This is a genomic window from Streptomyces sp. NPDC091272 (assembly GCF_044757485.1).
Lineage (GTDB): Bacteria > Actinomycetota > Actinomycetes > Streptomycetales > Streptomycetaceae > Streptomyces.
In genome coordinates, this window is record NZ_JBIVVC010000002.1 from 856719 (window position 1) to 913204 (window position 56486).

General features: G+C 70.2%; 51 protein-coding genes (2 of these 51 cut by a window edge). 19 read left to right on the forward strand and 32 right to left on the reverse strand.

The window, feature by feature from the left end; translation table 11 throughout:
• From recQ to ACIQM4_RS08760, 15 genes are all read right to left on the reverse strand, one after another.
• Nucleotides 1-1602, reverse strand: the 5' portion of a protein-coding gene (gene recQ, locus ACIQM4_RS08690; RefSeq protein ID WP_401588251.1) for a DNA helicase RecQ. 525 nt of this gene lie to the left of the window's left edge; only the first 1602 of its 2127 coding nucleotides appear in the window; its start codon is at nt 1600-1602; the stop codon falls past the left edge of the window.
• Between the two features lie 158 nt (nt 1603-1760).
• Nucleotides 1761-3431, reverse strand: a complete 1671-nt coding sequence (nuoN, locus tag ACIQM4_RS08695; protein WP_401587809.1) for an NADH-quinone oxidoreductase subunit NuoN — start codon at nt 3429-3431, stop codon at nt 1761-1763.
• The gene (locus ACIQM4_RS08700; RefSeq protein WP_401587811.1) at nt 3428-5002 is read right to left on the reverse strand and encodes an NADH-quinone oxidoreductase subunit M; all 1575 of its coding nucleotides are present in this window, start codon (nt 5000-5002) and stop codon (nt 3428-3430) included. Before ACIQM4_RS08700 ends, nuoN begins: the two co-directional genes overlap by 4 nt.
• Before the next feature lie 5 nt (nt 5003-5007).
• Nucleotides 5008-6954, reverse strand: coding sequence for an NADH-quinone oxidoreductase subunit L (gene nuoL, locus ACIQM4_RS08705; RefSeq protein ID WP_401587814.1), 1947 nt, complete (start codon nt 6952-6954; stop codon nt 5008-5010).
• Between the two features lie 16 nt (nt 6955-6970).
• On the reverse strand, nt 6971-7270 hold the full coding sequence (nuoK, locus tag ACIQM4_RS08710) for an NADH-quinone oxidoreductase subunit NuoK (protein ID WP_069927518.1): 300 nt from the start codon (nt 7268-7270) through the stop codon (nt 6971-6973).
• Entirely contained in the window at nt 7267-8139 is an 873-nt protein-coding gene (locus ACIQM4_RS08715) for an NADH-quinone oxidoreductase subunit J (protein ID WP_401587817.1), read from the reverse strand. Before ACIQM4_RS08715 ends, nuoK begins: the two co-directional genes overlap by 4 nt.
• A complete protein-coding gene (gene nuoI / locus ACIQM4_RS08720; protein WP_401587820.1) occupies nt 8136-8786 on the reverse strand; it encodes an NADH-quinone oxidoreductase subunit NuoI in 651 nt (216 codons plus the stop codon). Before nuoI ends, ACIQM4_RS08715 begins: the two co-directional genes overlap by 4 nt.
• The gene (gene nuoH, locus ACIQM4_RS08725; RefSeq protein ID WP_401587823.1) at nt 8779-10140 is read right to left on the reverse strand and encodes an NADH-quinone oxidoreductase subunit NuoH; all 1362 of its coding nucleotides are present in this window, start codon (nt 10138-10140) and stop codon (nt 8779-8781) included. The genes nuoI and nuoH overlap by 8 nt, the downstream gene beginning before the upstream one ends.
• Entirely contained in the window at nt 10137-12647 is a 2511-nt protein-coding gene (locus ACIQM4_RS08730) for an NADH-quinone oxidoreductase subunit G (RefSeq protein ID WP_401587826.1), read from the reverse strand. The genes nuoH and ACIQM4_RS08730 overlap by 4 nt, the downstream gene beginning before the upstream one ends.
• Nucleotides 12644-14020, reverse strand: a complete 1377-nt coding sequence (nuoF, locus tag ACIQM4_RS08735) for an NADH-quinone oxidoreductase subunit NuoF (RefSeq protein WP_401587829.1) — start codon at nt 14018-14020, stop codon at nt 12644-12646. The genes ACIQM4_RS08730 and nuoF overlap by 4 nt, the downstream gene beginning before the upstream one ends.
• Complete coding sequence (gene nuoE / locus ACIQM4_RS08740) at nt 14020-14892, reverse strand: NADH-quinone oxidoreductase subunit NuoE (protein WP_401588254.1); 873 nt, start codon at nt 14890-14892, stop codon at nt 14020-14022. The genes nuoF and nuoE overlap by 1 nt, the downstream gene beginning before the upstream one ends.
• Nucleotides 14893-14909: 17 nt before the next feature.
• Nucleotides 14910-16250, reverse strand: a complete 1341-nt coding sequence (locus ACIQM4_RS08745; protein ID WP_401587831.1) for an NADH-quinone oxidoreductase subunit D — start codon at nt 16248-16250, stop codon at nt 14910-14912.
• Nucleotides 16247-16984 (reverse strand): NADH-quinone oxidoreductase subunit C, encoded by a 738-nt coding sequence (locus tag ACIQM4_RS08750; protein ID WP_401587834.1) that lies wholly within the window; start codon nt 16982-16984, stop codon nt 16247-16249. The genes ACIQM4_RS08745 and ACIQM4_RS08750 overlap by 4 nt, the downstream gene beginning before the upstream one ends.
• Nucleotides 16981-17535 carry a NuoB/complex I 20 kDa subunit family protein gene (locus tag ACIQM4_RS08755; protein WP_384350743.1) on the reverse strand — a complete coding sequence of 185 codons (555 nt, stop codon included), beginning with the start codon at nt 17533-17535 and terminating at the stop codon, nt 16981-16983. The genes ACIQM4_RS08750 and ACIQM4_RS08755 overlap by 4 nt, the downstream gene beginning before the upstream one ends.
• 18 nt (nt 17536-17553) lie before the next feature.
• On the reverse strand, nt 17554-17913 hold the full coding sequence (locus tag ACIQM4_RS08760; protein ID WP_189821185.1) for an NADH-quinone oxidoreductase subunit A: 360 nt from the start codon (nt 17911-17913) through the stop codon (nt 17554-17556).
• Nucleotides 17914-18640: 727 nt separating this feature from the next.
• Here ACIQM4_RS08760 and ACIQM4_RS08765 point away from each other — a divergent pair.
• Nucleotides 18641-19534: a C40 family peptidase gene (locus ACIQM4_RS08765; protein WP_401587838.1), complete on the forward strand. Its 894-nt coding sequence runs from the start codon at nt 18641-18643 to the stop codon at nt 19532-19534.
• Between the two features lie 109 nt (nt 19535-19643).
• Here the strand turns inward: ACIQM4_RS08765 and ACIQM4_RS08770 are convergent, their stop codons facing one another.
• Nucleotides 19644-20564, reverse strand: a complete 921-nt coding sequence (locus tag ACIQM4_RS08770; protein WP_401588257.1) for a serine/threonine dehydratase — start codon at nt 20562-20564, stop codon at nt 19644-19646.
• Between the two features lie 61 nt (nt 20565-20625).
• On the opposite strand from ACIQM4_RS08770, the gene ACIQM4_RS08775 reads away from it, so the two are divergent.
• On the forward strand, nt 20626-21273 hold the full coding sequence (locus tag ACIQM4_RS08775; RefSeq protein ID WP_401587841.1) for a TetR/AcrR family transcriptional regulator C-terminal domain-containing protein: 648 nt from the start codon (nt 20626-20628) through the stop codon (nt 21271-21273).
• Nucleotides 21274-21277: 4 nt separating this feature from the next.
• On the opposite strand, the gene ACIQM4_RS08780 is transcribed toward ACIQM4_RS08775, so the two are convergent.
• Together ACIQM4_RS08780 and ACIQM4_RS08785 are read right to left on the reverse strand one after the other, a co-directional pair.
• Nucleotides 21278-21931, reverse strand: coding sequence for a GNAT family N-acetyltransferase (locus ACIQM4_RS08780; protein ID WP_401587844.1), 654 nt, complete (start codon nt 21929-21931; stop codon nt 21278-21280).
• Between the two features lie 143 nt (nt 21932-22074).
• Complete coding sequence (locus ACIQM4_RS08785) at nt 22075-23370, reverse strand: geranylgeranyl reductase family protein (protein WP_401587847.1); 1296 nt, start codon at nt 23368-23370, stop codon at nt 22075-22077.
• A gap of 105 nt (nt 23371-23475) precedes the next feature.
• On the opposite strand from ACIQM4_RS08785, the gene ACIQM4_RS08790 reads away from it, so the two are divergent.
• Nucleotides 23476-24033 carry a GNAT family N-acetyltransferase gene (locus tag ACIQM4_RS08790; RefSeq protein ID WP_401587850.1) on the forward strand — a complete coding sequence of 186 codons (558 nt, stop codon included), beginning with the start codon at nt 23476-23478 and terminating at the stop codon, nt 24031-24033.
• An 88-nt stretch (nt 24034-24121) separates the two neighbouring features.
• Here the strand turns inward: ACIQM4_RS08790 and ACIQM4_RS08795 are convergent, their stop codons facing one another.
• The 5 genes from ACIQM4_RS08795 to ACIQM4_RS08815 form a co-directional block, all read right to left on the reverse strand.
• Entirely contained in the window at nt 24122-25096 is a 975-nt protein-coding gene (locus tag ACIQM4_RS08795) for a glutaminase (RefSeq protein WP_401587853.1), read from the reverse strand.
• Nucleotides 25096-25788 (reverse strand): demethylmenaquinone methyltransferase, encoded by a 693-nt coding sequence (locus ACIQM4_RS08800; protein WP_401587855.1) that lies wholly within the window; start codon nt 25786-25788, stop codon nt 25096-25098. Before ACIQM4_RS08800 ends, ACIQM4_RS08795 begins: the two co-directional genes overlap by 1 nt.
• A 147-nt stretch (nt 25789-25935) precedes the next feature.
• Entirely contained in the window at nt 25936-26481 is a 546-nt protein-coding gene (locus ACIQM4_RS08805) for a hypothetical protein (RefSeq protein ID WP_401587858.1), read from the reverse strand.
• Between the two features lie 7 nt (nt 26482-26488).
• Entirely contained in the window at nt 26489-27685 is a 1197-nt protein-coding gene (gene mqnC, locus ACIQM4_RS08810) for a cyclic dehypoxanthinyl futalosine synthase (RefSeq protein WP_401587860.1), read from the reverse strand.
• A gap of 177 nt (nt 27686-27862) precedes the next feature.
• Nucleotides 27863-29485: a serine/threonine-protein kinase gene (locus ACIQM4_RS08815; protein WP_401587862.1), complete on the reverse strand. Its 1623-nt coding sequence runs from the start codon at nt 29483-29485 to the stop codon at nt 27863-27865.
• Nucleotides 29486-29704: 219 nt separating this feature from the next.
• Between ACIQM4_RS08815 and ACIQM4_RS08820 the strand changes: the two genes are divergently transcribed.
• Complete coding sequence (locus ACIQM4_RS08820) at nt 29705-30733, forward strand: alpha/beta hydrolase (RefSeq protein WP_401587865.1); 1029 nt, start codon at nt 29705-29707, stop codon at nt 30731-30733.
• Nucleotides 30734-30806: 73 nt separating this feature from the next.
• Here ACIQM4_RS08820 and ACIQM4_RS08825 read toward each other — a convergent pair whose 3' ends face one another.
• Complete coding sequence (locus ACIQM4_RS08825) at nt 30807-31679, reverse strand: menaquinone biosynthetic enzyme MqnA/MqnD family protein (protein ID WP_401587867.1); 873 nt, start codon at nt 31677-31679, stop codon at nt 30807-30809.
• Between the two features lie 318 nt (nt 31680-31997).
• Between ACIQM4_RS08825 and ACIQM4_RS08830 the strand changes: the two genes are divergently transcribed.
• Entirely contained in the window at nt 31998-32201 is a 204-nt protein-coding gene (locus ACIQM4_RS08830) for a cold-shock protein (protein ID WP_112451444.1), read from the forward strand.
• A gap of 136 nt (nt 32202-32337) precedes the next feature.
• On the opposite strand, the gene ACIQM4_RS08835 is transcribed toward ACIQM4_RS08830, so the two are convergent.
• Nucleotides 32338-34116, reverse strand: coding sequence for an AMP-dependent synthetase/ligase (locus tag ACIQM4_RS08835; RefSeq protein WP_401587872.1), 1779 nt, complete (start codon nt 34114-34116; stop codon nt 32338-32340).
• Between the two features lie 91 nt (nt 34117-34207).
• Here ACIQM4_RS08835 and ACIQM4_RS08840 point away from each other — a divergent pair, with 91 nt between their 5' ends.
• The gene (locus ACIQM4_RS08840; protein WP_401587875.1) at nt 34208-35245 is read left to right on the forward strand and encodes an AraC family transcriptional regulator; all 1038 of its coding nucleotides are present in this window, start codon (nt 34208-34210) and stop codon (nt 35243-35245) included.
• A gap of 208 nt (nt 35246-35453) precedes the next feature.
• Nucleotides 35454-36644: a lipase family protein gene (locus tag ACIQM4_RS08845; RefSeq protein ID WP_401587878.1), complete on the forward strand. Its 1191-nt coding sequence runs from the start codon at nt 35454-35456 to the stop codon at nt 36642-36644.
• Nucleotides 36645-36715: 71 nt separating this feature from the next.
• Here the strand turns inward: ACIQM4_RS08845 and ACIQM4_RS08850 are convergent, their stop codons facing one another.
• Nucleotides 36716-37597 carry an SDR family oxidoreductase gene (locus tag ACIQM4_RS08850; protein WP_401587881.1) on the reverse strand — a complete coding sequence of 294 codons (882 nt, stop codon included), beginning with the start codon at nt 37595-37597 and terminating at the stop codon, nt 36716-36718.
• 115 nt (nt 37598-37712) lie between these two features.
• On the opposite strand from ACIQM4_RS08850, the gene ACIQM4_RS08855 reads away from it, so the two are divergent.
• Nucleotides 37713-38294, forward strand: a complete 582-nt coding sequence (locus tag ACIQM4_RS08855) for a TetR/AcrR family transcriptional regulator (RefSeq protein WP_401587884.1) — start codon at nt 37713-37715, stop codon at nt 38292-38294.
• An 81-nt stretch (nt 38295-38375) separates the two neighbouring features.
• Here the strand turns inward: ACIQM4_RS08855 and ACIQM4_RS08860 are convergent, their stop codons facing one another.
• Both ACIQM4_RS08860 and ACIQM4_RS08865 read right to left on the reverse strand, forming a co-directional pair.
• Nucleotides 38376-38783 (reverse strand): SRPBCC family protein, encoded by a 408-nt coding sequence (locus ACIQM4_RS08860; RefSeq protein ID WP_401587886.1) that lies wholly within the window; start codon nt 38781-38783, stop codon nt 38376-38378.
• 157 nt (nt 38784-38940) lie between these two features.
• On the reverse strand, nt 38941-40521 hold the full coding sequence (locus ACIQM4_RS08865; protein WP_401587889.1) for an oleate hydratase: 1581 nt from the start codon (nt 40519-40521) through the stop codon (nt 38941-38943).
• Between the two features lie 279 nt (nt 40522-40800).
• Between ACIQM4_RS08865 and ACIQM4_RS08870 the strand changes: the two genes are divergently transcribed.
• On the forward strand, nt 40801-41472 hold the full coding sequence (locus ACIQM4_RS08870) for an RNA polymerase sigma factor (protein ID WP_401587891.1): 672 nt from the start codon (nt 40801-40803) through the stop codon (nt 41470-41472).
• Nucleotides 41473-41760: 288 nt separating this feature from the next.
• Nucleotides 41761-42078, forward strand: a complete 318-nt coding sequence (locus tag ACIQM4_RS08875; RefSeq protein WP_401587893.1) for a hypothetical protein — start codon at nt 41761-41763, stop codon at nt 42076-42078.
• 71 nt (nt 42079-42149) lie between these two features.
• On the opposite strand, the gene ACIQM4_RS08880 is transcribed toward ACIQM4_RS08875, so the two are convergent.
• Nucleotides 42150-42560: a hypothetical protein gene (locus ACIQM4_RS08880; protein ID WP_401587896.1), complete on the reverse strand. Its 411-nt coding sequence runs from the start codon at nt 42558-42560 to the stop codon at nt 42150-42152.
• Between the two features lie 157 nt (nt 42561-42717).
• Here ACIQM4_RS08880 and sigJ point away from each other — a divergent pair, with 157 nt between their 5' ends.
• A complete protein-coding gene (gene sigJ / locus ACIQM4_RS08885; protein WP_401587899.1) occupies nt 42718-43635 on the forward strand; it encodes an RNA polymerase sigma factor SigJ in 918 nt (305 codons plus the stop codon).
• Nucleotides 43636-43777: 142 nt separating this feature from the next.
• On the opposite strand, the gene ACIQM4_RS08890 is transcribed toward sigJ, so the two are convergent.
• The gene (locus tag ACIQM4_RS08890; protein WP_401587902.1) at nt 43778-44626 is read right to left on the reverse strand and encodes an oxidoreductase; all 849 of its coding nucleotides are present in this window, start codon (nt 44624-44626) and stop codon (nt 43778-43780) included.
• A 211-nt stretch (nt 44627-44837) separates the two neighbouring features.
• On the opposite strand from ACIQM4_RS08890, the gene ACIQM4_RS08895 reads away from it, so the two are divergent.
• On the forward strand, nt 44838-45503 hold the full coding sequence (locus tag ACIQM4_RS08895; protein ID WP_401587905.1) for a DNA-binding response regulator: 666 nt from the start codon (nt 44838-44840) through the stop codon (nt 45501-45503).
• A gap of 38 nt (nt 45504-45541) precedes the next feature.
• Here the strand turns inward: ACIQM4_RS08895 and ACIQM4_RS08900 are convergent, their stop codons facing one another.
• Both ACIQM4_RS08900 and ACIQM4_RS08905 read right to left on the reverse strand, forming a co-directional pair.
• Complete coding sequence (locus tag ACIQM4_RS08900) at nt 45542-46192, reverse strand: dihydrofolate reductase family protein (protein ID WP_401587908.1); 651 nt, start codon at nt 46190-46192, stop codon at nt 45542-45544.
• A gap of 106 nt (nt 46193-46298) precedes the next feature.
• Entirely contained in the window at nt 46299-46730 is a 432-nt protein-coding gene (locus ACIQM4_RS08905) for an ATP-binding protein (RefSeq protein ID WP_401587911.1), read from the reverse strand.
• A 126-nt stretch (nt 46731-46856) separates the two neighbouring features.
• On the opposite strand from ACIQM4_RS08905, the gene ACIQM4_RS08910 reads away from it, so the two are divergent.
• From ACIQM4_RS08910 to ACIQM4_RS08940, 7 genes are all read left to right on the forward strand, one after another.
• Nucleotides 46857-47723: a helix-turn-helix domain-containing protein gene (locus tag ACIQM4_RS08910; RefSeq protein WP_401588260.1), complete on the forward strand. Its 867-nt coding sequence runs from the start codon at nt 46857-46859 to the stop codon at nt 47721-47723.
• The gene (locus ACIQM4_RS08915) at nt 47720-47965 is read left to right on the forward strand and encodes a DUF397 domain-containing protein (protein ID WP_401587914.1); all 246 of its coding nucleotides are present in this window, start codon (nt 47720-47722) and stop codon (nt 47963-47965) included. The genes ACIQM4_RS08910 and ACIQM4_RS08915 overlap by 4 nt, the downstream gene beginning before the upstream one ends.
• A gap of 107 nt (nt 47966-48072) precedes the next feature.
• On the forward strand, nt 48073-49299 hold the full coding sequence (locus tag ACIQM4_RS08920) for a cytochrome P450 (RefSeq protein ID WP_401587917.1): 1227 nt from the start codon (nt 48073-48075) through the stop codon (nt 49297-49299).
• A 56-nt stretch (nt 49300-49355) separates the two neighbouring features.
• On the forward strand, nt 49356-49562 hold the full coding sequence (locus ACIQM4_RS08925) for a ferredoxin (protein WP_401588263.1): 207 nt from the start codon (nt 49356-49358) through the stop codon (nt 49560-49562).
• A 489-nt stretch (nt 49563-50051) separates the two neighbouring features.
• On the forward strand, nt 50052-53309 hold the full coding sequence (locus tag ACIQM4_RS08930) for an RHS repeat-associated core domain-containing protein (RefSeq protein ID WP_401587920.1): 3258 nt from the start codon (nt 50052-50054) through the stop codon (nt 53307-53309).
• Nucleotides 53310-54352: 1043 nt separating this feature from the next.
• Entirely contained in the window at nt 54353-54562 is a 210-nt protein-coding gene (locus ACIQM4_RS08935) for a hypothetical protein (RefSeq protein ID WP_401587923.1), read from the forward strand.
• A gap of 821 nt (nt 54563-55383) precedes the next feature.
• Nucleotides 55384-56486, forward strand: partial view of a 3-oxoacyl-ACP reductase gene (locus tag ACIQM4_RS08940; RefSeq protein WP_401587926.1) — the 5' portion only. Its footprint extends 229 nt past the window's final position; 1103 of the gene's 1332 nt are visible here — the first part of the coding sequence; it begins with the start codon at nt 55384-55386; its stop codon lies off the right edge, out of view.

Here is a 56486-nt window from a genome sequence, read left to right on the forward strand (position 1 = left end):
CACCGCGACCCGCTTGGGCTCCTTGCGCAGCCGGACCTCGTGCTCGCCGCCGAGCACCTTCCCGCTCGCGTCGGTGAGCACCAGCGTGCCGTACTCGCCCTCCACCGCCAGCAGCCCCTGCGCGAGCAACTGCCGCACCACTCCCCGCCATTCGGCCTCGGCGAGGTCCTGCCCCACCCCGAAGACCGACAGCTGGTCGTGATCGAACTGGATGACCTTCGCGGACTTCTTGCCGAGCAGGATGTCGATGATCTGGCCGGCCCCGAACTTCTGCCTGCGCTCGCGCTTCAGCCGCCACACCGTGGACAGCACCTTCTGCGCCGGCACCGTGCCGTCGACGGTCTCCGGCGGGCTGAGGCAGGTGTCGCAGTTGCCGCACTTCTCGGCTGCGCCCTCCTGGCCGAAGTACGCCAGGAGCTGGCCGCGGCGGCACCGGGCGGTCTCGCACAGTGCCAGCATCGCGTCCAGGTGGGCGGCCGCCCGCCGCCGGAAGGCCTCGTCGCCCTCGCCGCCCTGGATCATCTTGCGCTGCTGCACGACGTCCTGGAGCCCGTACGCCATCCAGGCCGTCGACGGCGCTCCGTCGCGCCCGGCACGCCCGGTCTCCTGGTAGTAGCCCTCCACGGACTTGGGCAGGTCCAGGTGGGCGACGAAGCGCACGTCCGGCTTGTCGATGCCCATGCCGAAGGCGATGGTCGCGACGACGACGAGGCCCTCCTCGCGCAGGAAGCGGGACTGGTTGCGCGCCCGCGTGCCGGCGTCGAGCCCCGCGTGGTACGGCACGGCCTCGATGCCCTGCTTGACGAGGAACTCCGCGGTCGCGTCGACCGACTTCCGCGACAGGCAGTAGACGATGCCCGCGTCACCCGCGTGCTCCTCCTTGAGGAAGGCGAGCAGCTGCTTCTTCGGGTCGATCTTCGGCACGATCCGGTACTGGATGTTCGGCCGGTCGAAGCTGGCGACGAAGTGCCGGGCGTCCGGCATGCCGAGCCGCTCGGTGATCTCCCTGTGCGTGGCGGCGGTGGCCGTCGCGGTCAGGGCGATCCTCGGCACGTCGGGCCAGCGCTCGCCCAGCACCGAAAGGGCCAGGTAGTCGGGGCGGAAGTCGTGGCCCCACGAAGCCACGCAGTGCGCCTCGTCGATGGCGAAGACGGAGATCTTGCCCCGGCCCAGCAGGTTCAGCGTGGAGTCCAGCCGCAGCCGCTCGGGCGCCAGGTAGAGCAGGTCGATCTCGCCGGCCAGGAACTCCGCCTCGACCGTCCGCCGCTCGTCGAAGTCCTGCGTGGAGTTCATGAACCCGGCGCGCACCCCGAGCGCCCGCAGGGCGTCCACCTGGTCCTGCATCAGCGCGATCAGCGGCGAGATGACCACGCCCACCCCGGGCCTGACCAGGGACGGGATCTGGTAGCAGAGCGACTTTCCGCCGCCGGTCGGCATGAGGACGACCGCGTCGCCGCCGCCCACCACCTGCTCGATGATCTCCGCCTGCTCGCCGCGGAACGCGTCGTACCCGAAGACCCGGTGCAGCGTGCGCAGCGCGTCACTCTCCGCGACGCCCCGCGCCTCGACCGCCACCGGTTCCGTACTGCCCGCGTCCACCATTGCGCCCGTCCCACTCGTCACCGTCATCGCACTGTCCCCCCGTATCCGTTTCGCACCCTCCCACCACGGTAGGGGCACCTACCGACAACCGGGACCAGAAAGCCGCTGCCCGGCACCCCAGAAGGGATGCCGGGCAGCGGTGACCGACCGTGTGCGGGTCACCGGACGAAGACGCCCGCCTGTCCCGCCAGGTCCAGGAAGTACTGCGGCGCGACGCCGAGCACCAGCGTCACCGCCACGCCGACCCCGATCGCGGTCATCGTCAGCGGGGAGGGCACGGCGACCGTGGGGCCGTCCGCCTTCGGCTCGCTGAAGAACATCAGCACGATGACCCGGATGTAGAAGAACGCCGCCACCGCCGACGACAGCACACCGACCACGACCAGCACCCCGGCCCCGCCCTCGGCCGCCGCCTTGAAGACCGCGAACTTGCCCGAGAACCCGGAGGTCAGCGGGATGCCCGCGAAGGCCAGCAGGAACACCGCGAAGACCGCCGCGACCAGTGGCGAGCGCCTGCCGAGCCCCGCCCACTTCGACAGGTGCGTCGCCTCGCCGCCCGCGTCGCGCACCAGCGTGACGACGGCGAAGGCACCGATCGTCACGAAGGAGTACGCCAGCAGGTAGAAGAGGACGGACGAGATGCCGTCGGGGGTGGCCGCGATGACACCGGCCAGGATGAAGCCGCCGTGCGCGATCGAGGAGTACGCGAGCAGCCGCTTGATGTCGGTCTGGGTGATCGCGACGACCGCGCCGCCCAGCATCGTGACGATCGCGACGCCCCACATGACCGGGCGCCAGTCCCAGGTCAGGCCGGGCAGAACCACGTACAGCAGCCGCAGCAGCGCGCCGAAGGCCGCCACCTTGGTGGCTGCCGCCATGAACCCGGTGACCGGCGTCGGGGCGCCCTGGTACACGTCGGGCGTCCACATGTGGAAGGGGACGGCGCCGACCTTGAACAGCAGACCCATCAGGATCATCGCCATGCCGATGAGCAGCAGTGCGTCGTTGCCCATGGTGTCGGCGAGCGCCGGGTCGATCTGCTGGACGGTGCCGTCCACGATGTCGGCGATCTTGGCGTACGAGACCGAGCCCGCGTAGCCGTAGAGCAGGGCGATGCCGAACAGCAGGAACGCCGAGGAGAACGCGCCGAGCAGGAAGTACTTCACGGCCGCCTCCTGCGACATCAGCCGCTTGCGGCGGGCGACGGCGCACAGGAGGTACAGCGGCAGTGAGAAGACCTCAAGCGCGATGAAGAGGGTCAGCAGGTCGTTGGCCGCCGGGAAGGCGAGCAGACCCGCCACCGCGAACATCGCGAGCGGGAAGACCTCGGTGGTGGTGAACCCGGCCTTGACCGCGGCCTTCTCGGCGTCGCTGCCCGGCACGGCCGCCGCGTCCGCCGCGAAGGAGTCAATCCGGTTGCCGTGCGCCTCGGGGTCCAGGCGCCGTTCGGCGAAGGTGAAGACGGCGACCAGCGAGGCCAGCAGGATGGTGCCCTGGAGGAACAGCGCGGGGCCGTCCACGGCGATGGCGCCCTCGGCCGCGATGTGCGCCTTGGTGGTGCCGAAGCCGCTCGCCGCGAGTCCGACGATGGCGGCGAATGCCGCGGCGATCGCGACCACCGCGATGAACAGCTGGGCGTAATAGCGCGCCTTGCGGGGCACGAACGCCTCCGCCAGCACGCCGAGGACGGCGGCGCCGACGACGATGAGGATCGGCGACAGCTGCGCGTACTCGATGGTCGGCGCCTCGAAGGCCGACCCGGGAGAGCCGGGAGGAGGTGCCGCCGCCGCCAGGTTCGTCCACAGGCTGTGGACAGTTGGTGCGCTCACTTCGCGGCCTCCACTTCAGGCTTGGGGTCCTGCTTGTTCACGTCGTGCATGGTGTGGGTGACCGCCGGATTGACGATGTCGGTCAGCGGCTTGGGGAAGACGCCGAGCCCGATCAGCAGCACGATCAGCGGAACGACCACCGCCAGCTCCCGTGCCTTGAGGTCCGGCATCCCGCTGACCTCGGCCTTCACCGGCCCTGTCATCGTGCGCTGGTAGAGCACCAGGACGTACAGCGCGGCGAGGACGATGCCGGTGGTGGCGATGACGCCGGCCACCGGGTAGGCGGCGAACACGCCGACCAGGACCAGGAACTCACTGACGAACGGCGCCAGCCCCGGCAGCGACAGCGTGGCGAGTCCGCCGATCAGGAAGGTGCCCGCGAGTACCGGGGCGACCTTCTGCACCCCGCCGTAGTCGGCGATGAGCCGCGAGCCGCGCCGGGAAATCAGGAAGCCCGCGACCAGCATCAGCGCGGCCGTCGAGATGCCGTGGTTGACCATGTAGAGCGTCGCGCCGGACTGGCCCTGGCTGGTCATCGCGAAGATGCCCAGGATGATGAACCCGAAGTGCGAGATCGAGGCGTACGCCACGAGCCGCTTGATGTCGCGCTGGCCGACGGCGAGCAGCGCCCCGTACACGATGCTGATCAGCGCCAGTACGAGCACGACGGGCGTCGCCCACTTGCTGGCCTCCGGGAAGAGCTGGAGGCAGAAGCGCAGCATCGCGAAGGTGCCGACCTTGTCGACGACCGCGGTGATGAGGACGGCGACCGGCGCGGTCGCCTCGCCCATCGCGTTCGGCAGCCAGGTGTGCAGCGGCCACAGCGGGGCCTTCACCGCGAAGGCGAAGAAGAACCCGAGGAAGAGCAGCCGTTCGAGGTTGGTCGACATCTCCAGGGTGCCGGCCGCGCGCATCTCGGCGATCTCCGAGAGCGAGAACGTCCCGGTGACCGTGTAGAGCCCGATGACCGCGGCCAGCATGATGAGCCCGCCGACCAGGTTGTACAGCAGGAACTTGACCGCCGCGTAGGAGCGTTGGGTGGCGGCCGCCTCGTCCGTGCCGGCGTGCGCCCGGTCCCCGAAGCCGCCGATGAGGAAGTACATCGGGATGAGCATGGCTTCGAAGAAGATGTAGAAGAGGAAGACGTCGGTGGCCTCGAAGGAGATGATCACCATCGCCTCGACCATCAGGATCAGCGCGAAGAAGCCCTGGGTGGGGCGCCAGCGCTTGTTGTCCTTGGTCTCCAGGGGATCGGCGTCGTGCCAGCCGGCCACGATCACGAACGGGATCAGCAGGGCGGTCAGCGCGACCAGCACCACCCCGATCCCGTCCACGCCCAGTTCGTACCGGACGCCGAAGTCCGCGATCCAGGCGTGCGACTCGGTCAGTTGGTAGCGGTCGCCGCCCGGTTCGAACCGTACGAGCACGATCGCGGCCAGCACCAGCGTGCCGAGCGAGACCAGCAGCGCGAGCCACTTGGCGACCGTGCGACGGGCGGCGGGCACGGCGGCGGTGAGGACGGCACCGGCCGCCGGGAGGACCGCCACCGCGGTGAGCAGGGGAAAGGACATCGTGATCAGACCGCCCTCATCAGCAGGGTCGCGGCGATGAGGATCGCCGTACCGCCGAACATCGAGACCGCGTACGAGCGGGCGTAGCCGTTCTGGAGCTTGCGGAGCCGGCCCGAGAGCCCGCCGACGGAGGCGGCGGAGCCGTTGACCACGCCGTCGACCACGCTGTGGTCGAGGTAGACCAGCGAGCGGGTGAGGTGCTCGCCGCCACGGACCAGGACCACGTGGTTGAAGTCGTCCTGGAGGAGGTCGCGGCGGGCGGCCCGGGTGAGCAGCGAGCCGCGCGGGGCGAGGACCGGGACGGGCTTGCGGCCGTACTGGAACCAGGCGGCGACCACGCCGAGAAGCAGCACCACGATCGTCGCGCCGGTGATGACCGGGACGCTGATCGGCGGGTGCGGGTGCTCGAACTTGGTGACCGGTTCCAGCCAGTTGACGAACCGGTCGCCGATGCTGAAGAACCCGCCGGCGAAGACCGACCCGAAGGCGAGCACGATCATGGGGATCGTCATCGACCTCGGCGACTCGTGCGGGTGCGGCTCGGCGTGGGCGCCGTGCGTCTCGGCGGCGGGCTCGACGTCCGGCTTCGCCGGGGACGCGGTGGCCCTGTTGCGCCAGCGCTCCTCGCCGAAGAAGGTCATCAGCATCACGCGCGTCATGTAGTACGCGGTGAGTCCCGCGCCCAGCAGGGTCGCCGCGCCGAGGATCCAGCCCTGGGCGCCGCCCGCGGCGAACGCCGCTTCGATGATCTTGTCCTTGGAGAAGAAGCCGGACAGACCGGGGAAGCCGATGATCGCCAGATAGCCGAGGCCGAAGGTGATGAAGGTGACCGGCATGTACTTGCGCAGGCCGCCGTACTTGCGCATGTCGACCTCGTCGTTCATGCCGTGCATGACGGATCCGGCGCCGAGGAAGAGGCCCGCCTTGAAGAAGCCGTGCGTCACCAGGTGCATGATCGCGAAGGCGTAGCCGATCGGGCCGAGGCCTGCCGCGAGGATCATGTAGCCGATCTGCGACATCGTCGATCCGGCGAGCGCCTTCTTGATGTCGTCCTTGGCGCAACCGACGATCGCACCGAAGAGCAGTGTGACGGCGCCGACGACGGTGACCACCAGCTGCGCGCTGGGCGCGGCGTCGAAGACGGCGCCCGACCTGACGATCAGATAGACACCGGCGGTGACCATGGTCGCCGCGTGGATCAGGGCCGAGACCGGGGTCGGGCCCTCCATCGCGTCACCGAGCCAGGACTGCAGCGGCACCTGCGCCGACTTGCCGCACGCGGCGAGCAGCAGCATCAGGCCGATCGCGGTGAGCTTGCCCTCGCTCGCGCCCTCCGCCGCTCCCAGGACCGGCCCGAAGGCGAAGGTTCCGAAGGTGGTGAACATCAGCATGATCGCGATGGACAGGCCGATGTCACCGACGCGGTTGACGAGGAAGGCCTTCTTGGCCGCCGTCGCCGCGCTCGGCTTGTGCTGCCAGAACCCGATGAGCAGGTACGAGGCGAGGCCCACGCCCTCCCAGCCGAAGTACAGCAGGAGGTAGTTGTCGGCGACGACGAGCAGCAGCATCGCCGCGAGGAAGAGGTTCAGGTAGCCGAAGAAGCGCCGCCGGCGCTCGTCGTGCTCCATGTACCCGATCGAGTAGATGTGGATCAGGGTGCCCACACCGGTGATCAGCAGGACGAAGGTCATCGACAGCTGGTCGAGCTGGAAGGCGATGTCCGCCTGGAAGCTCTCGACCGGCACCCAGCTGAACAGCTTCTGGTGCAGGGCCCGTTCGTCGGCGCCCTTGCCGATCATGTCGAGGAAGAGCACGGCACCGATGACGAACGATCCGGCGGCGAGCAGGGTGCCCAGCCAGTGCCCGACCTTGTCCAGCCGGCGTCCGCCGCACAGCAGTACGGCCGCTCCGAGCAGTGGCGCCGCGACGAGCAGCGCGATCATGTTCTCCACGATTCTTTACGACCCCTTACAGCTTCATCAGGCTGGCGTCGTCGACCGAGGCCGAGTGGCGGGACCGGAACAGCGACACGATGATCGCCAGGCCGACCACGACCTCGGCGGCGGCGACGACCATCGTGAAGAAGGCGATGATCTGCCCGTCGAGATTGCCGTGCATCCGGGAGAACGCGACGAAGGCCAGGTTGCAGGCGTTGAGCATCAGCTCGACGCACATGAACACGACGATGGCGTTGCGCCGGATCAGCACTCCTGCCGCGCCGATGGTGAACAACAGGGCGGCCAGGTAGAGGTAGTTGACCGGATTCACTTGGCTGCCTCCTCTTCTCGCGGTGAGGTGCGGGGCGCCGCCTCGTGGTGGGCGTTGTCCCCGCTGCCACGGCCGAGCCGCTCCTCGGAGCGCTGCTCCAGGGCCTTGAGGTTGTCCATGGCCTCGACCGACACGTCCCGGATCTGGCCGCGCTCGCGCAGCGTCTTCATGACGGTGAGCTCGGACGGGGTGCCGTCGGGGAGCAGACCGGCGATGTCCACCGCGTTGTGCCGGGCGTAGACGCCGGGGGCGGGCAGCGGCGGCAGGTGTTTGCCCTCGCGCACGCGCTGCTCGGCCAGTTCCCGCTGGGTCTTGGCGCGCTCGGTGCGCTCGCGGTTGGTGAGGACCATCGCGCCGACCGTCGCCGTGATCAGCAGGGCGCCGGTGATCTCGAAGGCGAAGACGTACTTGGTGAAGATCAGCTCTGCGAGTCCCTGGACGTTGCCGCCGGCGTTGGCCTTGGCGAGGCCGTTGAACTCCTTCAGCTGCGCGTTGCGGATGCCGGCGGCGAGCAGGATGCCGAAGCCGATCCCGCAGCCCGCGGCCAGCCAGCGCTGGCCCTTCAGCGTCTCCTTCAGGGAGTCCGCGGCGGTGACGCCGACGAGCATGACCACGAAGAGGAAGAGCATCATGATCGCGCCGGTGTAGACGACGATCTGGACGATGCCCAGGAAGTACGCGCCGTTGGCGAGGTAGAAGACCGCCAGGATGATCATGGTCCCGGCGAGGCAGAGCGCACTGTGCACGGCCTTCTTCATCAGGATGGTGCACAGGGCGCCGACGACGGCGACCGTGCCGAGGATCCAGAACTGCACGGCCTCGCCGGTCGAGGCGGCGGCGGCGAGCGTCGTCAGGGCGGGGCCGCTCATGCTTCCACCACCCTGCTCGACGCCGGCTCGTCCGCACCGAAGGTGGAGGCGCCCTCCTGGGGCCGCTCCCCCTTGCTGAGCGCGACCTGCCGCTGCGTACCGGGCGCGGCCTCGGTGACCAGGCCCCGGTAGTAGTCCTGCTCGTCGGTGCCGGGGAAGATCGAGTGCGGGGACTCCACCATTCCCTCGCTCAGCCCGGCGAGGAGCTGTTCCTTGGTGTAGATGAGGTTCTCGCGGCTGCTGTCGGCCAGTTCGAACTCGTTGGTCATCGTCAGCGCCCGCGTGGGGCACGCCTCGATGCACAGCCCGCACAGGATGCAGCGGGCGTAGTTGATCTGGTAGACGCGGCCGTAGCGCTCGCCCGGGGAGTAGCGCTCCTCCTCGGTGTTGTCGGCGCCCTCCACATAGATCGCGTCGGCCGGACAGGCCCAGGCGCAGAGCTCGCACCCGATGCACTTCTCCAGGCCGTCCGGATGCCGGTTGAGCTGGTGCCGGCCGTGGAAGCGCGGCGCCGTCACCTTCGGCGTCTCCGGGTACTGCTCGGTCAGCCGCTTCTTGAACATGGCCTTGAAGGTCACGCCGAAGCCGGCCACGGGGTTCTGCCAGGGGGTCCGGGGATCCTCTCCCCGGGAAGCTGCCTCAGACACCGTCCGCCTCCTTTCCGTCACTCTCAGTAGCAGTGCTGTCAGTATTGCCGCCGCCACTGACAACGAGCTCCCGCTCCTGCCTGGACCGCCTGCGCGGCACCGGCGGCAGGGTCTGCCCCGGCAGCGGAGGCACCGGGAACCCACCCGCCGTCGGATCGAACTCGGGTGTGTCCACGGGTTCTTCGGCCTTGCTGCGCCGCATCGCGTCGTACACGAAGGACAGCAGCAGGATGCCGACCACGGCCCCCGCGACGTACAGCACGATCTGCGTGTACTCGACGTTGGCGTTGCGCAGCGCCCGTACGGTCGCCACGAGCATCAGCCAGACCACCGAGAGCGGGATCAGGACCTTCCAGCCGAGCTTCATCAGCTGGTCGTAGCGCACCCGCGGAAGCGTGCCGCGCAGCCAGATGAAGAAGAACAGCAGCAGCTGCACCTTGAGGACGAACCAGAGCATCGGCCACCAGCCGTGGTTCGCGCCCTCCCAGAACGTGCTGACCGGGTACGGGGCCCGCCAGCCGCCCAGGAAGAGGGTGACCGAGACCGCCGAGACGGTGACCATGTTGACGTACTCGGCCAGCATGAACAGGGCGAACTTGATCGACGAGTACTCGGTGTTGAAGCCGCCCACGAGGTCGCCCTCGGACTCCGGCATGTCGAACGGAGCACGGTTGGTCTCGCCGACCATCGTGACGATGTAGATGATGAACGACACCGGCAGCAGCAGGATGTACCACCGGTCCGCCTGCGCCTCCACGATCGCCGAGGTCGACATCGACCCCGAGTAGAGGAAGACCGAGGCGAAGGCGGCGCCCATCGCGATCTCGTAGGAGATCATCTGCGCGCACGAGCGCAGGCCGCCCAGCAGCGGGTACGTGGACCCGGACGACCAGCCGGCCAGCACGATGCCGTAGATGCCGACCGACGCGCACGCGAGGATGTAGAGCATCGCGATCGGCAGGTCGGTGAGCTGCATCGCGGTGCGGTGCCCGAAGATCGAGACCTCGTTGCCCGCCGGGCCGAAGGGGATGACCGCGATCGCCATGAAGGCCGGGATCGCCGCGATGACCGGCGCCAGGACGTAGACGACCTTGTCCGCCCGCTTGACGACCAGGTCCTCCTTCAGCATCAGCTTGATGCCGTCGGCGAGCGACTGGAGCATTCCCCAGGGGCCGTGCCGGTTGGGGCCGATGCGCAGCTGCATCCAGGCGACGACCTTGCGCTCCCACACGATGGAGAACAGCACGGTGACCATCAGGAACGCGAAGCAGAAGACGGCCTTGACCGCGACGAGCCACCAGGGGTCCGTGCCGAACACGGACAGGTCTTCCGCGGCGAGTGTGTACGTCGTCATGCCGTCACCTCCGTCGGGGCGCTTGGCAGGGTCGTTGCGGGGGCGAGAGTGACCAGCTGGCCCGGGCGGGCCCCGGTGTCGGAGAGGACGCCGCCGCCCACCGAGTTCAGCGGCAGCCAGACCACCCGGTCGGGCATCTCGCTGACCTGGAGCGGCAGTTCGGCCGTGCCGGCGGGGCCGGTGACGGCGAGCACGTCGCCGTGCTTGACGCCGGTCTCCAGTGCCGTGGCGGCGGAGAGGCGGGCCACCGCCGCGTGCCGGGTGCCGGCGAGTGCCTCGTCGCCGTCCTGGAGGCGGCCCTGGTCGAGCAGCAGCCGGTGGCCCGCGAGGACGGCCTCCCCGGCGCCCGCGCGGGGCAGCGGCCTGGATGTCTCCAGCGGGGCCGACGCGTAGGGGCCCTCCCAGGCGCCGAGCCGGTCCAGTTCACCGCGTACGGACCTCAGGTCCGGCAGCGCGAGACGCACGGACATCGCCTCGGCGAGCATGTGCAGGACACGCGCGTCACCGGGCGCCAGGCGCCTCGTCATCTGCTCCGGCTTCAGCGCGGCCTCGAACATCCTGGCCCTGCCCTCCCAGTTGAGGAAGGTGCCGGACTTCTCGGCGACCGCGGCCACCGGCAGCACGACGTCGGCGTGGTCGGTGACCTCGCTGGGCCGCAGTTCGAGCGAGACCAGGAAGCGGACCTCGTCGAACGCCACGCGCGCGCGTGCCGGGTCGGGGAGGTCGGCGGTCTCGACCCCGGCGACGACCAGGGCGAGCAGTTCGCCGGTCGCCGCGGCCTCCACCATCTGGCCGGTGTCGCGCCCGTAGCGGTGCGGCAGTTCGGCGACGCCCCAGGCCGCGGCGACCTCCTCGCGTGCGCGGGGGTCGATCGCGGGGCGGCCGCCGGGCAGCAGCGAGGGGATCGCGCCCGCCTCGACGGCGCCGCGCTCGCCCGCCCGGCGCGGGATCCACACCAGCTCCGCGCCGGTCGCGGAGGCCGCCCGTACCGCGGCGGTGAGGGCGCCCGGCACACCGGCCAGCCGCTCACCGACGACGATGACGGCGCCGGGCTCGCGCAGCGCGTCGGCCGCCAGCTCCCCGTCGGCGTCCAGGCCCGTACGGCCCGCGAGCGCGTCCAGCCATTCGGTCTCGGTGCCGGGGGCGGCCGGCAGCAGGGTGCCGCCCGCCTTCGTCAGACCGCGGGTGGCGTGCGAGGCGACGGCGAAGGTGCGCTGGCCGTGCTTGCGGTGCGCCTTGCGCAGCCGCAGGAAGACGCCGGGCGCCTCCTCCTCGGACTCGAACCCGGCGAGCAGTACCGCCGGGGCCTTCTCCAGGGTGGTGTACGTGGTGCCCGTGCCGTCCAGGTCCCGGCCGCGCCCGGCGACGCGCGAGGCCAGGAAGTCGGCCTCCTCGCTGCTGTGCACGCGGGCCCTGAAGTCGACGTCGTTGGTGTCGAGCGCGACGCGGGCGAACTTGCTGTAGGCGTACGCGTCCTCGACCGTCAGCCGTCCGCCGGTGAGCACACCGGCGCGGCCACGCGCCGCGCTCAGCCCGTCGGCCGCCGCTGCCAGCGCCTCGGGCCAGCTCGCCGGCTCCAGCTCACCGGACTCCTTGTTCCGTACGAGCGGGGTGGTCAGCCGGTCGGGGCGCTGGGCGTAACGGAAGCCGAAGCGCCCCTTGTCGCACAGCCACTCCTCGTTGACCTCCGGGTCCTCCGCCGCCATCCGCCGCATGACCTTGCCGCGCCGGTGGTCGGTACGGGTCGCGCAGCCGCCCGCACAGTGCTCGCAGACGGACGGCGAGGAGACCAGGTCGAAGGGCCGGGAGCGGAAGCGGTACGCGGCCGAGGTGAGCGCGCCGACCGGGCAGATCTGGATGGTGTTGCCGGAGAAGTACGACTCGAAGGGGTCGCCCTCGCCGGTGCCGACCTGCTGGAGCGCGCCGCGCTCGATCAGCTCGATCATCGGGTCGCCCGCCACCTGGTTGGAGAACCGGGTGCAGCGCGCGCAGAGCACGCACCGCTCGCGGTCCAGGAGCACCTGGGTGGAGATCGGGACCGGCTTCTCGTACGTCCGCTTCCTGCCGTCGAAGCGGGAGTCGGCGTCACCGTGCGACATGGCCTGGTTCTGCAGGGGGCACTCGCCGCCCTTGTCGCAGACCGGGCAGTCCAGCGGGTGGTTGATGAGGAGCAGTTCCATCACGCCGCGCTGCGCCTTGTCGGCGACCGGCGAGGTGAGCTGGGACTTCACCACCATGCCGTCGGTGCAGGTGATGGTGCAGGAGGCCATCGGCTTGCGCTGGCCCTCGACCTCGACGATGCACTGCCGGCAGGCGCCGGCCGGGTCGAGCAGCGGGTGGTCGCAGAACCGGGGGATCTCGATGCCGAGGAGTTCGGCGGCGCGGATGACCAGGGTGCCCTTGGGGACGCTGATCGCGATGCCGTCGATGGTCAGCGAGACGAGGTCTTCGGGCGGAACCGCAGCCTCGCCGCCCCCGGAGGGAGCACTGTTGGTCGTGACGGTCATGCGTTCACCTCCGAGTTGTCGGCGTGCCGGTCGGCCCAGAGGGTCGACCTGGCGGGGTCGAAGGGGCAGCCCTTGCCGGTGATGTGCTGCTCGTACTCCTCGCGGAAGTACTTGAGCGAGGAGAAGATCGGCGAGGCCGCTCCGTCTCCGAGGGCGCAGAAGGACTTGCCGTTGATGTTGTCCGCGATGTCGTTGAGCTTTTCGAGGTCGGACATCTGTCCCTTGCCCGCCTCGATGTCGCGCAGCAACTGGACCAGCCAGTAGGTGCCTTCGCGACAGGGCGTGCACTTGCCGCAGGACTCGTGGGCGTAGAACTCGGTCCAGCGGGTCACCGCCCGTACGACGCACGTGGTCTCGTCGAAGCACTGGAGGGCCTTGGTGCCGAGCATGGAGCCGGCGGCGCCCACCCCTTCGTAGTCGAGGGGCACGTCGAGGTGCTCGTCGGTGAACATCGGGGTCGACGAGCCACCCGGGGTCCAGAACTTGAGCCGGTGCCCGGCCCGCATCCCGCCGCTCATGTCGAGCAGCTGGCGCAGCGTGATGCCGAGCGGCGCCTCGAACTGGCCGGGGTTGGTGACGTGGCCGCTCAGCGAGTACAGCGTGAAGCCCGGGGACTTCTCGCTGCCCATCGAACGGAACCAGTCCTTGCCCCGGTTGAGGATCGCGGGAACCGATGCGATCGATTCGACGTTGTTCACCACAGTGGGACAGGCGTAGAGCCCGGCGACCGCGGGGAAGGGGGGACGCAGCCGGGGCTGGCCACGACGGCCTTCGAGCGAGTCGAGCAGCGCGGTCTCCTCACCGCAGATGTACGCGCCCGCCCCGGCGTGCACGGTGAGTTCGAGGTCGAGTCCGCTGCCGAGGACGTTCGTGCCGAGGTAGCCGGCGGCGTACGCCTCCCGCACGGCCTCGTGCAGCCTGCGCAGCACGGGGACGGTCTCACCGCGCAGATAGATGAACGCGTGGCTGGACCTGATCGCGTAGCACGCGATGACGATGCCTTCGATGAGGCTGTGCGGGTTGGCGAAGAGGAGCGGGATGTCCTTGCAGGTGCCCGGTTCCGACTCGTCGGCGTTGACCACCAGGTAGTGCGGTTTGCCGTCGCCCTGCGGGATGAACTGCCACTTCATCCCGGTGGGGAATCCGGCGCCGCCGCGACCGCGCAGCCCGGAGTCCTTCACGTAGGCGATGAGGTCGTCCGGCGTCATGGCGAGGGCCTTGCGCAGGCCCTCGTACCCCTCGTGCCGCCGGTAGGTCTCCAGCGTCCAGGACTGCGGGTCGTCCCAGAAGGCGGACAGGACGGGTGAGAGCAGTTTCTCGGGGCTGTCCCCGTTGCCGTTGCCGTTTCCGGTCATCTCGGTGGCCAAGGTCATCACTCACCCTCCTCGGAGGCGGGGCCTGCCGGGTGCTGATCGGGTGCGGAGGCCGGGTCGGAGGCCGAGGTCTCCTGCGGGGCGTCGTGCGAGCTGAGGTGCTCGGAGCCCGGCTGGGGTGCGTCGTGGCCGGCGCCCTGCCGCGGCGCGTCGGTTCCCGGTCCTTCGTGCGGGTCCGAGGAGCGGGGCGACACGACGCGGGCGGTGGCCGGCCCCTCGCCCTTGGCGAGCCTGAGGCCGATCAGCGAGGCGTGCCCGGCGCCGCCCGACGCCTCGACCGCGCCGGGCCGCTCGTCCGGGAAACCGGCCAGGATGCGGGCGGTCTCCTTGTAGGTGCACAGCGGGGCGCCCCGGGTGGGCTCGACGGGACGTCCCGAGCGCAGGTCGTCGACGAGCTGCTTGGCCGACTCGGGGGTCTGGTTGTCGAAGAACTCCCAGTTGACCATCACCACGGGGGCGTAGTCGCAGGCGGCGTTGCACTCGATGTGTTCGAGGGTGACCTTGCCGTCGCCCGTGGTCTCGTTGTTGCCCACGCCCAGGTACGTCTTCAGCTCGTCGAAGATGGCGTCGCCGCCCATCACCGCGCACAGGGTGTTGGTGCAGACACCGACCTGGTAGTCGCCGGAGGCCTTGCGCCGGTACATCGTGTAGAAGGTGGCGACGGCGGTGACCTCGGCGGTGGTCAGGCCGAGCACCTCCGCGCAGAACTGCATGCCGGTGCGGGAGACGAACCCCTCCTCCGACTGCACGAGGTGCAGCAGCGGCAGCAGCGCGGAGCGGCTGTCGGGGTAGCGGCCGATCACCTCCCGCGCGTCCGCCTTCAGACGGGTGCGGACCTCGTCCGGGTAGGCGGGGGCGGGCAGTTGGGGCATGCCCAGTGACACATCGGTCATCGGTCGACGCCTCCCATCACGGGGTCGATGGACGCGACGGCGACGATGACGTCGGCGACCTGGCCGCCCTCGCACATCGCCGCCATGGCCTGGAGGTTGGTGAAGGACGGGTCGCGGAAGTGGACCCGGTAGGGGCGGGTGCCGCCGTCGGAGACGACGTGCACGCCCAGTTCGCCCTTGGGGGACTCGACCGCCGCGTAGGCCTGGCCCGCCGGGACCCGGAAGCCCTCGGTGACCAGCTTGAAGTGGTGGATCAGGGCCTCCATCGAGGTGCCCATGATCTTCTTGATGTGGTCGAGCGAGTTGCCGAGGCCGTCGGCGCCGATGGCCAGCTGGGCGGGCCAGGCGATCTTCTTGTCGGCGACCATGACGTCACCGGGCTTCTTGAGCCGCTCCAGGCACTGCTCGACGATGTCGAGGGACTGGCGCATCTCTTCGAGGCGGATCAGGAAACGGCCGTAGGAGTCGCAGGTGTCCGCGGTGGGGACCTCGAAGTCGTACGTCTCGTAACCGCAGTACGGGTCGGTCTTGCGCAGGTCGTGCGGCAGTCCGGCCGAGCGGAGTACCGGCCCGGTGGCGCCCAGCGCCATGCAGCCGGTGAGGTCGAGGTAGCCGACGTCCTGCATGCGGGCCTTGAAGATGGGGTTGCCGGTGGCGAGCTTGTCGTACTCCGGCAGGTTCTTGCGCATGGTCTTCAGGAGCTCGCCGAGCTTGTCCATGGCCCCGGGCGGGAGGTCCTGGGCGAGGCCGCCGGGCCGGACGAACGCGTGGTTCATCCGCAGTCCGGTGATCAGCTCGAAGGCGTCCAGGATGAGTTCGCGGTCCCGGAAGCCGTAGATCATGATCGTGGTGGCGCCGAGCTCCATGCCACCGGTGGCGATGCACACCAGGTGCGAGGAGAGCCGGTTGAGCTCCATCAGCAGGACACGGATGACGCTGGCGCGGTCGGGGATCTGGTCGGTGATGCCGAGCAGCTTCTCGACGCCCAGGCAGTACGCGGTCTCGTTGAAGAACGGCGTCAGGTAGTCCATGCGCGTGACGAAGGTGGTGCCCTGCGTCCAGTTCCGGAATTCGAGGTTCTTCTCGATACCGGTGTGGAGGTAGCCGATGCCGCAGCGGGCCTCGGTGACGGTCTCGCCGTCGATCTCCAGGATCAGCCGCAGCACGCCGTGCGTGGACGGGTGCTGGGGGCCCATGTTGACGACGATGCGCTCGTCGTCGGCCTTCGACGCGGCCTGGACGACCTCGTCCCAGTCGCCACCGGTGACCGTGTAGACGGTGCCCTCGGTGGTCTCGCGAGCCGAGGCGGAAGAAGGGGAAGAAGGGGGGGTGGTCACGAGTACGACCTCCGCTGGTCCGGAGCCGGGATCTGGGCGCCCTTGTACTCGACGGCGATGCCGCCGAGGGGATAGTCCTTGCGCTGCGGGAAGCCCTGCCAGTCGTCCGGCATCATGATCCGGGTGAGGGCGGGGTGGCCGTCGAAGATCAGACCGAAGAAGTCGTACGCCTCGCGCTCGTGCCAGTCGTTGGTCGGATAGACCGACACCAGGGACGGCACGTGCGGGTCGGCGTCGGGGGCGCCGGCTTCGAGGCGGATCAGCCGGCCGTGGGTGAGTGAGCGCAGGTGGTAGACGGCGTGCAGCTCGCGGCCCTTGTCCTCCAGGTAGTGCACGGCGCTGACGCCGGTGCACAGCTCGAAGCGCAGGGCCGGGTCGTCGCGCAGCGTGCGGGCCACCGTCAGAAGGTGCTCGCGGGCGATGTGGAAGGTGAGTTCGCCGCGGTCCACGACCGTCTTCTCGATGACGTTCGAGGGGAGCAGGTCCTGCTCCTCCAGCGCGCCCTCCAGCTCGTCCGCCACCTCGTCGAACCAGCCGCCGTAGGGCCGCGAGGACTCGCCGGGGAAGGTGACCGTGCGGACGAGTCCGCCGTAACCGGTGGTGTCACCGCCGTTGTTGGCACCGAACATGCCCTTGCGGGTACGCAGGACCTCGGCTCCGGCGCCGCGCGGGGCGGGCACGCCGTGCGGCTCGCTCTCGTCCTGGTGCCGGCCGTTCACTTCGCTGTCGCTCACCGGAGCAGCCCCTTCATCTCGATCGTGGGGAGCGCCTTGAGAGCTGCTTCCTCCGCCTCGCGGGCCGCTTCCTCCGCGTTGACGCCGAGCTTGGAGCCCTGGATCTTCTGGTGCAGCTTGAGGATCGCGTCGATCAGCATCTCGGGGCGGGGCGGGCAGCCGGGCAGGTAGATGTCGACCGGCACGATGTGGTCGACGCCCTGCACGATCGCGTAGTTGTTGAACATGCCGCCCGAGGAGGCGCAAACCCCCATGGAGATGACCCACTTGGGGTTCGGCATCTGGTCGTAGACCTGTCGCAGCACCGGCGCCATCTTCTGGCTGACCCGGCCGGCCACGATCATCAGGTCGGCCTGCCGGGGCGAGCCGCGGAAGACCTCCATGCCGAAGCGGGCCAGGTCGTAGCGGCCCGCTCCCGTCGTCATCATCTCGATGGCGCAGCAGGCGAGGCCGAAGGTCGCGGGGAAGACGGAGGACTTCCGCACCCAGCCCGCGGCCTGTTCGACCGTCGTCAGCAGAAAGCCGCTCGGCAGTTTCTCTTCGAGTCCCATGGGTGTTCCCTCAGCCCCTCAGTCCCATTCCAGGCCGCCGCGACGCCATACGTACGCGTACGCGACAAAAACGGTGAGCACGAAGAGCAGCATCTCGACGAGCCCGAAAATCCCCAGGGCGTCGAAGGAGACCGCCCAGGGGTAGAGGAAGACGATCTCGATGTCGAAGACGATGAACAGCATCGCCGTCAGGTAGTACTTGATGGGAAAGCGGCCGCCTCCGGCCGGGGTCGGAGTGGGCTCGATGCCGCACTCGTACGCCTCTTGCTTCGCCCGGTTGTAGCGCTTGGGGCCGATAAGCGTGGCCATGACCACGGAGAAGATCGCAAACCCTGCCCCGAGGGCGCCGAGCACAAGGATGGGCGCGTAAGCATTCACCCTCCTCGCTCCTTCCAGTCGTCCTTGACCGTTGGACCGCGCCGGGCTCGAACTTGCCCCGTCGCGGGGGGCCGGTGCGCCTCGCCGCGGTGGAACCGTATGAAGATCGCGGATATGTGAGGCAGTTCACAAGCCTGACTGCCCCGCATCCTATGCCTGCCGGTCTGTGATCTGCGACACGGGGTACGGCAACGCCTTTGTGATCTCCACCACCTGACGAAGGATCATGAACGCGGATGCACGGTGATCTACGTACCGGAAGCGCGCAAGTGATCACCTGACGTGACATTCGGAGAAGTTTTCGCTGGTGGGAGAGGTGGCGCTCTATCAAGCGATGGCCACTACAGGCAAATTGGAGCTGGACGCGCTCCAGTGATAGGGGATTCGCGCTCACCCGCACGAGGGGTTCCGGGGAGGCGGGTGGACCCGTGCACGCTTTCACGAACGGACAAGTCCGGCCGGGCGGCGCACATTGTGACCTGCGTCACCACTAAGGGACCGTCAGAAAAGCGGGCTTGGCCATGCGTGTGAACGGATGGTAGGCGTCGGGGCAATTCGGGCGTATTGCTGAAAACCCATGATCACAGGGTTGAGCGGTGATGCCCGATTTGCCCTTTACGGCGTCAATAAGCGTGCGCGGACGCGGAATTCAGGCCGTTGGATGGCAACTGTGGCGGACACCACGTTTCTTGATGCCGACTCGTTACCTCTGATAGCGGTTGTTCTCATGTCCCACACCGCTCACATACCCAGCCACCGGAAGCCCCGCCGCAGCGCCTCGAAGATGGCGCTCCGTGCCGGAGTTGCCGGCGGCGTCCTCAGCACCATCGCGGTGGCTGGTGCGGCGGCTCCGGCGAACGCGGAGCCGGTGCACGAGACCGTCGAGATGCCCACGCTGACGACCACCGCCGCTTCCGCCCCTGCCCAGTCCGCCACGGTCAACACCGCTGTGGAAGCAACGCAGCAGATCGCCTTCGAGTACGACCGCCAGGTCCGTCAGGACGCCGCGGCCGAGACCGCCATGAAGGACGCCAAGAAGGCCAAGGCCGAGGCGGACCGCAAGGCGGAGGCCGAGAAGAAGGCCGCCGAGGCCGCCCGTAAGAAGGCCGAGGAGAAGGCCGAGCAGGAGCGCGCCTCGCGTTCCTCCGAGCGCACCACCCTCGCCTCGTACTCCTCCTCCCCCTCGTCGTCGTCCTCTTCTTCCTCCTCCTCCGATGACTCCGGCAGCTCGGCGTCGTCGTCCCCGTCGTCCTCGTCCTCCGCCTCCGGCAGCGCCGCCTCCGTCATCGCGTTCGCGCGGGCACAGATCGGCGACGCGTACGTCATGGGCAGCACCGGCCCCAACGCCTGGGACTGCTCCGGCCTCATGCAGGCCGCGTTCGGCAGCATCGGCGTCGACCTGCCGCGCGTCTCGCAGGGCCAGTCCACCGCGGGCACCCAGGTCGGCCTGGACAACCTCCAGCCGGGCGACATCCTTTACTGGGGCAGCGCGGGCAGCGCGTACCACACGGGTGTCTACGTGGGTAACGGAAACTTCGTCGGTGCGCAGAACTCCAGCACCGGTGTGGTCGAGCGCCCCCTGTCCTACGACCCGCCGACCGGCGCCGTGCGCGTGCTCTGATTCGTCCCTTCTGTTCCTTGTTTGACCTAGGGCCGTCGTCCCCCCGCTCGGGGACGGCGGCCCTCAGCCGTGGGCCCGGCCCGCTGCCGTACGGACTTGCCCGCGCGTCCTAGACGAGGTCTGCGAGGCCGGTGTTGGCGCCGCACAGCACGACCGCGGTGCGCTCCCCCGGCTGCGGCGCGTACGCGTAGGCGGTGGCCGCCGCGTGCTCGACGACGAGGCGGCGCTCGTCCCACAGCTGCTGCCTCGCCCGTACGATCGCCGCGTCCGGTACGAGCACGGGGCGCACGCCGGCCCGGCGGGCCGTGTCGAGGGCGCTCTGTGAGACCCGGGGCGCGCCGAGGGAGTCGGCGGCGACGGAGTCCACCGCGGAGTCGACGACACGGCCCGCGGCGAGTGCGGCGTGCAGGGCGCGGCAGTTCTCCGGCTCCACGGCGACGACCTCGATCCCCCTCTCCAGCGCGGCGGTTGCCACTCCGGCGAAGAGCCCGCCGCCGCCCACCGAGACGACGAGCGTGTCGACGCCGTCCGGGACGCGGTCGACGACCTCGTCCGTGAGGGTGCCCGCGCCCGCCGAGACGAGCGGGTGGTCGTAGGCGTGCGAGGCGAGGGCGCCCGAGGCCGCCGCGAACTCCTCGCAGGCGGCGCGGGCCTCGTCGTACCGCGCGCCGGTCAGCCGTACCTCCGCGCCGTACGCGCGCAGCCTGGCGACCTTCACCGGCGGCGCGGTCTGCGGGAGGAAGACGGTCGCCCGCACGCCGTGCTCGCGCGCCGCCCACGCGCAGGCGAGTCCCGCGTTGCCGCCCGAGGCGATGGTCAGCCCCGCGTCGGGGAGCAGGCCCGCCTCCCGGTGGGCGAGCAGGAAGTTCATCGCACCGCGCGCCTTGAAACTGCCGGTGTGCTGCATGAATTCGAGGGCGAGGAAGTGGCCGGGGGCCGCCTGCGCCACGGCGACCGGCCGTATGTGCCCGGCGATGCGGTCGGCCGCGGCCTTGATCTCGCCGGGGGTGAGGAGGGGTGCGGGCAGCATGGAGGCTCCAGGGCGGGAGGGGGTGCGGACGCTTGATACGCCGTACCGTACGGTGTCTCCCATGCCGAGGCAATCACCTTCCCTGGACCGGGCGACACCCGAACTCATCGCGCGGACCGCCCTGTCGATCGTCGACCGGGACGGTCCGCAGGCGCTCAGCTTCCGCAGCGTCGCGGACCGGTTGAACATCTCGCACGCCACCGTCCAGCGGCGGTGCACCGACATCGCGGGGCTGCTGGACCTGTGCACGGACCACCTGGCCGCCGAAATCCCGGAGGTCGCGCCGGAGACGGACTGGGCCGAGGCGACCGAGATCCGCTTCCGGGCGCTGTACGAACTGCTGGTGGCACATCCGGGACTGGTCGCACTGCGCGGCGCCCGGCCGTGGCTGGGACCGCAGTTGCTGGCCCGGCTGACGGAACCCGCGGTGGCAGCCAACCTGGCACGGGGGATGGCTCCGGCGGAGGCCATGGCGACGTACCGCCGGATGTACCTGCTCACGCTGGGCTGCGCCAGCTTCGTCGATCACCGGGCACCGCGGGACCACGCGGCCCGCACCCGCGCCGCGCTCGCCGCGCTGGACCCGGAGGCCTTCCCCGCACTGACGGGACACGTGCGGGAGATCCTGCCGGTGCTGACGGACCACGAGGTCTTCCACTCGGCACTCCGCCAGCTCGTCGCGGCGGCGGGACCGGCTGCGGCGAGGTGACGGCTCAGACGCGCGCGGGCCGGACCAGGTAGACATCGACGGGGTCCTCGCGCTCCAGGCTGAAACCGTGGCGTTCGTAGAGGCGACGCGCGGAACTGCCCTGAAGGACGTCGAGACGTACGGCACGGCCCTCGCCGTCGGTGCGGGCGAGGAGGTGGCGCAGGACGGCGCCGCCGAGGCCACGGCCCTGGTGGGCGGGGGCCAGGTAGAAGTTCTCCAGCCAGTAGCAGCCCGCCGTGCGCAGGAGGTGCTCCGGGAGGTGGACGTTCTCCGGCCGCGGGCCGCTGTCACCGCCCGCGTCGCCGTCGGCCGCGGTGTCCGGCACGGCGTCGGCGTCCGAGGGGTCCGTGCCGGCTGCGCTGTCCGGGACGGCGTCGACGGCTGCCGTGTCCCCGAGCGGGCGGAGCGTGACGCAGCCGGCGAAGGCGCCTTCGGACTCGATGAGCCAGGTGTGGGCGGGGACGAAGACGTCGCGCAGCCGCTGCCTGACCCGGACCTCGTCGTAGCGGCCGAGCCGTTCGAGGTCGGGCCGCATGACGACGGCGCGGAGCTCCGCGATGCGCTCGACGTCGGACGGGGCGGCGGGGAGCAGACGCCAGGACGGCGGCCCTTCGAGGGTGCCGGTGGCGATGCGGGGGCTCGTGGTTGCCGTGTCCATACGGGGAGTGTTCCAGCGGCTCACCTGAGGCCCTGCGGCGACCCCACTCCCGCACCCCAGGACGGGCGTGCCGTGCGCCGGGTGGGCCCCGGCGGCGCCGGTCGGCGCCGGCGGGGCCACGCGTCACAACTCCTGCCCGTCGGTCAGGAGTTCGGGGCCACCTTCGCCAGGCCGTTGATGATGCGGTCCATCGCGTCGCCGCCCGTCGGGTCGGTCAGGTTGGCGAGCATCTTGAGCGTGAAGCGCATCAGGACGGGGTGGGTGAGGCCGCGTTCCGCCGCCAGCTTCATGATCTTCGGGTTGCCGATCAGCTTCACGAAGGCGCGGCCCATCGTGTAGTAGCCGCCGTACGTGTCCTTCAGGACCTGCGGGTAGCGGGCCAGTGCCATCTCGCGCTGGGCGGGGGTGGCGCGTGCGTGCGCCTGCACGATGACCTCGGAGGCGATCTGGCCGGATTCCATCGCGTAGGCGATGCCCTCGCCGTTGAACGGGTTGACCATGCCGCCCGCGTCACCCACCAGGAGCAGGCCCTTGGTGTAGTGGGGCTGGCGGTTGAAGGCCATCGGGAGGGCGGCGCCGCGGATCGGCATCGTCATGTTCTCGGGGGTGTAGCCCCACTCGGACGGCATCGACGCGCACCAGGCCTTGAGGACCTCGCGCCAGTCCAGCTCCTTGAACGCCTTCGAGGAGTTGAGGATGCCCAGACCCACGTTGGACGTGCCGTCGCCCATGCCGAAGATCCAGCCGTAGCCGGGGAGGAGACGGTCCTGGGGGCCACGGCGGTCCCACAGCTCCAGCCAGGACTCCAGGTAGTCGTCGTCGTGGCGGGGCGAGGTGAAGTAGGTGCGTACGGCGACACCCATCGGGCGGTCGTCGCGGCGGTGCAGGCCCATCGCCAGGGACAGCCGCGTGGAGTTGCCGTCCGCGGCGACCACGAGCGGGGCGTGGAAGGTGACCGGCAGCTTCTCCTCGCCGAGCTTCGCCTCGACACCGGTGATGCGGCCGGTGCGCTTGTCGACGACCGGCGCGCCGACGTTGCAGCGCTCGTACAGCCGCGCCCCCGCCTTCTGTGCCTGCCGGGCGAGCTGCTCGTCGAAGTCGTCGCGCTTGCGGACCAGTCCGTAGTCCGGGTACGAGGCCAGCTCCGGCCAGTCCAGCTGGAGGCGCTGGCCGCCGCCGATGATGCGCAGGCCCTTGTTGCGCAGCCAGCCCGCCTCCTCGGAGATGTCGATGCCCATCGAGACGAGCTGCTTGGTGGCGCGGGGGGTGAGGCCGTCACCGCAGACCTTCTCGCGCGGGAACGCCGTCTTTTCCAGGAGCAGCACGTCCAGACCCGACTTGGCCAGGTAGTACGCGGTCGCGGAGCCGGCGGGTCCGGCCCCGACGACGATCACATCTGCGCTGTGTTCGGAAGGGGTCGAGGTCGCGGGCTCGGTCACGGCGGGGTCTCCCGTAAGACTCGATGTCGATGTCGTGCCTTGACGGCACAGGGCAAGGGGCAGTCTATGGGGGCGTACCTCTCACTCATCTGAAGGGCTGCCCACATGACCCTCACGCCCCCCGCGGCTCCCGCGGCGTCCGCCGTGCCGTCCCGCACGCTGCCCACCGTGCGGCTGCGCGTGCCCATCGAGGAGGACGCGTACGCCTGGTACGACGTGTTCAAGAACCGTGAGGTCATGGAGTTCCACGGCGGGAAGCCGCACGGCGTCTCGGTGTACGAGGAGCTGACGGCGCGCCAGCGCAAGCACGACGCGGAGCGGGGCTTCTGCTTCTGGACCCTGCTCGACGAGGCGGACACGGTGATCGGCTTCACCGGCGCCCAGCCGTGGCCGCACAGCCACTTCGGACCGGTCGGCGAGATCGAGATCGGCTGGCGGCTGGGGCGCGAGTACTGGGGCCGGGGGTACGTCACCGCAGGCGCGCAGGCCACCCTGGCGCGGGTGCGGGCCGCGGGCGTGCCGGAGGTGGCGGCGATGGTCGACGCACGCAACACCCGGTCCGTCGCCGTCGCCGAGCGGCTCGGCATGCGGCTCGCGGAGACGTTCGTCGTCCCCGGCTCGGAGCCCGAGCGCAGGGGGTACTGCTACCGGCTGGCGCTGTGAGGAGCAGCCGGTAGGCGGATGCCGGGGGTGGCGCCTTGACCGACGGCCCCCGGCGCGCGGCCGGGGCCGGCCCGGGCGGTGTGGCGGGTCAGAAGACCGACAGGCCCGTCAGGGTCGTGAACCGGTCCAGGGCCGCTATGCCGGCCACCGAGTTCCCCTGCGGGTCGAGCCCCGGGCTCCACACGCACACCGTGCAGGTCCCCGGCACGACGGCCACGATCCCGCCGCCGACACCGCTCTTGCCCGGCAGCCCCACCCGGTAGGCGAACTCGCCCGCCGCGTCGTACGTCCCGCAGGTCAGCATGACCGCGTTGATCTGCTTGGCGAGCCGGCGCGGCAGCAGCCGCGATCCGTCGGCGCGCAGGCCGTGCCGGGCCAGGAAGCGGGTGGCCAGGGCCAGGTCGGAGCAGTTCATCCGGACCGAGCACTGCCAGAAGTAGTGGTCGAGGAGGGCGGGGATGGGGTTGGCGATGTTGCCGTAGGACGCCATGAAGTGGGCGAGGGCGGCATTGCGGTCACCGTTGTCGGACTCGGAGGCGGCGACCTCGGGGTCGAAGCTGACGTCGGGGTTGCCGCTCTCCTGGCGCAGGAACTCCAGGAGTTCGCTGCTCGCGTCGCCGGTGAGGGTCTGGAGGCGGTCGGTGACGACGAGGGCGCCCGCGTTGATGAAGGGATTGCGCGGGATGCCGTTCTCGTACTCCAGCTGGACCAGGGAGTTGAACGGGTTGCCCGACGGCTCGCGGCCGACCTTCTGCCACAGGTCGTCACCGCCCTGCGCGAGGGCCAGGGCCAGGGCGAAGACCTTGGTGATGGACTGGGTGGAGAACGGCCGCTGCCAGTCCCCCACCCCGTACACCTTGCCGTCGAGGTCCGCGATGGCCATGCCGAAGCTGCCGGGGTCGACGCAGGAGAGCGCCGGGATGTACTCGGCGACCTGACCCGCGCCGATCTGCGGACGGACGTCCCGCTCGATCTGCCGCAGGATGCCCTGGAAGTCGAAGTCGGCGGGCTGCTCGGTCTCCCGTCCGTGCTCCGGCGCGGCGGGGCCGTGTGCGGGGACCATCAGTCCCGTACGCCCCGGTGCAGCGCCACGACGCCGCCTGTCAGGTTGCGCCAGGCGACCTTCGAGAAGCCGGCGCCCTGGAGCTTGGCGGCGAGCCCGGCCTGGTCGGGCCAGGCGCGGATGGACTCGGCGAGGTAGACGTACGCGTCCGGGTTGGAGGACACGGCCGTCGCGACCGGCGGCAGCGCCCGCATCAGGTACTCGGTGTAGACCTTGCGGAACGGCGCCCAGGTGGGGTGCGAGAACTCGCAGATCACCACCCGCCCGCCCTTCTTCGTCACCCGGTACAGCTCCTTCAGCGCGGCGTCCGTGTCGGCGACGTTGCGCAGCCCGAAGGAGATGGTGACGGCGTCGAAGGACTCGTCCCGGAACGGCAGCCTGGTCGCGTCACCGGCGGTGAGCGGCAGGTGCGGGTGCTTCCGCTTGCCTTCACGGAGCATTCCGATGGAGAAGTCGCAGGGCACGACGTACGCGCCGGTGGCGGCGAAGGGGAGCGAGGAGGTGGCGGTGCCCGCTGCCAGATCGAGGATCCGCTTCCCGGGCCCGGCGTCCACGGCCTTCGCCACTTCCTTGCGCCAGGCGCGGTCCTGGCCGAGGGAGAGCACGGTGTTGGTGAGGTCGTAGTTCGCCGCCACGTCGTCGAACATCGAGGCGACTTCGTGCGGCTGCTTGTCCAGGGATGCTCGGGTCACCCGCCCATTGTGCAGGGTCTCGGGGAGGCGGCGGCCGGGGGGCGCTCCGCGTGGGCGAGGCAGGCGGCCAGGGTCTTCGGGAGGCGGCGGCCGGGGGGCGCCACCGCACAAGGGCCCACCTCCGCCGGAACACCCCCGCACGGCGGCCTACCTCCGCCGGAAGACCAGTCGGCCGCCGATCACCGTCACCAGGCACTCCCCGCCCGGTTCGGCGAACACCGCGAAGTCCGCCACCGCCGAGGGGACCAGCGAGTTCGGCCGCGGCGCGTGCAGCACGCGGACCGGGGAGCGCTCGACCGCCACCCGTACCGCCGGATGCGTGAAGGGTCCCGCCACCGCCGTCGTGCCCCGGGCCAGGAGCCGCTGGACACCCCGGCGCGCACTCGCGCCCCACCGCGCGTCGGTCATGTCCAGGTCGTGCAGGGCGAACCCGGACAGCGGCTCCGCGCCGAGCGTGTCCGCCTCACGCGGGTCGGGCCAGTAGCGCGTCTGCAACAGGCTCACCGCGTCAGGTTCGAAGCGGCCGGCCGTGAGATAGCCGTCCCACTCCCTGACCCGCGCACCCGCGCCGAGGCGCGGGCCGAGCTCCTCGTACGTACCGACGGCCGAGATGCGGTCGCCGTCCACGACGACCGTGTCCCCCGCCGCGCCGTCCGCCTCCCGGATGCCGCGCACCCGGTGGATCGTCAGCACCGGCGCGTCAGTTGGAGGCGAGGAGCTTCAGCTCGGGGTGGGCCGTGCCGCCCTCGATCGCCGTGGAGGAGAGGTGCGAGACGACGTGGTCGTCGACCGGGTCGTCGGCCGGGTCCGTGTGCACGACCAGGTGCTCGTACGTGGTGGCGCGCTGGGCCGGGATCCGTCCCGCCTTGCGGATGAGGTCGATGATCTCCATCCGGTTGGAGCGGTGCTTGGCCCCGGCGGACGAGACGACGTTCTCCTCCAGCATGATCGAGCCGAGGTCGTCGGCGCCGTAGTGCAGCGACAGCTGGCCGACCTCCTTGCCCGTGGTCAGCCAGGAGCCCTGGATGTGCGCGACGTTGTCCAGGAAGATCCGCGCGAGGGCGATGATGCGCAGGTACTCGAAGAGGGTGGCCTGCGTGCGGCCCTTCAGCGCGTTGTTCTGCGGCTGGTAGGTGTACGGGATGAACGCACGGAAGCCGCCCGTCCGGTCCTGCACGTCGCGGATCATGCGCAGGTGCTCGATCCGCTCGGCGTTGGTCTCGCCCGTGCCCATGAGCATGGTCGAGGTGGACTCGACGCCCAGGTTGTGCGCCTCCTCCATGATCTCCAGCCAGCGCTCGCCGGACTCCTTGAGCGGCGCGATGGCCTTGCGGGGGCGGGCCGGGAGGAGCTCCGCGCCGGCTCCCGCGAAGGAGTCGAGGCCCGCGGCGTGGATGCGCTGGATCGCCTCCTTCGTGGACACCTTGGAGATGCGGGCCATGTGCTCGACCTCGGACGCGCCGAGGGAGTGGATGACCAGCTGGGGGTACGCCTTCTTGATCGCGGCGAAGTGCTCCTCGTAGTACTCGACGCCGTAGTCCGGGTGGTGGCCGCCCTGGAACATGATCTGCGTGCCGCCCAGTTCGACGGTCTCCGCACAGCGGCGCAGGATGTCGTCGAGGTCGCGGGTCCACACGTCGGGGCTCTTGGGCGCCGCGAAGAACGCGCAGAACTTGCACGCGGTGACGCACGAGTTCGTGTAGTTGATGTTGCGCTCGATGATGTACGTCGCGATGTCCTCGGTACCCGCGTACCGGCGGCGGCGCACGGCGTCCGCGGCCTGGCCCAGCGCGTGCAGCGGGGCGTCGCGGTAGAGGTCGAGCGCTTCCTCGGGGGTGATGCGGCCACCCTCGGCGGCACGGTCAAGGACAGACTGGAGGTCGGCCTTCTCGGTCACCGGGGCGGTTCCTTCCCAAAGGGGTGCACGGCGAGGTGCGGGGCGGTACGGCAAGACCGATCCAGCGTACGCCAGCGGGACCCGGAACCCGCGGGCGGCCGAGCGGGGGCCCGGCGAGGCCCCGGCCGCACCTGGAGGCACGACGGCCAGCCCGCGGGCTCCGGCCGGGCCGCCCGGCTACTGCTTGCTGAGGTCTCCGTACGGCTTGCCCTGGGCGGCGGAGGGCGAGGTGTAGCGGAGGGTGCCGTCCGGGTTCCTGCTCAGGGTCAGTTCGCTGGAGTCGCCCGAGCAGAGCAGCGGAGTGGACGGGCGGTCGGGGTCCGTGCTGTCGACCACCCGGATCTCGTCGGCGGACACGGAGAGCAGCCGGCCGACGCCGTAGCACTTGATCGCGCCGAGTTCGTACGTCGACCGGTACACGACCTGGCCCTTGCCGCCCTTGACGATCGCGAGGGTGACGTCACCGTGCGGCTGGCGGGTGGTGGCCTCGGTGAGGCTGCCGCGCCACTTGCCGACGAAGCCGTCCGGCACCTCACCGGGCCCGGCGGTCGCGGAGCGCGAAGGGGCGGCCGATGCGGAAGGGGGCGTGCCGGCGCCCGAGCTCCCCGGACCGTCGTCGCTTCGTTGGCCGGGCCACTTGTCGAACAGGAAGGTACTGCCGAGGGTGGCGACGGCGAGCGCCCCCGCGACCGCGAGCACCAACGTGCAGCTGCGCCGCCTGCCCCGGCTGCCGGGCGCCTCGGCCGGCGCGACCTCGGACACGACCGACACGGAGATCCCGGGACCGGACCCGCCAGGTCCACCGGAGCCACCGGGCCCGCTTCCGTAAGACGTCGGGGGCGGGCCGAACTCGCCCACCGCCCCGTGGGTGAACGGCACCGGGCCCGACGGTGCCTCGCGCGCGGACACCTCCAGGTCCAGCAGGCGGACCGCGCTGCGGCCCGCCTCCGTCACCAGCGGCCCCGGCAGCCAGCCCGCCGCGACCACGTCCGCCGCCCCGCCCGGGGCCAGCCGGGCCGCGACCTGGGCCGGGGTCGGCCGCCCGGCGGCCGGTTTGGTCAGGCACTGCGCGACCAGTTCTCGCAAGTCGCCGCCGAGACCGTCGAGTTCGGGTTCCTCGTGCACCACCTTGTACAGCAGCGACGCGGCGGAGTCACCGGGGAACGGGGCCGTGCCCGTCGCCGCGTACGCCAGGACCGCGCCCAGCGAGAAGACGTCGGCGGCCGGGGTGACCCCTTTGCCGAGGATCTGCTCGGGCGACATGTAGCGGGGCGAGCCGACCGAGACGCCGGTGGAGGTGAGCGAGGCCGTGCCATCGGTCGCGCGGGCGATGCCGAAGTCGATGAGGCGGGGGCCGTCGAGGGTCAGCAGCACATTGGACGGTTTCACGTCCCGGTGCACGAGGCCCAGCGCGTGCACCGCACCCAGCGCCTCCGCGAGCCCCGCGCCCAGTGCCCGTACCGAACGCTCAGGCAGCGGCCCGTGCCCCGCCACGGCCTGTGTCAACGAGGGGCCCGCCACGTAACCCGTCGCCACCCACGGCACCGGCGCGTCCGGATCGGCGTCCAGCACGGGCGCCGTCCAGGCCCCGCCGACCAGCCTGGCGGCCGCCACCTCACGGCGGAACCGGGCCCTGAACTCCTCGTCCAGGGCGAAGTGCGGATGGACGATCTTCACGGCGACCGTCCGGCCCCCGGCGCTGCGGCCGAGGTACACGCGGCCCATGCCGCCCGACCCCAGGCGGCCGAGCAGCCGGTAATCACCGATATTCTGCGGTTCGCCCGCTTCCAGCGGCTGCATGGTGGTGCGCTCCCCCCGAGGACCCGCTCAGTGGCCCACTCCCCGTGAGCCTCATGAACCTGCCCCCCCCACAGTAGGGACAGCCGGGCGGACGTGGGCGGGATCACTCGGACAAGTCGGACAGTCGGCGAACCGTTGGCCCGCGGGCCGCATCTCCTTGTACGAAATCGCCGTGCCCGTCCCCCGCCTCCCTCCACCGCCCCCGCCCGGAGCCCGCTCATGAAACGCCTGGCCAGCCGCCGCCTGATAGCCGTCACCCTGATCGGCTCGGCCTTGGCGCTGTCCCTGACCGGCTGTTCGGACGAGGGCTCCCCCTTCGACTTCAACACCGCGGGCGACGGCGGTTCGACACAGCACCAGGGGCTCAACCGGACGGCGGTCTCCGACGACGGAGTCAGCCGGATGCCGATGGGGCCGCGCGCCGACTTCTCCGTCCATCGCACCCTGGACGACGGCACGAAGGTCGCCCAGACGACCCTGAAGGGCTCGAAGTCCGGGGTCACCGGCAAGGTGTGGGTGTGGGCGCCGAAGCAGTACTTCGACCCCGAGTACGCGAACAGCGGCTTTCCGGTGCTGATCGCACTGCCCGGATCGTACGGATTCAACAGCAATTACTGGGCGAATCCGAGCAATACCTTCCTGGACACCGTCGCCCGGATGTCCGAGGAAGGGACGAGTCTGCCCTTCGTCGTCGTCATGCCCGTACTGAATCCGGCAAAGCGGTACTACGACGGAAGCGACATCCCGGGCCGGCCCAGGATGGGCACCTGGATGACGGAGGACGTTCCCGATTTCGTCAGGGCGAATTTCCGTACGTTCAATTCGCGGGACGGCTGGGCTTTCATGGGCTCGTCGTCCGGCGGATTCGTCGCGCTGAAGTCCGTACTGAAACACCCGGAGCGGTTCAAGGCGGCGATCTCCTCGGGCCCGGACATCGTGCCGGACTCCCCGATGTGGAAGGGCCACCCGGCGGAGAAGCGCGCCAACGACCCACGGGCACTGGCCGGCGCCCTGATCAAGAAGCCGGGCGCCCCCGACGTGTACCTGGCGTTCCAGGTCGGCAGCACGGAGACCCTCCAGCCGCGGGTCAACAAGTTCATCCGGGAGTACGGCAAGGGCCCGGTCAAGACGCACCTGGAGGTCGTCCCGAACGGCATCCACAGCCCGGCGACGTACGTGAAGGGCATGGAGGCGAGCAGCCTCAGCTGGATCAGCGCCCGCCTGAAGGCGCCCGTCCCCCACCCGTGACCCCGCGCGGCCGGGCCCGGCCCGCGAGGAGAGCGCGGGGGGGCGCGTCCCCCGGCCGAGGGGCCGCCATGGCTCACTCCCCGAGCAGGGTCACCGAGACGTCCGCCGGGTAGCCGGTGGTCTCACCGGTGCGGCGCGCGAACTCCCGCACGCCCTCGATCTGGGCGGCGCCGAAGCGGAAGTCCAGCGTGGTGAAGTACTTCTCCAGGAGCGCGGCATCGAAGTCCTCCCAGCGCGCGGCCTGCTCGGCCACCCGGTCGACCTCGGCGAGCGAGAGGTCGCGGGAGGCCAGGAACGCCTCGTGCGCCTTCGCCACGTGGTGCGGCTCGCGCGCCAGGTAGTCCTTGCGGGCCGCCCACACCGCGAAGACGAACGGCAGCCCCGTCCACTCCTTCCACATCTGCCCCAGGTCGTGGACCTGGAGGCCGAGCCGGGGGGCGTCGTGCAGCGAGGCCCGCAGCGCGGCGTCACCGATCAGCACGGCGGCGTCCGCCTCCCGCATCATCAGCGAGAGGTCCGGCGGGCAGGTGTAGTAGTCGGGCTCGACGCCGTACTGCTCGGCAAGCAGCAGCTGCGCGAGGCGCACCGAGGTCCGCGAGGTCGACCCCAGGGCCACCCGGGCCTTGTCGAGCTCCGCCAGGGGCACCTTGGAGACGATCACGCAGGACATCACCGGGCCGTCGCAGCCGACCGCGAGGTCGGGGAAGGCGACCAGGTCGTCGGCGTTGCGCAGGAACTCCACGAGGGTGACGGGACCGATGTCGAGGTCGCCGCGGATGAGCTGTTCACTGAGCCGCTCGGGGGTGTCCTTGGTCAGCTCAAGGTCCAGCAGGGTTCCGGTCCGCGCGAGACCCCAGTAGAGGGGTACGCAGTTCAGGAACTGGATGTGGCCGACGCGGGGCCGGGTGCGGTTCGGCGTCAGCTCGCCAGCGGTTGAATTGTCCACATCCTGCAGGCTAGACCCGGTCCGCACGGAGGGCCCCTCCGGGGGCCCGGACGCCCGCGCGCACCTCGCCCGCACCCCGTCCGTAGCTCCCTCCGCACCCCTTCTGACGTCAGCCGACACGCCCGCGTCAAACATCCGGGTGACGTGATCTTTCCCTCTACCGCTCGCCTCAGGGTGCGTGCTAGGCTCGCCCGCAAGTTGCAGTTTGGTTTCCCTTGCAGTACAGAGCCTGCGGAGCATGTAACCCCGCAGGCTTTTGTTTTCAGACTTCCTTGTAGGTTCTGGAGCAGGGCAACCCTTTGGCCCATGGGAGGGCTTATGGCTACCGGAACCGTCAAGTGGTTCAACGCTGAAAAGGGCTTCGGCTTCATCGCCCAGGACGGCGGCGGCCCGGATGTCTTCGTCCACTACTCCGCGATCAACGCGGCTGGTTTCCGCTCGCTTGAGGAGAACCAGCTCGTGAACTTCGACGTCACGCAGGGCCCGAAGGGCCCGCAGGCGGAGAACGTCACCCCCGCCTAAGTCTCGGCTTGACGGGAATGACCGATCGCGGTCATTGAACAGCAGTACCCAAGGAGCCCTGATCCGTTCATTCGGATCAGGGCTCCTGCCTGTTCACGGGCAATGACGGGTCAGGGCTCCTGGCTGTGCACGCAGTTCACGGGCGCGGTTCGGCGGGCGGCTCCCCCGAGTGGTGCGAAGGTGCGTAGAGTTCCTCGATCTCTGCCGCGTAGCGCTCCAGAACGGCCTTCCGCCGCACCTTGAGCGTCGGCGTGAGTGCCCCACCCTCGATGCTGAAGTCCTCGTCCAGCACGGCGAAGGCGCGCACGCGGGCGGGCCGGGAGAGTTGCGCGTTGGCGGCCTCGACGGCGTGGCGCACCAGCTCCCGTACGGCGGGATGGCTGCCGGGTCGCTCCCCCAGCGCGTGCCCCTCCCGCGCCGCCCAGCCGGCGAGCTCGTCCGCCTCCAGGGTGATCAGCGCGACCGGGTGCGGCCTGCGGTCGCCGACCAGCACGGCGTGCGAGACGTACCGCGACTGCTGGAGCGCGTGCTCCACGAGCGAAGGGGTGAGGTTCTTGCCCGAGGACGTGATGATCAGGTCCTTCTTGCGACCGGTGATGGTGAGGAACCCGTCCGCATCGAGGAACCCCAGGTCACCGGTGTGCAACCAGCCCTCCTCGTCGAGGGTCGCACCGGTGGCGGCGTCGTTCCCGTAGTACCCGGAGAACACCATTGCGCCCCGGGCCAGCACCTCGTCGTCGTCGGCCGTGCGGATCTCGCAGCCGGGGTAGGCGCGGCCCACCGTGCCGGGGCGGGCGGCGCCGGGCCGGTTGAGGGAGATGACCCCGCCCGATTCGGTCATCCCGTACCCCTCGTACACCGGGATCGAGCAGGCCCGCAGGAAGTCGAGGGTCCCCGGGGCGATCGGGGCGCCACCGGTGAGCGCCCACCGGAGCCGGCCGCCGAAGGCGCCGCGCACGAGTCCGTACAGCGACTCCTCCGCCGCCTCGTAGGCCGGACGGTCGGCTTCCGGGAGCCGGCCTTCCGCCGCGAGCACCCCGATCCGCACGGCCTCGTCGAACCGCGCCCTGCCGCCCTCCTGGGACTCGGCCAGCCCCAGCACCACGGAGTGCACCTTCTCGAACAGGCGCGGTACGGAGGGCAGATGGGTGGGCCGCACCTCGGCCAGCTCCCCGACGACGTCCTCGATCCGCCCGCCGAAGTAGCACAGCTCCCCGCCGAACACGAGGGTGTTGAACTCGATCAGCTGGGCGAGGAGATGGGCGAGCGGGAGATAGAGGTACGTGACGTCCCCCGGACCACCCGCGATGGTCTCGGCGGCGCCGTCGAGGACGGCAGCGAAATTGGCATGGGTGAGCCGGCAGCCCTTGGGGGGCCCGGTGGTGCCGGAGGTGTAGACGAGGGAGCAGAGGTCCTCGGGGGCGACGGAGGCGGCACGGGCGAGGAGGTCCGCCACGCTCACCCCGTCCCGGGGCAGGGCGGTCAGTTCCGGCAGGAGCAGGGTGCGCGGGCCCGGCGCCACCGCCCGTACCCGGCTCGCCTGCCCGGCGTCCTCGCACAGGACCAGGCTCGTGCCCGAGTCGCCCAGCACCCAGGCGATCTCCCCCGCGCCGGCCGTCGGATACACCGGGACCACGACCCCGCCCACCGCCAGCACCGCGAAGTGCGCGTAGGTCCATCCGACGCCGGTCTCCGCGAGGATGCCCACCCGGTCGCCCGCGGCCACCCCGGCGGCCATCAGGGCGCACCCGATCTCCCGTACCGTGTCGCGCAGCCCGGCGTACGAGACCGGCTCGGCGCCCCTGGCGCGGAGGGCGGGAAGCTCCCCGTACCGGGCGCCCGCCCACTCGGTGAACCCGGACAGGACCGCGGGGCGGGGCAGCAGCGGCGCCGGTGTGCTCGTCGTCTCCGTCATGACCCGACGGTAAGTACGCATCCGGCCACGGGAGATGACGGGAAGCGTCACCCCCGCTGACCCGCGCGCTCAAAGCCGCTACCGTCACGTCATGGGTAAGCGGACGATCACCGTGCACCACGTACGCGCCGTACTGCGCGGGGCCGAGCGCGCGGGCGCCGACACCGTCCCCCTGCTCCAGGCCGCGCACATCCCGCCGCTGCTGCTCGGCGACGACCGGGCCCGGATCACCACCGTCCAGTTCGCCCGCCTCTTCCGTGCGCTGTACCGCGCCACGCAGGACGAGTTCCTGGGCCTGGCGTCGGCGCCCAGCCGCCCCGGCACCTTCGCGATGATGTGTTACGCGGCGCTGGCCTGCCCCGACCTGGGCCGTGCGACCGAACGCGGCACCGCCTTCTACGCGCTCTTCGACGGCGGCCCCGACCTTCGCCTGACCCGTACGCCCACCGAAGCGGTCCTCACCGTGCACAACGACCTCGACACCGACGAGGACCGGTTCCTCACCGAGTGCGTGCTGATCATCTGGCACCGGCTGTGCAGCTGGCTGACCGGCAGCCGGATCCCGCTGCGCTGGGCGGAGTTCGGCTATCCGCCGCCGCCCCACAAGGACGAGTACGAGACGCTTTTCGGCTGCCGGGTCAGGTTCGGCGCCCCGCGCACGGCGGCGGGCTTCGACGTGCACTGGCTGGCCGCGCCCCTCGTGCGGGACGAGCCCTCGCTCGACGCGCTGCTGCACCGCGCGCCGTTCGACCTCCTCACCCGGCGCGAGTACGGGACGACCGTCGCCGAGCAGGTCCGCCGCTCGCTGGCGCAGGCCCTGCGGGCCGGTCCGCGGCTGCCCTCCCTCACCGACACGGCGGCCCGGCTGGCCGTCAGCCCGGCGACGCTCAGGCGCCGTCTGGAACGCGAGAACACCTCGTTCCAGCAGCTCAAGGACGCGGTACGGCGGGACGCGGCGATAGCGGGCCTGGCCGAGGGCCGCGAGCCGATCGCCGAACTGGCGGCGAGGCTGGGCTTCTCGGAGGACACCAGCTTCCACCGGGCGTTCCGGAGGTGGACGGGCACGACACCGGGGGCGTACCGGGTGAGCGGGACGCCGCCCGGCGGGAGCGCTCTGCGCGAACCGTGAGGCCGGTGGTCCGGCCCTCGGCCTCAAAAAGGGGCGCGGCCGGGTGACCCCCGTTCCCCGTTCCCCGTTCCCCCGTTCCCCGTTCCCCCGTTCCTGCGACGCCGCGTCAGTGAAGCTGAGCATTCCGGTCAGAGCGTTTCTTACTCACCGGTCACTACGTTTCCCCTACGACCGTGCACCCCCCCCACCCGCTCGTAGGGAGAGCCGTATGTCCGTACGTCACAGAGTGCTCGCGGCAGCAGCAGCCCTCGCCCTGTCCGCCGCACTGCCGACCGCCGCGACGGCGACGGCCGACGCCCCTGCGCCCGCCCCGGCCCCCGCTCCCGCCGCCGCCTCCGCCCCCGGCGACCTGGTCTCCACCTCCCCCACCTCCTTCCACCCGCTCCCCCTCCAGCCCACGAACACCGACGCCTGGCACATCGAGTACCGCTCGACGACCGCGAAGGGCGCCCCGAACACGGTCTCCGGCACGGTCATCGTCCCGAAGGACGGCAGGAAGGGTCCGCGCCCGCTCGTCACGTACGCCGTCGGCACCGTCGGCATGGGTGACCAGTGCGCACCGAGCGCCGGCTTCCCGTACGGGACGACGGTCGAGGCCACCCTCATCAACCAGGCCGTGCAGCGCGGCTGGGCGGTGGCGGTCACCGACTACGAGGGTCTGGGCACCCCGGGCGACCACACCTACACGGTCGGCAGGGCGGAGGGCCAGGCGGTCCTCGACGCGGCCCGCGCCGCGCTGAAGCTCCCGGCCGGCAGGACCGGGCTCACCGCCTCCTCACCCGTCGGCATCATGGGCTACTCGCAGGGCGGCCAGGCCAGCAGCTGGGCGGCCGAGCTGCACGACTCGTACGCGCCTGAACTCAACGTGAAGGGGACGGCGACCGGCGGTGTCCCGGCGGACCTGATGGAGGTCGCGAAGTTCAACGACGGCAATCTCGGGGCCGGTCTGATCCTGATGGCGGCGGCCGGTCACGACACGGCGTACCCGGAGCTGAAGCTGGACTCGTACCTCAACGCGCAGGGCAAGGCGTACGTCTCCCTCATGCGGAAGAACTGCGTGGCGATCAACGCGATCTCCGCCCCCTTCAAGCGCATCAGCGAGGTCACGACCACCAACCCCCTGGAGGCCCCCGACTGGAAGGCCGCCCTGGCCGCCTCCAAGCTGGGCACCCACGCACCCGACCATCCGGTGTACCTCTACCACGGGGCCCTCGACGAGCTGATTCCGTACAAGGTCGGCCAGCAGCTGCGCACCGACTGGTGCGGGGCGGGCGCGAAGGTGCAGTGGCGGACGCACCCGCTGCTCGAACACATCGGCGGGGTGACGGTGGGCGCGTTCCCGGCCATGAGCTGGCTGGACGACCGCTTCGCGGGGAAGCCGGCGAGCGGTAACTGCTAGTTCCCGTACGCCACTTGGGCCCGGCCGCACGCAGGACGCGGCCGGGCCCTCACCCCGTCCCCCGTACCGCTCTACGGCTGGATGTTCTCCAGGTCCTGGAGCAGGCGCGGGTGGGTCGGTTCCCAGCCGAGTGCGCCGCGGGTGTGGGCCGAGGTCGCGGGCTGGTCCATGGCGAAGACGGGACCGAGGGGGCCGAAGCTCTCCTCGGGGACCGACTGCACCGGGACGCCGAGCCGTCGGCCGATGACCGCGGCGATGTCGGCAACCGCGTCGCCCTCGTCGTTGACCGCGTGCCACGCGGTGCCGGCCGGGGCCTTCTCCAGTGCGAGCCGGAACAGGACGGCGGCGTCGATCGCGTGCACCGCGGGCCAGCGCTGGGCGCCGTCCCCGGGGTAGCCGGAGACGCCCGTCCGGCGGGCGATGTCGGTCAGCAGGCCGGCGAACCCGCCCTTGCCCTCGTGGTGGACGGTGCGCGGCAGCCTTACCGCGGAGGTGCGCACGCCCCGGGAGGCGAGTTCGAGTACGCGGTTCACCGACCGGCCGCGGCCCGCCACGATCCCCTCGGTCGGCAGCGGGTCGTCCTCCGTGGCGAGGCGCCCGGGGGCGAAGGGCGTCCCGGAGACGGTGACCAGGGGCCGGCCCGTGCCGACGAGTGCGTCACCGAGCGCGCCGAGCGCCGCCGCCTCCTCGTCGATCGACCGCGCGACCGCCTCGGGCGAGCTGAAGTCGTTGCTGAACGCGAGGTGGATCACCCCGTCCGCCTGCTCGGCGCCCGCGCGCAGCACGTCGAGGTCGGCGAGACCACCGCGGAGCACGTCGGCACCCGCGGCCTCGGCACCCGCCGCCGAGGCGTCGGAACGGGCGAGAGCGGTGACCGTGTGGCCCGCGCCGAGCAGTTCGGCGACGACGGGCGTGCCGATCACGCCCGTACCGCCGGTGATGAAGACACGCATGGGAACTCCCGGGGGGTGGGTGAGGGGACGAAGGCAAGGAGTGGAAGGTGATGGGACGGGTGTCCCATCACCGTACACCTGATGCGACACCTGTCGCATCAGGTAGGCTGTACATATGCCCAGATGGAAGCCGGATGCCCGCCAGCGCCTCGTCGCGGCGGCGTTGGGACTCTTCGCCGAGCAGGGCTTCGACAACACGACCGTCGCCCAGATCGCCGAGCGGGCGGAGCTCACGCGCTCCACCTTCTTCCGCCACTTCGGCGACAAGCGGGAGATCCTCACCGCGGGCCAGAAGGCCCTCAGCGTCCTGCTGGCCGAGGGCATCGCCGCCGCCCCGCCCGACGCGACACCGATGACCGCCGTCGCCGTCGGCCTGGAGCGCGCGTCGGGCGAGATGACCTCGTTCAACCGCGAGCTCGGTCCGCTGCTGCACGCGGCGATCGAGGCGAACGAGGAACTGCGGGAGCGCGACGCGCTGAAGAGCGTGGGAATGGCCGCGGTGATGGCCGACGCGCTGCGCCTGCGGGGCGTGGCGGGGCCCGCCGCGCAGGTGGCCGCCGAGCTCGGCGTACTCGCGTTCAAGACCGGGTTCAGCCGGTGGGCCGCCCCCGAGCACGACCAGGATCCCGGCGAGCTGACCACGTACACGCGGGCAGCACTCGACGAACTGCGCAGGGCGGCGGCGGAGCTGAGTTAGGGACGGGGCCGGGCAGGGCTGCGGCTGCCCACCGGCCGTCGGCCGACCCATGAGCGGTCTCGCCCGGCCGTCGGCCGATCCCTACGCGGACTCCAGCAGCCCCCGCAGCCGGTCCAGATCGCCGGCCACCGTCTCGGCGTCCCGCTCGAAGTCGGCGTCACTCATCTCCGGCTGCCGGCGAAGGGTGAAGACCACCTCGCTCCCCGTGCCGTCACGGATCACCCGGACCGGGTTGTACACGGTCTCCCCGGACGGCAGCGTGACGTCGTGGTCGAGCACGCCCAGCTCGTTGTGCGGCGCGAAGGCCACCACGACCCGCCCCATCGGGGACTCGGCGACCCACCGGCCGTCGATCTTCTCGACGGAGCCGCCCAGGCCGTGGGCCCAGGCGGGCAGGTTCACCGGGTCCGACGCGTACGCGTAGACCTCGTCGGCCGTACGGTCGACATGGACGCTGAGGTGGCGTGATTCTCTGCCGGTGCTGGTCATGGCCGTGAGGATAGTGGGCCGCAACACCCGTCCTCTTGAACGAATCGGACGTGATCGGCAACGCCGGTGCGGCCTCCGGGCAGCCGCCCTCAACGCCGGGGCAGCCTCTGGGCACCCCCCCCCTCAGCGCCGGTGCGGCCTCCGGGCAGCCCCCCGCTCAGCGCCGGTGCAGCGTCTGGATCGCCTCGATGAGCACCCTCGGGTTGTGCTGCCCCTTGTAGACCGGCGGCGGCTGCCGGTCGAGGCCCAGCAGCCCCGCGACGGCCGTCCACGCGGTGCGTACCGAGTACTCGACCGTGAACACCACGTCGTCGGGGACCTCCGCGTACTGCCCGATGAAGGCCAGGTTCGTGGAGCCCTTCGGTACGACCTGCGGCCGGTCCCCCGTGTCCCTGACCAGGAACTGGCTGGTGATGTAAGGCATCAGCGCCGGAATGACGATCGACCCGTCCAGGATCGTCGCGCGCTGCTCCTGCCCGAACGGCAGGTGGTGCAGCACCTCTTCGAGGATTTCCCGCCCGGTGCAGTCCCGCATCTTCTTCTTGACGAAGTCGCCCTCCTTGTCCGGGAAGAGGGCGTAGCCCCACCACACGAAGGTGTCCTCGGGCTGGTCACGGAAGTGCGGCTGGTGGTTGAGGACGATGGTCAGCAGCCAACTGGAGTTCTTGAAGGTGATCAGGCCGCCCTTGCCCGCCTCGCTGCCGCTGAACTTCTCCATCAGCTCGAAGAAGGACGGGTCCTTCGTGGTGACGGTGAAGGACTCCCAGGTGGAGTCGGACACGGAGGAGTCGAAGACGTGCGGGTCGCCGAGGCCCGGCCGCTTCGCCGCGAGGGTCTCCCACAGTTCCCACGCGCCGCTGGGCGTGGTGGTGTCCAGTACGGGCGCGGTGTCGGTGTCGCCCAGCGTGGAGTTGGCGGTCATCGACCCGTTGGTGACCATCACCAGGTCGTCGGCGGCCACGGTGATCTCCTCGACGCTCCCGCCGCGCTCGACGGCCACGGCCTCCACGGTCAGCGCGTCGCCCTCCGCCAGCCGCAGGTCGGTCACCTTGGTGCCGAGCTGGACGGTGACGCCCTCGTCGGTCAGCCACTTCAGCAGCGGCCTGACGATCGAGTCGAACTGGTTGAACTTCGTACGGTAGATCCCCGACATGCTGTCGAAGGTCTTGAAGAGGTGCACGAAGCGGTTGAGGTAGCGCCGGAACTCGATCGCGCTGTGCCAGGGCTCGAAGGCGAAGGTGGTGCACCACATCGCCCAGAAGTTCGTACCGAAGAACTCCTCGTGGAAGAGGTCGCTGATCCGCTTGCCGTCCAGGTGGAACTCCGGGGTGGCGGAGGCGGTGACGAGTTCGAGGCGGTCGCGCTCGGAGAAGGTCATCGAGTGCGCGTCGATGACGTTGCCCTCGGCGTCGACCAGTCGCGCGTGGTCGTTCCACGCGAAGTCCTCGTGGAAGGCGAAGGTGTCCTCGGTGACCGACTTCGACGGGTCGTCCAGCGAGGGGATCGACGACAGCAGGTCGTAGGTGCACTCGAAGTGCAGCTCGAACATGCGACCGCCGCGCATCGTGTACCCGGTCTCCGGGGACCCCGCGGCGTCCAGGCTGCCGCCCTCGCGGTCCTGTTCCTCCAGGATCACGATGTCCGTGCCGGAGAAGCCCGCTTCCCTGATCAGGAACGCCGCCGCGGACAGGGACGCGATCCCGCTGCCCACCAGATATGCCTTCGCCACAGCAACCACTCTCTTCCGTGTCCCTCGGGCCCTCCCGCGCCCCCGGGCCTGACGGCCCTCCCCGGCCGATGCTGGCACGGCGCGCCCCACACGGCCCGGGGAGATGTGCGGACGGGTGACGGGACCGGGTTCGACAGCTTTTCGGGTGCTATGTGAACTCGCCTTACAGACCCGTACCGGCTGTGGTACGAGTAGCGGCGCCGTGGAAGCTGTGGATCTCCTGTGCGAGGGCCGCTTCCCGCGCCCATGGGCACGATGCGCAGTGCCAGCGGTCGTGAAGAGGAATGTGTGTCCGTCAGTGAGAGACACCCGGACGCGGACGCGGCGGAGCTGAGTGCGGCGGTCGAGGGCGCCCGGGGCGGTGAGGAGGAAGGGTTCTCCGCGCTGTTCAAGCTCGTCCAGCCGAAGCTGGTGGCCTACCTGAGGACGCTGGTCGGGGAGGAGGCGGAGGACGTCGCCTCCGACGCGTGGCTGCACATCAGCCGGGACATCGGGCAGTTCCGGGGCGACGGGACCGCCTTTCGCGGCTGGGTGCGGGCGGTCGCCCGCAACCGGGCCGTCGACCATCTGCGGCAGGTACGGGCCCGGCCGCAGGGGATCTCCTGGGAGGTCTGCGGCGCCGAGGCGGAGCCCGCCGACCGGGACGCGGCCGAGGTGGTGCTGGACGCGCTGGCCACCGCACACGTGCTGAAGCTCATCGCCCGGCTGCCCGCCGACCAGGGCGAGGCCGTCCTGCTCCGGGTCGTCATCGGCCTCGACAGCCCGGCGGCGGGCCGCGTGCTCGGCAAACAGCCGGGGGCGGTACGGATGGCCGCCCGGCGGGGGCTGCGGAGCCTGGCCGCCCAGTGGGGCCGCCCGGGTGGCACCCCCACCCCGCCGGCACCGGTACGGGACATCCGGGGAATTCGACGTGTTCGGCCGCAAGACCGCCAACGCGGCGAAAAGAGCCACAAGTTGTGAGCAGAGCCGAACAGCGGCGGCGAAAGGTTGTACGCGGTACGGGAACTGAATGCGTGAGAAGGGCCACGGGCACCAGGTGTGACAGTTCCGCGACGGGGTTCGCTTTGGTGAGTGGGGGGTGCGGGCCGTGCCCGCGTGGAACGAATGTGCGCCGATGGGGAGGGGTAAAGAGCCGTGACAGGAAACGGACGACAGAAGCGGAGACCGGGGGCCGCGGACATGCGGCACATTGCTCAGGGATATGTGGAACGGGTGACCACGGGCAATCGGTTGCCGTTGGATTTCTCTGTGAAGAGTCTGCGGATCGTGGACTTCCTCATCGACGAGTTGCGGGACCGCGCGTCGGTACCCGTGGACCTTTCGCGCAATCTGTTCGGGCTCGGCGCGTACGTGGGAGAGGTCCTCGTACGCAACGCGGGCGCGACGTGGCTCGATCTCGGCGAGTACGAGCGGGACTACTTCCAACAGCGCGTCGGCGTGCGCATGGGGGACGGCATGGTCCGCAGCCCGCTCAGCAAGGTGATGAACCGGTACGAGGTCGGGCCCGACGAGTCGCTGGAGCTCTACTACCTGACCCTGCCGGGACGGGCACGGGCCGCGGCCTGAAAAGGGACCGCACCGCACCCGCCCGCCCCGCCCCGCACCCGCTCGCCCCGCTACCGCACCCGCTGGCCCCGCTACCGCCCCGCACCCGCTGCTTCCCGCCGCGCCAGCGCCACCAGGCTCAGTCCGAACATCAGGACACCCAGCGGGAGATGCACCGACGGTACGTGCGCGATGCCGAGCGCGACCTGGGCCGAGGCCAGCACCAGGAAGCCCGACGCGTGCAGGACGGGCCGCAGCGGGCCGCCGCCCGGCTTCCACGCCAGCACCGCCGCGAGCAGGTACAGCATCGTCGCCCCGTACATCACGCGGGCCCCGACGCTGTGCAGCGCCTCACCGTACGACGAGGTCAGCAGCATGCCGGCGGAGACCGCCTGGATGAAGATCGTCAGGGTCTGGAGGGCGACCGTGGCCCGCAGGAGCGGAAAGTGGAGGCGTACCCGTGCCTGTGCCGTGCGGTCCGTCTGCGTCAGCTGCGTGGTCATCTCGCGGTCCCCGATTCCGTTGATCGATAAGGTTTCAACAGCCCGACGAGACGGGCCCGCGAAAGGTAAGGCGAGGGGTGGCCGGGGCATGGGGACAACAGGAGCGGGCGCGGCCGACACGGTCGGTACAGCCCGCACGGCCCGCACGGCGGACGACATGACCGACCGATCGGCCGCTCGCCTTGCCGCTGAGCGCGGTCAACTCATGAATGTGGCCTACCGGTTGCTCGGTTCACTCACCGAGTCCGAGGACGCCGTGCAGGAGGCCTACGCGCGCTGGTACGCGCTGCCCCGCAGCCGGCAGGACGAGATCGACTCCCCCGGCGCCTGGCTCACGACGGTGACCGGACGCGTCTGCCTGGACGTGCTCGGCTCGGCACGCGCCCGGCGGGAACGTTACGTCGGCGCGTGGCTGCCCGACCCGGTGCCCGCGCACGCCCTTCGGGAGCTCCGCCTCGGCGGCGACCCGGCCGACTCCGGCGATCCCGCCGACCGGCTCGTCCTGGACGAGTCGGTGACCATGGCCTTCCTCGTCGTACTTGAGTCGATGACACCCGCCGAGCGCGTGGCGTTCGTCCTGCACGACGTCTTCCGGTACCCCTTCGCCGAGATCGCGGACGTCCTGGACCGGTCCGCCGCGGCCTGCAAGCAGCTCGCCGCGTCCGCCCGGCGGCGGGTGCGGGACGCGCACACCCCTGCCCCGGCGGCCGGGCAGGCGGCGCGGGCGGTACGGCAGGTCAAGGAGGCCTGGGAGACGAAGAACATCGCGGCACTCGTCGACCTCCTCGACCCGGCCGCCGTGCTGACCGCCGACGGCGGCGGGCTGGTCGGCGCGGCCCTGCGCCCGATCGAGGGCGGCGCGCGCATCGCCCAGTACATGGTCGCCATCGCCGACAAGGCCCCCGGGCTCGCACTCGTGGAGCAGTCGGTCAACGGCACGCCGGGACTGGTGGCCCAGCGGGCCGGGGCCGTCATGACCGTGGCCTCGTTCGAGATCACCGATGGCCGCGTCTCCCGCATCTGGGCGGTCCGCAACCCGGAGAAGCTGCGCCCGTGGACGCGGGACGACGCGTAAACTGGTGACGGGTGCTGCTCCGGCTGCTCCGGGCCACCACCCGGTGACGGGTGCTGCTCCCGCTGCTCCGGGCCACCACCCGGTGAAGGGTGCTGCTCCCGCTGCTGTGGGCCACCGAACCGGAGGCCCGCAGGACCCGCCCTCAGCGCAGTGCGGCGAGGTCCTCCTCGGTGAGGTCGAGCTCCCCCGCCGCGACGTTCTCCTCCAGGTGGTCCAGCGAGCCGGTGCCCGGAATCGCGAGTACCGCGGGCGACGACGCCAGCAGAGCGGCGATCGAGACCTGCGCGGCGGTCGCCCCCAGACGCTCGGCGATCTCCTCCAACCGCCTCCGGCGCTCCTCGTCCACCGGGTCACCGCCACCGCCCAGCGGGAAGTACGGCACGTACGCGATGCCCGCCTCCTCGCACTCCTTGAGCAGCCCGTCGTCGACGGCGTACCGGTTCTGCACCGTCACGACGGGCGCGACGGCCCGTGCCTCCGCGAACTGCGCCGCGTCGACGTTGCTGACTCCCAGATGCCGGATCAGCCCCTCCGCTCGCAGCTCGGCGAGCACCTCGAACCGTTTGGTGATCGACTCGCCACCGGGCCCCGTCATCCCGCCCACCCGCAGATGGACCAGATCGAGCCGGTCGAGCCCGAGTGCGCGCAGGTCCGCCTCGACGAGACCGCGCAGCTGGTCGGGGGTCGCCTGCCGGCTGGGGAACCCGTCCGGGCCGGGCAGCGGGCCCACCTTCGTGGCGATCACGAGGCCGTCGCGGTACGGGGAGAGGGCCGTCCGGATCAGTTCGTTGGCCCGTACGTCTCCCCTGTTGTAGAACCCGGCGGTGTCGATGTGGTTCACACCCAGCTCGACGGCGCGCCTGAGCACCGCGAGGCCGTCCTCCGGGTCCCGCGCCGGGCCGTCGAAGGTGCTCATGGCCAGCCGCATCGCGCCGAAGCCGAGCCGGTTGACGGTCAGGTCGCCGCCGAGGGAGAAGGTCTTGTTCGTCATACGAGCCATGCTGCGCGAGGCCCCGGCGCCCGGCGAGTCGTTGGCAGGTTGCTGCCAGACCGGACGCGACGCGACCGAACGCGTCGCGACCGAACGCGACGCGACCGAACGCGACGCGACGCGACCGCGACGCGACCCGACCGCGACCCGACCCAACCCGACGAGGCCGCACCGCCCGTCACCTCCGCACCGCCCCTGCGAGACTTGGGCCATGCAGAGCGAACAGGTGTTTACCGTCCGGGGCGACACCGAGCTGGTCGCGCGTGCCGGGCATCTCTTCCGGTCCGTGCGGACCGAGTTCCTGTGTGCCGCCCGGAGCCTGGACACCTGGTCGCAGCCCGAGGCCAGGGCCGCGGTGCAGATCCGGGCGGCTGCCACGGACTCCCCCGACTTCACCACCTGCAAGCTGCTCAGCCCGCTCGCGCTCGTCGACGAGCAGGACCGCGCACACCTGCGGCTGGTGCGGAGCAAGGGCGCACTGGTCCGGATCAGCTCGTCCCCACTGCCGCACGAGACGATCCTCATCGACCGGCGGGTGATGATCCTGGCCGGTGCGGAGACCCCGAGGGGCCGTGAGTACACGGTGACGACCTCGCAGAACCTGGTCGACGGCGTGCACTCGCTGTTCCGCGCGATCTGGGACAGCGCCCTCGATCTCGAAACCTATCTGCGCGCCGACGTCCCGCAGCTCGACGCCGACGGCCGGGCAATCCTCGAAGCGCTCGGCTCGGGCCGCACCGACGCCTCGGCGGCACAGCGGCTCGGCCTCTCGCTGCGGACCTACCGGCGGCGGGTGGCGGAACTGATGACCACACTGGAGGCCACCTCCCGCTTCCAGGCGGGCCTGCGCGCGGGCGAGCTGGGACTGCCCGGCTAGCTCCGCAGCAAGTCTCCGGCCCCCCGCAGACAGCCCGGCTACCGCTCCTTGCGCCAGAACAGGTGGTGGGTCACCCCGCTCGGGCTCGGCACCACGTCCAGGTGGAACCGGTCACGCAGCTCGTCCGGCGACTCCCAGAGCCGTACACCGCCGCCGAGCTTCACCGGCGCGACCGCCACGTGCAGCGTGTCCACGAGGTCCGCCTCCAGGAACTCGCGCACAGTCGTCGCCCCGCCGCCCAGCCGTACGTCCTTGCCCTGTGCCGCCTCCTTGGCCCGTGCGAGCACCGAGGCCGGCTCCCCGTCGACGAAGTGGAACGTCGTCTCCCCGAGCGCGAACGAGGGCCGGTAGTAGTGGGTCATCACGAACACCGGTGTGTGGAAAGGCGGTTCGGCGCCCCACCACCCCTGCCACTCGTGGTCGGTCCACGGGCCGCGCTGCGGGCCGAACTTGTTGCGGCCCATGATCTCCGCCCCGATGTTCCGCGAGAAGTCCCGGGTGAGGTAGTCGTCCAGACCGCGTGTGCCACCGTCGTCCGTACGGTTCGGCCAGCTCGCCGTGGCGCCCGCCCACGCCATCAGCTCCCGCGGGTCCGCGTGCCCGAACGGCCGCTCCAGCGTCTGGTTCTCCCCCGCCCCGAAGCCGTCGCTCGACACGGTGAAGTTCTGCACCTTCAACAGCTGACTCATCTGCTTCTCCTGGCAACGGGCGGAACGGTCTGAACGGTCGGAGCGGCCTCGCGGCCTGTCGCGGGCGACCACCGTAAGACCGCTTCGGGCCGCGAAAGTCATCGGCTCACCGGCGACACGAAGTTCCCGGCCACGGCAGTTCCGCCCAGACCGTCTTGCCGGGGTTGCGCTCCGTGACCCCCCACCGGGCCGCCAGCTCCTCCACCAGCAACAGCCCGAGGCCTCCCTCCTCGCACGGCGCCTCCGGCTGCCTGGCCAGCCGACGCTCACCGCGCGCGTCGGACACCTCGATGCGCAGCACGTCGTCCAGTACGAGACGCAGCGCGAAGTCCCGCCCCGGGAGATGACCGTGCAGGACGGCGTTGGCGGCCAGCTCGGCCACGATCGACGTGACCGCGTCGGAGAAGTCGCACCCGTACGGCACACCCCATACCTGGAGTTGCTGTTGCGCGAGCAACCTGGCGAGACGCGCGCCGCGACGGGTGGAACGGATGAGTTGCTCGAACTCGACTACGGGAGCGGGGATTTCGGTGTTCATGTGACAGAGCGTGGTCGGTGCGACCTACCCTGGCCAAGAGGGGCCCGGCGACTGTGGGTAGTTGTACGGGTGCGTGGCGCATGTTGTACGGCAAGTCGTACGTGACTCAGAAGGCGGCACTGAGTGATCCAGCATCCGGAACAGGAACCGACCCCGGAAACACCCTCCCAGGAGGACGGCACCGCGCACCTCTTCAGCGCACTCGGCAAACAGATCAAAGCTTTGCGCGAGCACCGGGGCATGAAGCAGACGGAGTTGGCGACGGCGGTCAACTTCGGCGCGGATCTGATCTCGGCGATCGAGCGGGGGGTGCGGACGCCGCAGCCGGAGTTGTTGGACGTGGTCGATGACGCACTCGGTGCGCACGGGATGTTCAAGGCCTCCGTTCCTGACGTGGTCGAGGCGCTCAAGAAGAACCGAACGCGGCACCCGGACTGGTACCGGAACTACGCCAAGCTGGAGTCGGAGGCGCTGGAGCTGCACGACTACAGCAACCAGACCATCCTGGGCCTGCTCCAGACAGAGGCCTACGCCCGTGCCGTCTTCTCACAACGCCGTCCACTGCTCGACGAAGAAACCATCGAGAAGCGCGTGGCAGACCGGCTCTCGCGGCAGCAGGTCTTCCAGAAGTGGCCGGCCCCCGAGTTCAGCTTCATCCTCGAAGAGGTGGTGCTGCGCCGCCCCATCGGCGGGTACGACGTCCAACGTCAGCAACTACGCAACCTATTGGAAGTCGGTCGGGCGAGGAACGTACAGCTACAGGTGATGCAGACAGAACGCTTCGAGCACTGCAACCTCGGAGGTGCCTTCACACTGTTGGTCGCCAAGAACGAGAAGCACGTCGGCTACACCGAATCGCAGGGCCATCCGCGTCTCATCACCGACTCTCAAGAGGTCCGCGAGCTCGAAGCCCGCTATGCGATCATGCGGACGCAGGCTCTCAGGCCACCCGAGTCGATGGCCTTTATCGAGAAGATGCTGGGAGATCGATGAACGCCGAACATCTCACCTGGTTCAAGTCCAGCTACAGCGACGGCGAAGGCGGCCAGTGCCTCGAAGTCGCCTACGACTGGCGCAAGTCGAGCTACAGCAGCGGCGAAGGTGGCCAGTGCATCGAGATCGCCGCCCACCCCACCACCATCCACGTCCGTGACTCCAAGCTCGCCGACGCCAGTCCCCTGCTCGGCGTCTCGCCCGACGCATGGGCCACCTTCGTCGCGTACGCGCGGAACTGAGGCCGACGGGTCCATTTGGCTGAACATCGCGTAGACCGCATAGGTGCCTGAGGCATCTAGTGGGAAGTGATCGGTAGAGGTTCCTCCGCTTCCCTGTGAGGTTTTCCGTGACTGAGTCGCCCGTGATCGAAACGCGCTCGGCCTCCCCGGCCGAGACGCCTGTCGTCTTCCCGCAGGACCGCACCTGCCCGTACGCCCCGCCGCCCGGGTACGACCCGGTGCGCCAGGAGGGGCGGCCCCTCACCCGGGTCGAGATCTACGACGGTACCGAGGTGTGGCTGGTGACCGGGCTCGCGGAGGCGCGCGCGCTGCTGGCCGACCAGCGGCTCTCGTCGGCGCGGGAACGGCCCGACTTCCCGGTGTTCCAGAAGCGGCTTGAGGGGGTGGAACGGCGCCGGGTCGAGCTGCTCGGCCTGGACGATCCCGAGCACAACGCGCAGCGCCGGAAGTTGATCCCGGGCTTCACGATGAAGCGCACGGCTGCTCTGCGGCCCGCGATCCAGGAGACGGTCGACCGGCTGCTGGACACGATGGAGGCACGGCCGGAGGCGAAGGCGGACCTGGTGGAGGCGTTCGCGCTGCCGGTGCCCTCGATGGTGATCTGCGCGCTGCTCGGGGTGCCGTACGAGGACCACGAGTTCTTCGAGGAGAAGTCCCGGATGCTGCTGCGCGGGCACGGCCGGGAGGAGATCGAGGGGGCCAGGGACGCGCTCGACGCGTACATAGGGGATCTGGTTGAGCGGAAACAGGCCGGGGAGGAGGGGCTCCCGGTGGGTCTGCTGGACGACATGATCGAGGCTTTCCCGAACCGCGAGGAACTGGTCAACCTGGCGGAGATCCTGCTCATCGCGGGCCATGAGACGACCGCGAACATGATCGCGTTGGGTACGTACACGCTGCTGGAACACCCGGAGCAGCTCGCACGGTTCCGCGCGGACCCGGAGGGGGTGCCGGCGGCCTGCGAGGAGCTGCTGCGGTTCCTGTCGATCGCGGACGGGATGACGCGGCTCGCGACGGAGGACATCGAGGTGGGCGAGGTGACGGTCCGGGCCGGGGACGCGGTGGTACTCGCGACGTCGCTGATCAACCGGGACCCGGCGGTGTACGGGACGCCGGACGAGCTGGATGTGGCGCGCGGGGAGAGGCACTTGGCGTTCGGGTTCGGCATCCACCAGTGTCTGGGTCAGAACCTGGCGCGGGCGGAGATGGAGATCGCGCTGAGCACACTGTTCCGGCGACTGCCGGGGCTGCGGCTGGGGGCACCGGCGGACGAGATCCCGTGCAAGCCGGGAGACACGATTCAGGGACTGCCGGAACTGCCGGTGGCGTGGTGAGGGGAGAGACAGTGGACTCCGAGGTTTCCGGCCCCGCCGGGGGTGCCGGCACGGTGGTGCGCATCGAGGTCGACCAGGACGTCTGCATCGGGGCCGGCCAGTGCGTGCTGGCGGCGCCGGAGGTCTTCACCCAGGACGACGACGGCTTGTCGGAGGTACTGCCGGGGATGGAGGACGGCGGAGCCAGGACGATGGTCCGCGAGGCGGGCCGAGCCTGCCCGGTCTCGGCCATCACGCTCCACCCCGGGGCTTCGCCGCACTAACCCGGACGCACTGCGCGGGGGCGCGGGGTTCCCGCACCCCCGCACCCCGCACCCCCTGTGCGCCCGCGCCCCGCGCGACGCGGCCTGCGTGCACCACTGGGGCCCCCGGGCAGGCACGTACGACAACGTACGACAACACCGTGCACTACGCGTGCGGCGACGTGATCCCGCTCGGCGAGTGGTCTGGAAACGGACGCGCCACGGTTCAGCCCGCATATGCCACTGTTCCCGACAGCAAAGATCGCTGCCCCTGCGAACGGTGAGGACAAGCCACGTTCCTCGGTCCCGCCCCTTCCGACCCGCCGCGGAAGCCAGGGCTCCTTCGGGAGATGTCGTGGCATTTCCCCCTGAAGCGGAGGGGCTTATTTCTGCGGGCTTACGTTCGATTTATGGGGGCACGGCCCCGCCTCCATGCGGAATTTGTGTGAAGTTGTGTGCCTCCGGTGACCAAGGGGGCCACCGGTAAGTGACTTTCCGTGGGGGAAGTTGATGCAGAAGCATGCCCATGTACGGGCGAGACGCTCGTTGGTCGTGGCGCTGTCGGTGTTGGCGCTGGGTGCGGGCGCGTTGCCGGCCGCGATGGCTGATCCGGTGAAGCCGCCGCCGGTGCCCGCGTCCTCGGTGTGGGGGAAGGACGCGGCGAAGCTGCCGATCCCGCCGGTGAAGGTCGGCACGAACAAGGCCCCGGCGCCGGCCGCGGAGGCGGCCCCGTCGAAGGACCGCGCCGCGTGGCGTGCCGCGCAGAAGCAGCGCGCCCACTCCTCGCAGAAGGCCCGCCTGGCGGCCCCCGCCGCTCCGCCTGCCGCGGAGGTTCCGAAGGGCCAGGGCGCGGTGCCGTGGCACCAGATCTCGGACTTCCGGATCACCGACTCCCTGGTCGCGCGGGTGAACTACTCGACCGGCAACCTGATGCTCGCCGGCACCGACTTCGACGTCGCGGGTGTGGGCCAGAGCCTGCAGCTGTCACGGACGTACAACTCGATGGACGCCCCGTGGGGCAAGGTCTCCCAGCGCTGGTGGCAGGGTTACGAGCGCTACGCGCAGGTCTCCGACACCGAGTTCGTGTGGTTCGACGCGACCGGCGCGTCGGTGCGGTTCGTGAAGAAGGCCGACGGGACGTTCACGACCCCGGCCGGGTACTCGAAGGACCTGACGAAGAACGCGGACGGCACGTACACCCTCACCGACCGCAAGTCCGGCTCCAAGGACACGTACAACGCGGGCGGCACCCTCACCAAGGTGACCGACCGCAACAACGGCACCATCACGGTCACCCAGCACGACGAGGGCGCGGAGCACAAGGGCTTCAAGCTCACCGAGACCCGCTCGGGCCGCTTCGTCGACCTGGTCAAGACGGACGCCTCACAGTGGCAGGCCAAGGACCACACCGGCCGCACCGCCGTCTTCGACCTCAACCCGGCCGGCGATCTGACGAAGACCACCGACACCGCCGGCAAGGCCACGCTCTTCGACTACGACTCCTCGCGCCGCCTGACGCGGATCACCACCCCGGACGGCCGGGTGACGAACTTCGGCTACGACGCCCAGAACCGCCTCACCTCCATGCAACGCGCCACCGCCTTCAACGGCAACGCGCACACGGGTCCCACCTACTCGTACACCTACGAGTCGGGGAAGACGAAGGTCACCGACCCCGAACAGCACACCACCACCTACGACCTGAACAAGGACGGCGGCGTCACCAAGACCACCGACGCCCTCGGCCACTCGCGCTCATCGACGTACGACGCGAACCACAACGTCAAGACGGCCACCGACGCGATGGGGGTCGGCACGACCCCGGGCAACGAGACCGTCTACGGGTGGGACGCCCGCAACAACCCCACATCCTCCAAACTCCCCACCGGGGCAACCGCGCTGGCGGGCGGCTACACCACCAAGTCGGGCATCGACGTCCCCGGCAACCAGGAGACCCCCGACGGCGAGAAGACCAACTACACCTACGACGCGGCGGGCAACACCGAGTCGGTGGCGGTCACGGGCGCGGGTGGCGGCACGGAGAAGTTCTCGTACAACAAGGCGACCCCGACCTGCGGCGGCTTCGAGGGCCAGCGCTGCACGGTCACCGACGCCCGCGGCAAGGTCACCAAGTTCAAGTACGACGGCGAGGGCAACCTCGTCGAGGTCACCCCGCCCGCCCCGCTCGGCAAGACCACCTACACCTACGACGCGGCCGGCCGCATCGAGACGATGACCGACGGACGCGGCGTCAACGCGGTCTACACCTACGACAGCCGCGACCGCATCACCGAGGTCTCCTCCTCGACCACCACGGTCACCTACGTCTACGACGCCGACGGCAACCTCTCGCAGCGCACGGACGACGGCGGAGTCATCAACTACCGCTTCGACCCGCTCTCCCGCGAGACGATCCGCATCCTCCAGGACGGCTCCCAGACCGAGCTGACCTACACCCCGGCCGGCAATGTCGACACCTACAAGGACCCGGTCGGCCTGGCCGACTACACCTACGACGCCGCCAACCGCCTCACCGCCCTGAAGGACCCGGCGGGCAAGTCGACGACGTACGCGTACAACGCCAACGACAAGCGGACGAAGACCACTTACCCCGGCGGAACCGTGCAGGAGGTCACCCCGGACAAGTCCGGCCGGCCCACCCTGATCAAGGCGACCTCGCCCAAGGGCACGCTCACCAACACCTCGTACACGTATTCCTACGTCGTCGGCACGGCGACGAAGGACGGCACGAAGATCCGCACCGCCACCGACGGGGTGATGGGCCTGAAGAAGACCTACGAGTACGACAGCGCGGGCCGCTTCTCCTACTCCGCGGAGACCAAGGGCACCACGCTCGCCACGTCCTACCAGTACTGCTACGACGCGGCAGGCAACCTCACCTCCCAGGGCTCGGCCAAGGGCTGCCCGTCCGGCATCGCCCTGACCTACAACGACGCCTCCCAGCTCGTCTCCCGCGCCGGCTCCACCACCGGATGGGGCTACGACAAGGCAGGCAACGAAACCGCAGGCGCCAGCGGCGCCGAACGCGCCCGCACCGGCGGCGTCTGGTCCGACCACTCCCAGCAGACCGCGCTGACGGTCGCCGGCAAGACGTACAACGGCCTGTACGGCTCCACCGACCAGTCCGAGCGCCTCTTCTACGGCGACACCACCCTGCACAACGGCCCCCTCGGCCTCGCAGGCAAGACCGACCCGACCGGGGACATGGAATTCAGCCGGGACCCGGACGGAAACCTCAACTCCATGACGACTGCGGGCAAGTCGTACTACTACCTCACCGACGCACTCGGCTCCGTCCTCGCGCTCGCGGACGAGACGGGCGCGAAGGCTCATGAGTACCGCTACAGCCCGCGAGGCGTCGACGGCACGTTCACTGAAAAGGTCTCCCAGCCCTACCGGTTCACCGGCGGCTACCAGGACCCGACCGGCCTCTACCACCTCAACGCCCGCTACTACGATCCCCGCATCGGCCGCTTCACCTCGCCGGACCCCTCCGGTCAGGAGAAGAACCCCTACCTCTACGCCGAAGGCGACCCCGTCAACCGCATTGACCCCAGCGGACTGGGCATTCTCTCATGCATAGGCGGAGGGCTCTCGTTCGTAGGAGGCGCGATCTCCACTGTCGCTGGGGCCGCATCGATCCCCGCGACTGGCGGTCTTAGCACTCCTGCAGCTTGGGGCGCTATCGGCGCTGGACTGGGATTTGCCGGAGCAGGTTTGGGGATGCTGGATGACTGCGCATCGTAGTTCGCACTGGACCGTCAAGGCCCTCTGGATTGGTGTCGCACTGGGAATCATCGGACTAGTCCTCTACGCAATCGACCAACTTACGTAGAAGGCCACTGAAGAAGCCCGGCTGTTATGGCCCTGGACCGTACGGTCCAGGGCCAGTCTTTGGCAGGCAGGTTGAGGGGCCGAGGCGTGCTCCACCTCGACATCATCAACAAGAAGATCTAGGTCTCCCGTACGGGCGATGCCCCACCCCGTAGTTAGGGCCGCGGAACATCGCTCGTGCCGCACGCGGTGATACGGGCAGTCTGGAGCGTGCCGCATCGGTCACCAGTGAATCCCCGCCGAAACTGGGGGCATGTGGATACCGAGTTGGACGTGATGCGCCCGAGTTCGCCTCCGAATAACCTGCCCAGTACGGGCTGCGCGGCGGGACGCCATTTGCCGAGGTAGCTCGACATGCATAGCCCCGCAGCGCCAAAGGAAACCGGCACCTTCGGCGGGAGTGTGCAGCCCGACCTTCAGATCGATTCCGAGGTGGGTGCGGCGCGCTGTGGTCGACATTCGCCATCGAAGTCACCCCGCCCGCCTCGCTCGGCAAGACCACCCCCAACCAGTCCGAGCGCCTCTTCTACGGCGACACCACCCTGCACAACGGCCCCCTCGGCCTCGCACGCAAGACCGACCCGACCCGCGACACGGGATTCAACCGGGATCCCACGGGCACCCTCAACTCCATGACGACCGGGGGCAAGTCGTACTCAGCCGTACCGTCACGCCGACGGTTACCAGGACCCGACCGGCCAGGAGAAGAACCCGTCTGATCGAGGAGTGCCAGCCGTGCGAGACGGCGGCACCTGGCAGTTGTTTCAAGTGTCCACCGGGACCGAGGCTGAGTGGACACTCGTAGTTACCGAGGGGGGTACCAGCACCGTTGCTGACGGAGTCTTCGGCCCAGTCCTCGGAGGTGCGGTGGGAGGGTGCGCCGGTGGGGGCGCGATTGATACTGCGTCCGGCGGAGCCGACGTGCTCTCAGGGCAGACATTTCGCAAGGAGATTTGATGGAACGCAGCAAGCAGCGAATGGCAGTTGCGCTCGGTGGACTTGTACTTGCAGCTGCGTTGATCGTGCTCTTTGTGAACTGGGCACAGACAGCGATAGCAAACAGTGGCCTCAGGATAACGATCGGCGCCGTTCTTATCGTTCTGCTCCTGGTGGGAATCGTCTACTTGTTTGGCTGGGTCAATAAGGGCAAGCGCTCATCCGGCTGACACTCCGGCACACGGACGGGGGGCAGGACGTCGACAGGTGTCTCGCCGAGGTGCAGGCCGGTGAATGCACTGAGGGACTGCGCCACTGGAGCAGCCAAAGCCGGTGGCGCCGGTGGCGGGTGTGACATCGACCCTGACCCAACTGCTCACGCAGTCGCCGCAACAGAAGCGGAGGCTCGAAGATGAGCGCCCTCACCGTTCGCCCTGATCGGTGCAACCCTTGGACTCGTCATCGGCCCGCTGACCGTGCTGCTCGTCAATAGAGGACGGCGACGCCGCTGAAGGATGCGGGATGCGGGCAAGGGTGCGTGGCAAACGGACTGCCTGTCCCGGACATTGCCCGCTTCGGGTCCCACCGCGGCCGACGGAAGGGCTTCAGATGGAAAAGTACTCTGGGCGACTGATGGCATTCCTCGGAGGGCTTGTTGCTCTCGGCCTGGTGTGCTGGCCGATCCTCCTCTGGATGGAAGGCCAGCCCTACCCGATGAGGTTGACGGTGGGAATCGGTCTCCTACTTCTCCTCCTGGGATACATGATTGTGGGAGGGGCCTGGGCAAAGAAGGGGAAGCGCAGTGCCGCTTGAATAGTCCCCGGCAGGTAATCGGCCCCAGTCGTCAAAGCGGGTTGCAAGCGGACGTCCCGAGCAGCTCTCTCCATGCCGTACCGGGAGTCTGTAGGACCCCGGTGAGCGCTCGCGCCGGCACGTGCGCGCCGGGGACGCAGGGCCCTCCGCCACGCCCCCGGTAACGGGCCCCTCTCTGGGTACACGGTCCGGGACAGCTCACGGGAACGGTTGTTCCCCCGCCCAGGGAGTCTCGACCATGGCCGATCGTTATCTACGGTTCGCGGGCACCGCACCCGGCCGTGTCCTGTCCCGTCGGCTGGGGCTTCCGCAGCCCGCGGAGCTGGTGCGGTGGTCGCCCGAACGGCCGTTTCACGAAGGTGACTTGCTGCACCTCACCGCCGAGCCCTCCACCCACGAACAGGCCCTGCGCGACCTCCTCCCCCGTACCGGCATGAAGGTGGTGAGCGCCTCCGCCGCCCCCGCCGTCGTCGTGCTCGACGCCACCGGCCTCGCCGTCGTCGAGGACCTCGCGGGTGTCCACGCCGCGCTCCGGCCCGTCGTACGGACCGTCCGGCCGGGCGGGCGCGTACTGGTGGTGGGCGTACGGCCGTCCCAGTACGACCCCGAACAGGCTGCCGTGCAGCACGCCCTGGCCGGCTTCGTACGCTCGCTGGCGAAGGAGCTCGGGCAGGGGCGGACCGCCCAACTGCTGCGGCTGGAGGCCGGGACCGTCGCCGGGGCCGAGTCCACGCTGCGGTTCCTGACCTCCCCCAAATCCGCGTACATCAGCGGACAGGTCGTCCAACTCGGCCCCTTCACCGAAGGATCCGGCGCCGTCGCGGACTGGAGCCACCCCCTCGCCGGGCACACCGCCCTCGTCACCGGCGCCGCGCGCGGCATCGGCGCGGCCATCGCCACCACCCTCGCCAGGGACGGCGCACGCGTCGTCTGCCTCGACGTACCGCAGGCCGCCCAGGACCTCGAACGCACGGCGGTACGGGTCGGCGGCTCCTCCCTCCCCCTCGACATCACCGCCCCCGACGCGGCGGAACGCATCGCCGAGCACGTCGCCACGACGACCGGCACACTCGACGTCCTCGTCCACAACGCCGGCATCACCCGGGACCGTCGACTCGCCAACATGCGGGACGTGGACTGGAGTTCGGTGTTGGACGTCAATCTCGGGTCGGTGGTACGGACGACCCAGGCACTGGTGAAGTCGGGCCTGCTCGGCGAGGGCGCACGGATCGTCGCCACCTCCTCCGTCGCCGGCCTCGCGGGCAACGCGGGGCAGACCAATTACGCCGCCGCCAAGGCCGGTGTCGCCGGACTCGTGCAGGCCCTCGCGCCCGGCCTCGG

What these genes read in the sequence shown, in the direction of transcription:
- ACIQM4_RS08700 (WP_401587811.1), bottom strand. Translation starts at nt 5,002, where the DNA reads ATGTCCTTTCCCCTGCTCACCGCGGTGGCGGTCCTCCCGGCGGCCGGT.
- ACIQM4_RS08715 (WP_401587817.1), bottom strand. Translation starts at nt 8,139, where the DNA reads ATGAGCGGCCCCGCCCTGACGACGCTCGCCGCCGCCGCCTCGACCGGC.
- nuoH (WP_401587823.1), bottom strand. Translation starts at nt 10,140, where the DNA reads ATGACGACGTACACACTCGCCGCGGAAGACCTGTCCGTGTTCGGCACG.
- ACIQM4_RS08730 (WP_401587826.1), bottom strand. Translation starts at nt 12,647, where the DNA reads ATGACCGTCACGACCAACAGTGCTCCCTCCGGGGGCGGCGAGGCTGCG.
- nuoF (WP_401587829.1), bottom strand. Translation starts at nt 14,020, where the DNA reads ATGACCTTGGCCACCGAGATGACCGGAAACGGCAACGGCAACGGGGAC.
- nuoE (WP_401588254.1), bottom strand. Translation starts at nt 14,892, where the DNA reads ATGCCCCAACTGCCCGCCCCCGCCTACCCGGACGAGGTCCGCACCCGT.
- ACIQM4_RS08755 (WP_384350743.1), bottom strand. Translation starts at nt 17,535, where the DNA reads ATGGGACTCGAAGAGAAACTGCCGAGCGGCTTTCTGCTGACGACGGTC.
- ACIQM4_RS08765 (WP_401587838.1), top strand. Translation starts at nt 18,641, where the DNA reads ATGTCCCACACCGCTCACATACCCAGCCACCGGAAGCCCCGCCGCAGC.
- ACIQM4_RS08770 (WP_401588257.1), bottom strand. Translation starts at nt 20,564, where the DNA reads ATGCTGCCCGCACCCCTCCTCACCCCCGGCGAGATCAAGGCCGCGGCC.
- ACIQM4_RS08775 (WP_401587841.1), top strand. Translation starts at nt 20,626, where the DNA reads ATGCCGAGGCAATCACCTTCCCTGGACCGGGCGACACCCGAACTCATC.
- ACIQM4_RS08780 (WP_401587844.1), bottom strand. Translation starts at nt 21,931, where the DNA reads ATGGACACGGCAACCACGAGCCCCCGCATCGCCACCGGCACCCTCGAA.
- ACIQM4_RS08790 (WP_401587850.1), top strand. Translation starts at nt 23,476, where the DNA reads ATGACCCTCACGCCCCCCGCGGCTCCCGCGGCGTCCGCCGTGCCGTCC.
- ACIQM4_RS08795 (WP_401587853.1), bottom strand. Translation starts at nt 25,096, where the DNA reads ATGGTCCCCGCACACGGCCCCGCCGCGCCGGAGCACGGACGGGAGACC.
- ACIQM4_RS08815 (WP_401587862.1), bottom strand. Translation starts at nt 29,485, where the DNA reads ATGCAGCCGCTGGAAGCGGGCGAACCGCAGAATATCGGTGATTACCGG.
- ACIQM4_RS08820 (WP_401587865.1), top strand. Translation starts at nt 29,705, where the DNA reads ATGAAACGCCTGGCCAGCCGCCGCCTGATAGCCGTCACCCTGATCGGC.
- ACIQM4_RS08830 (WP_112451444.1), top strand. Translation starts at nt 31,998, where the DNA reads ATGGCTACCGGAACCGTCAAGTGGTTCAACGCTGAAAAGGGCTTCGGC.
- ACIQM4_RS08835 (WP_401587872.1), bottom strand. Translation starts at nt 34,116, where the DNA reads ATGACGGAGACGACGAGCACACCGGCGCCGCTGCTGCCCCGCCCCGCG.
- ACIQM4_RS08840 (WP_401587875.1), top strand. Translation starts at nt 34,208, where the DNA reads ATGGGTAAGCGGACGATCACCGTGCACCACGTACGCGCCGTACTGCGC.
- ACIQM4_RS08845 (WP_401587878.1), top strand. Translation starts at nt 35,454, where the DNA reads ATGTCCGTACGTCACAGAGTGCTCGCGGCAGCAGCAGCCCTCGCCCTG.
- ACIQM4_RS08850 (WP_401587881.1), bottom strand. Translation starts at nt 37,597, where the DNA reads ATGCGTGTCTTCATCACCGGCGGTACGGGCGTGATCGGCACGCCCGTC.
- ACIQM4_RS08855 (WP_401587884.1), top strand. Translation starts at nt 37,713, where the DNA reads ATGCCCAGATGGAAGCCGGATGCCCGCCAGCGCCTCGTCGCGGCGGCG.
- ACIQM4_RS08860 (WP_401587886.1), bottom strand. Translation starts at nt 38,783, where the DNA reads ATGACCAGCACCGGCAGAGAATCACGCCACCTCAGCGTCCATGTCGAC.
- ACIQM4_RS08880 (WP_401587896.1), bottom strand. Translation starts at nt 42,560, where the DNA reads ATGACCACGCAGCTGACGCAGACGGACCGCACGGCACAGGCACGGGTA.
- sigJ (WP_401587899.1), top strand. Translation starts at nt 42,718, where the DNA reads ATGACCGACCGATCGGCCGCTCGCCTTGCCGCTGAGCGCGGTCAACTC.
- ACIQM4_RS08890 (WP_401587902.1), bottom strand. Translation starts at nt 44,626, where the DNA reads ATGACGAACAAGACCTTCTCCCTCGGCGGCGACCTGACCGTCAACCGG.
- ACIQM4_RS08895 (WP_401587905.1), top strand. Translation starts at nt 44,838, where the DNA reads ATGCAGAGCGAACAGGTGTTTACCGTCCGGGGCGACACCGAGCTGGTC.
- ACIQM4_RS08900 (WP_401587908.1), bottom strand. Translation starts at nt 46,192, where the DNA reads ATGAGTCAGCTGTTGAAGGTGCAGAACTTCACCGTGTCGAGCGACGGC.
- ACIQM4_RS08905 (WP_401587911.1), bottom strand. Translation starts at nt 46,730, where the DNA reads ATGAACACCGAAATCCCCGCTCCCGTAGTCGAGTTCGAGCAACTCATC.
- ACIQM4_RS08915 (WP_401587914.1), top strand. Translation starts at nt 47,720, where the DNA reads ATGAACGCCGAACATCTCACCTGGTTCAAGTCCAGCTACAGCGACGGC.
- ACIQM4_RS08930 (WP_401587920.1), top strand. Translation starts at nt 50,052, where the DNA reads ATGCAGAAGCATGCCCATGTACGGGCGAGACGCTCGTTGGTCGTGGCG.
- ACIQM4_RS08935 (WP_401587923.1), top strand. Translation starts at nt 54,353, where the DNA reads ATGGAACGCAGCAAGCAGCGAATGGCAGTTGCGCTCGGTGGACTTGTA.